We start from the raw sequence: 57,671 nt of genomic DNA, 5'->3' as shown, positions 1-57,671 counted from the left end.
TGGCTGATATGTTAAATGACGGAACTATACAACGTTACCTAAGGAAAACGTTGACCGTGTATGAGGAAAGACGAAACCATTTTTGCAACTTGCTACAAAATGAAATAGGCAATGTTGTAGATTTTTCAATACCTGATGGCGGTATGACTGTGTGGACCGAATTTGATAAATCTATTAACCTTGAAAAGTTGTCACAACAAGCCTATAAAAAAGGATTGTATATCTCTGATGGTAAAATACATCAATATCCGACCTATAATACAAATAGTATGAGGTTAGGTTTTGCATCTTCTTCTACGGATAATTTGACAAAAAGTGTGGATGTATTAAAAAGACTTATATAGTCCATTTGTCCACAGATCGACAGTGAGTAAGAGGTCTGTACTTACCTGAAAGTCGCTGTGATCGCTAAGGAATTCGGATTTTCAGAAACTTATCTGGGTAGTTACTTTACAGATCTTTAGGGTTTTTAGCAAACAATGCTCTATTATAGTTAACGACATCGGGATGGGATGGAAATATTTTGACTGTTATAAACAGTCAAAAGGATACACTAATTTTTTGAGAGAACAGAAGATTTAGTACCAAATTATTGTATTTTGCAAGACAGAAATCTTACATATGATGAGTTTTTTTAAGAATTTATGGTCAAATATTTCTAGGGTGTATATACCATATCGCCATCCTTTAAATCAGATCCAGTAAACCAGATTGGTCTTAGGAAGTCTTCTTTGGTAATAGGGGTAGTCATATAATGACGAATGATTTCGAAAGGGTCTCCATCCAGAAGGTTTACTTGTTTCGTGTCCGAAATTTGGAAATGAATCGTTGAATTTGCCAAGATCGCCTCGTCCTGCTCGGTTAATTCTCTTTTTAAGTATTTTTTATCTATCAGTGTTTTTATAGTTTCATAGTCTGCATCAGATTCAATGAAAATTGATGCAGCCCTGCCAAAGGAGATTCCATCAACATACATGAAGTCCTTAGGATCGAGACCTTTCATAGCAGCATGTGCTTTTGCTTTGGCAAAATCAGGCATACATGATAAACTATAGATAAGATTGGTAAATCTTGCAGCATAAAGGGATTTGGAATTTTTAGCTTTTGGGTTGACTGCGAGCATTATTTCTGCATTGATCTTTTGACCAAAAATTGCTCCTAAGTTTTCATAAGATGCTACTTTTCGGGTATTGGGTAAAGATTCGCTGACTATTACTGATAAGTCATCCCCCTCAATATCTTTAAGTATATATTTTATCATCGCAGATCTGCTCGGAACTATAAGCGTGACATCTGCTGTTTCTAAAATGTCTACAGCAGGGAGGTTTGGAGCTTCAATAAATTCATAATTATCCGCATTGAGCGAACTGATCTTCATAATTGCACCCAAGTATAAATTCTCAATATTTTTATTGGTGAAAATCCTGTCTTTGTCATCGTTGATTTCTTGTGCAATGACGTTTAAACAGGATAGGTGCAATAATATGATTAGTACTTTTAGCTTCATGATTTTTTATTTTCGGGTACATAAATAATCTTGATTTTTAACCAGATTGTTTTCATATCGGCTCTACTTTTATCACTCAATATTTCATTTATTGAGGTTGGGTTATAAAGCTGCCCAGTGCGTAGTGCATTGGAATTCTCGCTTTTTAATTGACTGTTATAGAGTGCAATATTTAATGAGATCTCATTTTTGTCGTTCTTGGTAGCAAAGTGTTTCCAATCCTTGTCTTGATCCTGATAAATAAGCAAATCTTCTTTTTCCCATTTTATTTTATACGCCTCCTTGTGGCCACCAACTTTGGAAATGAACAATGAATCCTGTTTGAGCGTAATTGTCTGTGGTCTGAAATATTTTGAACGGTTCTTGAATTTTTTTTCTTGATCAGTTTGCGCAAATGAAGATTGCAACTCATTATTCTGATAAAGGCTAAATTCCAATTGGCTCTCCGAGCTGTAAACATATGTCAGATCCTTTATCGGGTCTGGACCTTTCTCAGGTTCTGGCTCAGGTATTACTTTTGTTTCTTCGGGAGTTGTTTTTGTACAGGATTGGAATACGATGGCTCCTAGAAAAAGTATAAGGATATATCGAATATTGATAACGGGTATCTTCATTTCATTAAACTTATAAAGTTAAAAGCGCTATTTTTGCTTATCTCATATTTGGTTTTCTTTATAAATATAGTGATTATGAAATAAATTAAAGTCTATTTGCAATAAATATTTAACTTGAAAAATCTATTTTCCCAATTTAATGTGCGAAGATGTCAACCGATTGGCTAGGAAGAATCGTTTTAGATTCTTTAAGTAAATAACCTCCGGCACCGCTTTAAGTGCTATGCCATATCCGCTTTCTTTTACAGATCTTTAGGGTTTTTAGTAAACAATGCTCTATTATAGTTAACGACATCGGGATGGGATGGAAATGGTGACCTCGCTGAAAGTTCGGCAATAGCTTTATCTCTCAGAATTGGTGCATCTTCTTTCACGCCATCTGCTAATGCTTGTTTTAATTCTGCGGCATTCAATTCTGTACAGTAAGTTGGTGTTCCGGGCTGCTGTCTCCAAGATGCTGAAAGGGTACCGGAATCAACGGCATCATAACCCGCTTCATGAACTAATGTGGCTATTACTTTTTTTGCTTCCGCATCATCTCCGGCTATAGCCATTGCAATTCTGTCTTCAGCTCCAGCATCTTTTCCGCCATTAGCAAGTGTTTCAGCCAATAAATTGTTGAATGCTTTGATAACGGGTCTCCCCAATTGTTCAGATACCCAGATGCTTTCTACCTTTCCATTTTTGATCTCTTCAATATCAGCATCACGGAAGGGGTAGTAATTGGAGGTATCGACCACAATGACATGTTCAGGAAGGTCTGCGAACAGCTCTTTAGGTAAGGTTGGGATTGCTATGGTCGGTATCGCTAAAATGATAACAGCTACATCCTGCAGCACTGCTGTTTGACTAGCAGCTGTTACACCTAATTCCTGAGCACGGGCATTCAATTTATCCATGTCGCTTGCATTATTAACTTTCACATGGTGACCGGCCGCAGCCATTTTTTTTGCGATCGTACCGCCTATAGCACCAGTTCCTATTATTCCTATGTTCATATGCTCATTATTTTAATTTGTGTAGTATACTACCTAAGCTCCCAGCTACTTGATACTAAAAGCAGTTCGCGATGCTGTGTTGTACTGTGCAAAGTTATGCCTATAGGGCTATCAATTGTATAGGACTTTCCTAAAGGAAAGTTGATCTTAAGTTTAGAACTGTTAAAAGCGGTATTTACAGCTATCCTATATTTCACTTTCCTTTAGGTAACTACTATCTTTTGGTTAGTAAATTTACCTTAATTTTGTAAGATGTAAAAATGGGTTGATTGAAATTGAGGAATTCTCGAGTTGAGATAGCGCATTTAAAGAAATCACCAAGTAATATGGGTAATAAAAAGAAATTGAAACTTGCCGCAATAATCGATGGTCCAGGGTGGAATCATACCTCTTGGCAACATCCGGATATGCCGGCAGACGCGAGCGAAAATATTGATTTTTACGTTCAACAGGCCAAGCTTGCGGAAGATGCCAAATTTGAAAGTTTGTTTTTGATCGATGTAAGCCACGTGGGGCCCGGGAATATTCCGCACTATCTGAGTATGTTCGAAGGTGTTTCTATCATGTCTGCCTTAGCGATGAAAACCGAACGAATCGGACTTTCTATAACTGCTTCAAGTTCTTATACTGATCCTTATAATATTGCGCGTCAGGTCTTGTCCTTGGATAAAATAAGCAAGGGAAGAGTGTCACTGAATGCCATTACTTCCAATCCGGGAGGGATGGTCAACTTCAGTAGGGGTCACTTGTCGAAAGGAGATCAGTATCCGATGCACATCGAGTTTTTAGAAATTATTCGGAACTTGTGGGATACCTATGAGGATGACGCATTCGTAAGAGATAAAGAAAATGGCATCTTTTTGAATCCACGAAAAATGCATTTAACAAACTACAGGGGGGAATATTTTTCCGTCGAAGGTCCGTTGAATATAAGCCGTTCTGTTCAGGGTAGACCTGTTCTATACACCGCAGGTAGTTCCCCAACATTTGTTGATATTGCTACGACTTACACGGATGGTGCTTTTATTGGTGGTTTTTCGATGGAAGAGACAAGACATACAGCCATGGCATTGCGAAGAAAGTTAGATGAGAAGAATAGGAATCCTGACAACTTTATCATCGCCACTTCGCAAAATCCGATTGTGGGAAAAACAGATGCTGAAGCGCATAAAAAATATATGGAGCTGGCTGTACTTAATCCGTATCAGCGAATTGCACCACCGCTGTTTCTAGGGTCTGCAGAAAGTGTTGCTGATGAAATTCAAGAATGGTACGAAGGAGGAATAATGGATATGCTGATCATCAAACAGGATCATCCGTACGGTCTCAGAGATTTTATCGAATTGGTAGTTCCCATTTTACAAGAACGCGGAATTTTCCATACGGAGTATGAGGAAAAAACGCTTCGCGGAAATCTTGAGCTTCCAAAACCAGCATTTAGAAATTTTCAATATTCATAACGCTATCAGCTCATGAACATTAAAGTACTTTAAACAGATCTAATACCTTTAGTTAATGATCATCAATCATAACGTTTCAATTGATAACTTTGTATTGATTTATTTGATAGGAGGGTAGGTGCTTTATTCGTGTTACCTGTTATTTAACAACATCAAAATTTCAAAAAAATGAAAAAACATATCGCTCATTCCATTTTAGAACTCGCCATCGTATCTGAAGGCAGTACATTCAGACAGACTTTACACCATTCGCTGGAACTGGCTAAGGTGGCAGAAGCAAGTAATTATAAACGCTATTGGTTTGCCGAACATCATAATTCGGTTGCGGTAGGCAGTAGTGCTACTTCGCTATTAATTGGCTACGTAGCTGAAAATACCAGTAAAATAAGAGTAGGGTCGGGTGGAATTATGCTGCCTAATCATGCTCCTATAATCATTGCAGAGCAATTTGGAACCCTTGCTCAACTTTATCCAGATCGAATTGATCTGGGACTGGGAAGAGCTCCAGGTACAGATAGACTGACGGCTCAAGAAATCCGATCCGATTTTATGCAAGCAGCGCAATCATTCCCTGCAGAAATTGAGAAGATCGAAAATTACTTTTCAAAATCCAATAGTACGGGTAAAGTAAGAGCACCGATAGCTGAAGATGCCCAGGTTTCCCATTTACATCTTGGGGTCAAGTCCAGATAGTGCACATTTAGCAGCTCGAAAAGGATTGCCTTATGCATTTGCGAGCCACTTTGCTACCGATCATTTAATGCGGGCATTAAAAATCTATCGGGAAGAATTTCAACCTTCCGAGGTGCTGGAAAAACCCTACACGATAGCGGGTGTCAATGTGATTATTGCGGACACGGATGAAGAAGCACAAAAATTGTTCACATCACTGATCCGGATGTTTTTGGGTGTTTTGACTGGAAATTCTCTGCCCTTGCATCCACCAACAGAAATGACGGAAGATCTGCAAGATATTTTCCATCATCCAAATGTCCATCAGATGCTTAAATACTCCTTTGTGGGTACTAAGGAAAGGGTAAAAGAACTGACGAAAGCATTTTTAGAAGAAACGCAAGTGGATGAACTGATTGTCGTATCGACGATGTATGCTATTAAGGATAGGATCAAGTCTACAGAAATGTTTGCTGAAGTAATGAAAGAAATCAATGATGACGATAGCGCCAATTAAAATTAACGTAATCCGCTCATCAGTATAATAAAAATTAAAAATAATGGCACTAAAAAAAGTTCACTGTGACTGTCTAGAGACCATAAAACCCGTGCGAGATACGTTGGATGTGATCAATGGGAAATGGAAGATACCAATTATCATATCTGTTGGTGTTGGTAATGACCGCTTCACTGATATCCAAGAGAGTATTCCGGGGATATCTCCAAAAGTGTTAGCAAAAGAACTGAAGGATCTTGAACAGCATAAACTGCTCAGGAGAATTGTTATTGAGGAATATCCCGTCAAGATCTCTTACCAACTTGAGGAATATGCAGACACGTTGACCCCAATTATTTATGCACTTAAGGATTGGGGGGTTAATCATAAGAAAAAGGTGATGGAGTAAGTTTTTCCGATGATAAAAAAATAAGAAACAACACCTGGGTAACAGGGGGTAAAATACGCATGACCTTTTATACCGGTTTTTAACGGGATTTTAAAATTATAGTTTTACATTTGAAACCTGTACTTCAAACATCCGATATGAAATCTTACCTATTTGCTTTGCTCTATTTTTTTACGCTGATCCTTTTTATTCATCCTGCATTTTCTCAGGTTTCTGACAAGGATATCAACAAAGAGCGGAAAAATAAAAGTCTTAAGATCTTAGTGATATCGGATTTAAATGATAGCTATGGATCGACGACTTACAGCAAAGAAGTGTTGGATGTAGTGGGAAGTATATCGACATTAAAGCCAGATCTTATATTGTGTGGAGGTGATATGGTCGCAGGACAAAAAAGAACTTTAACAAGAGAGGCTATTCAGGCGATGTGGAAGGGATTTGATCAGGCCATATTGCAACCGATAAAGGCTTCTGGAGTGCCATTTGGATTTACCATGGGCAATCATGATGCCTCTCCCAGTTTTGTGCTGGATCGCGAAGTTTCGGCCTCATTTTGGCTCAATCATAAAGCTGATGTCAATCTTACGTTTATCGAAAGCAGTCATTTTCCTTATTACTATTCTTATTTGAAAAATAATGTTTTTATTATCTCTTGGGATGCTTCATCATCTCAAATACCGGAGCAAGTGAAAAGTTGGATGAAAGAACAGTTGGATAGTCCTCTGGCTAAAGAGGCTAGATTTAAAATCGTATTGGGTCACCTGCCTTTATATGCGCTTGTTGAATCTAAAAATAAACCAGGAGAAGTACTGGAACATGCTGATGAGACCTTGCAGTTTCTGAAAGAAAATGAAGTAGATCTTTATTTATCGGGTCATCAACATGTGTATTACCCTGCTCAAAAAGAATCGGTGATCTTATATCACAGCGGTTGCCTGGGTGGGGGACCTCGTGCTTTATTGGGGCACAATGCGGATCCGTACAAAGCTTATGGCTTTATTGAAATCCCGAAGAAGATAAAAAATAAGAATGCGGTAAAACTAAGTGCTATAAGAGCTGATGATAAGCATGAAGTTAGACTTCAAGATTTACCTACACAGGTTTCGGGGTTTAATGGAACCGTCCAAAGAATCGATCTGGCTAAGTAGGTATGATTGATGTTTTTTATTCTATAAATAAAACCTTTTCAGTGTTTAGCTGAAAAGGTTTTTTTAGATTAAGTGTGCATGTGTTACCTGTTCAATATGAGTGTGGTATCGCGAATGAGTTAGGGAATCAATTCATATACGCGTACATAGTCGATTTCAAAAACATTCGGGAATATTTTGTCATCAACCCCATGTTTACCACCCCAATTTCCGCCGATGGCTAAATTGAGCAACCAATGGAATTTTTGATCAAAGGGCCATTCCGAAAAGGTTTTATGTTCGTTTTCAACAGAAAAGATTTCCTGATCATCGATAAATCCTTTGATATATTCTGGAGTCCAATCCACACGATACAGGTGAAAGGCATCGGATACACCTGCTACCTTTTTCGTTGCCGTTTTTTGGGTGTTGATGTTATGGTTGTAGGCCTTGGTATGCGTAGAAATATGCAGCATATCTTGGTCATAGCCCACGTGCTCCAGGATATCTATTTCACCGGAGTTGGGCCAATCGCCATATTTTGATTCTGTCGGCAACATCCAGATAGCAGGCCAATTGCCGCGACCTTTCGGTAGCTTGGCCCGAGCTTCAAACCTGCCGTATAAAAAGTCCCCTTTATACTTACTGACCAGTCGGGCAGAGGTGTAGGGTTTCCCGCCTTTATTTTCTTTTAAAGCTTTGATCTTTAATACGCCTTGACCGACAACCGAGTTTTTTAGAGAAGAGGCGACATAATACTGTTGCTCATTATTGCCCCAGCCATCATATTTTGAACCGATATCATACGACCATTTGGTGCTGTCGGGCAAGCCCTTGTAATTAAATTCATCGGCCCAAATGGGGTCGCTCGAAAAACGGTATGTGTTTTTCAGGTTTGATGATAGGGGTGCATTCGTTGTGTTGGCCGTTACGTAAAAAGGGATATTGGCCGTAGCCACATTGTTATGACCATCCGATACATAGACAAACAGCCGATAGGCACCTTCTTCGGTTGGTGCTTTGAGCTGTGTGTTTTGTTGGCTTTCATCTGCAATAAGTCCAGTAATGGCTTTGGGTCTTTCTTCGCGGTCACCGCCCTCTTTCAGATCGGTACTCTCGTGCAAGAGCTCCCAATGTGTGGTGAGTTTGTCGCCATCTGGATCTTTCACAAACACTTCAATGGGATAGCTTTTTCCGGGTTCGACATAGACAAAATCAGCCGCCTTTTTTCCATCCAATAGCAAGGATTCTAAATGGGGAGATCGGTTTGTAGGCCATTTTTTTGACCACAGGAATTCCATCACATCCACCACTTCATTTTCTTCACCTGCTTCGGTGAATAATCCATACCAGGTAGGGGTACGTTCCTGTTTCTGGCCCCATAAAAAGACATAAGATCCTAAGCAATGATTGTCTTTACCGATGGATGCTTCATAGCGGCTTTTGTATACGGCTGCTTTTTCACTGCTATTTTCTTCTATGGAAGCATTCCAAGGTGTTTGCGCCACTTCCCAATGGCCTGTAGGTCCCCACTCGGTAACGATATAGGGTTTTGTCCAACCCACACTTTTAATCTCCTCGGGTACGGATGCCAGGCCTCCATATACCTGAACTGCGATCAGGTCGATAGCGGGGCTTTTTTCTTGAATATAGTCAAATTCCTTTTTGTTTACACCGGCCAGCATCGTGGTGACCAGGTGATTGGGGTCCAGTTCGTGGATCAATACTGCAATAGCATTCACAGCATCCCATACTTTTGGGTTGCTGTAATGTAGGTTGAGCTCATTGCCGATGCCCCAGGCTAAAAGTGCAGGGTGGTTGCGGTATTGAAGCACCGTTTTTCGTATTCCTTCCAATTGTTTGGCGACCGATTCGGGATCGTTGTAGTCAAATCCATGCCTTTCTGCGCGCACATCCAAGCCTAAGGTAACGGTCAGTCCCATTCGATGGGCGTCATCCAATATTTTACCGGCATCTTTTGGACTCCAAGTGCGTATGGAGTTACCCCCATACGCTTTGAGACGATCCATATAATGGGTGCCGCCTGCTCCTTTGATAAAATAGGGCTTACCATCCCGTTTTAGGGTAAAACCACCATTTTCTTTAACAATTTCAGTTTTGACCGGTTTGTTTTCTTGCGCTATTGTCAGTTGCAGGTTGAAAAGCAGGATGGCCCATATAGTAACTCGTTTAATATACGTCATGATTTATCTGAAATTAGGGTTAGCATCTATTTGCGTTTGCGGTATCGGCAAAGATTCGCTCATACCCGGAATAAATTTAGCACCAAATACCTCTTTTGCTTTGCCAGTACGCACCAAGTCGTTGAAACGCTCGCCCCACCATTCACAAGCAAATTCTGCTCTACGCTCGTCGAGGATCTGGTTTAAGTTTACATTCGCAATTGGTGCTAATTTAGCTCTTTCTCGTACTAATCGGAACGGTTCGTCTCCATTTTGTCCTTTTCTTACTTTTGCCTCCGCATTGAGCAGCAGTACATCTGCGTAACGTAGTATCCGCACATTATTGTTTGCACCATATTCCAAACGGCCTTCTGTCATCTGCGCTTTTGGAAGATAGGCTTTTCCGTTGAAATATTTGATGCCAAAGGGATTTCCAAAGACCACGTCACCACTAGGGGTAGTGACAGATGTGGCAGGATCACCGTTTATGCCGCAATACTGAATGGTGTTTTTCAAGCGTTCGTGGTCGCCGCGATTGGTCAGAAAATCGACAATATCTTGCGATGGGGGTACCCAGCCTGCACCTGAAATGGCACTTCCTTTTTGATCGCCAGACGGACCTTGCCATTTAAAGAATGTTCCCCAGTCTACTCCGGGACGTACAATATCGCCTGTACTGAGGCCGAAATCGGAATATTGCAATTCAAATAGGGATTCGTTTGCTAGTTTTCCGGGTAGCTTAAAGAGCTCGTACAGGTTTGGATAGAGCGAGAATTTATTGCTCGCAATGATTTTATTGGTCGCATCTAACACTTCTTCCCAATGCGGACTGCTGTTATCATTGCCGGCAAGGTCTGAAGCTGCCTTGGCTTTTAATAAGAGCGCGGTATACTTGGTGACAGCACCGATATGGATGGATTGATTGGGACGGGCATCTTCCAGCGCTTCAATACAATCATTCATTTCGGCAATGATAAATTCCCTTACTTCGGCAGCTGTGCTCTTTTCGATGGTCGCCAATCGTCCGATGTTTTCACTATCGATCAAAATCGGTACATTTCCAAAGAGGCGAGAAGCCATCAGATGGGCGTAGGCGCGCAGAAACCGAACCTCCGCTTTGTATTGTTTGTTTAAGGCGAGGTCTTTGCTGTTGCTGGTGGGTATTTTTGCAGCAAAATTTTCCAGTTCAATCAACGCATTGTTGGCAGCGATGACCAGACTGTAGTAACTGATCCACGATTGATTGAGCCCCCAGTAAGATTGAACGGTGACATCATTCTGGAAATTTTTGATAGCCGTTAATTCTGGATTATCGTTGGGGCTCGGAGCACCCTGCAGGTAGTCATCATCGCGCATGCAACGTATGGAAAGGTCGATCCAGTGCACCAGATTGTCATCCGCTGCTGAGCGGTATACGCCAGAAACAGGACTATACATGAGTGCCGGATTGCTGTAGTCGATTTCTTCCGAGCGCTGCTGGTTTTCAAGGGGCTTGTCTAAAAACTTTTTACAGCTGGTCATGGATAGCGGAACTGCTATACAACTGGCTATGAGGATATATTTAAAGGTGTTCATAAGATTAAAATGAAAGGATTAAAAATTAAAATGAAACTTTGACTCCTAGGCTGTACGTCGATGCAATAGGATACACATTGGCATCAAATCCCATTCCCGATATTTCGGGTGTGAAACCACTGTATTTGGTAAACATAAATGGTCTATCTGCCGTTACGAATATGCGGGTAGGCATTTTTGGGAAGTCAAAACTATAACCCAACTGAATGTTTTGAATGCGGAGGTAAGCACCACTTTCTACAAAGAATGAACTTGCCTGTAGATTCCACGATGCGACCGATCCTGCTGCCGATGGATGTGTGTTGCTCGAACCTTCTCCTGTCCATAGTTTATCAACAAAATCGGCATCGACATTCATCTGGCTGTATTTTCTGCGCATGGCTCTGTTGAGGTTATGGATCTTATTGCCACTTACACCTTGGAAGGCGATACTCATGTCAAATTTTTTGTAATCGAATGCAACGTTGAAACCATAGGTGATCTTTGGTAGGTAGTTCCCCAGATTGATACGGTCGTTTTCATCCAATTCACCATTATTGTTCTGATCTTTATATTGGAGATAACCCGGTAAGATAGGGGAGTTTGGATTTTGTTTATTGTAGGCACTCGAAATCGGGTCGGCATCGATCTGTGCTTGATTTTGATAGACACCGGCTACTTCATAGCCATAAAAATAGTTGATAGGCTCGTTGATTTCGATTCTTGCAGGAAACTCTGCTGCCCATTCCGGGTAACCGTTCATGATGTTTTCCAATCCCCCTAGGTTTTTGACTGTGTTTTTCAATGTCGTCACATTTCCGGCTAGGGCGTAGCCAAATGCGCCGACTTTATCTTTCCATTGCAGCCCGATTTCCCATCCACTGTTGGCTACACTGCCCCAGTTTCCGTATACGCGATCCCAAGAAAATGGAATGGGTCTGCTGAATGCTAGATCATGGGTCGTTCTGTGGTAATAATCTACGGTACCACTCAGGCGATTGTTCAATAGCGCAAAATCTAAACCACCATCCCATTCTTCAACCACTTCCCAGCGCACTTGTGAAAAGAACCTGCCCACGCGGTATCCGGGTATCCGGGTGCCGTTTGTGCTGCCTTCGCTACCAAATATGCCCGAGAAATTATTTCCGGAATAGACGGTTGCATATCCGGCATTGGGTTGGATACCATCATTACCCAATTTACCCCAGCTTCCGCGTATTTTCAATTGATTGAAAAGTTTCTGGTTTTCCATAAACTTTTCTTTCGTCAGCACCCATCCTAAACCTACTGATGGGAAATAACCCCATTTGGTTTGGTATTTGGAACTTCCATCGGCACGGAAAGTGGCGGTCAATAAATACTTGTTGTCATAATCGTATGTTCCTCTAGAAAAATAGGATATTCCGGCATTGCGAGAGCCATTTTCACCATATCCTGTGGCAGACCCTATTCCCTGAGCGCCGACACCTACATACCAAAACTCTTCCGATTCGGGTACATCATTGGCCTGTACCCAGGTTTCACGCCAGCGCTCCTCCCGGGTCGATTGCCCCAATAGGACTGACCAGTGGTGTTTGCCCGATTCGTCTTTATATGTCAATAAATTGTCTAAGATGTAGTTGTTGTTACGTGCTTGTGCAGACCGTAGAAAAGAGCGGTCGTTTCGCTGGTCGTTATCAATATAATAAATCGGGTTATAACCGATGTTATGTGTCGATTGATAGCGTTGGCTGAGCTGTGATTTGAACGTGATCTTGTCTTTCCAAAGTTCTGCTTCTACGTAAAAACTCGGTAGTATCTGAAATCCTTTTGTTTGATTGTTGTTGTAGAAAGCTGTGGCGACCGGATTGTTGTACCAAAATCCGGATTGCATACCGATGGCGGTACTGGATCCGAATTTTTCAGGTTTCGCAAGCTCGAGGGAAGGGTCGTAGACCGGGTATAAAGGAGTCGCAAAATAGGCCTGACGGAAAGCGGCATTATTGGGATGATAAGATTTGAAATTGTTTAAATGTGCTATAAAGCCAACTTTCAACCAATCTGTGACCTTGGCATCTGCCTGCATACGCATGTTAAACTTTTGGTTGTTGTTTTTAGCATCCATGATGCCTTCTTGTTTGACATAGTTGAGACCAAAACCATAGGTTATTTTTTCACTTCCACCCATGATATCGACATTGTGATTGGTGATGAGTGCTTTTGAACGTAACAGCTCGTCGAACCAATCGGTATCCATGGCAGGGTTGGTTTCCGTGCCACCATATTTTTCAACTGAATTTTTAACAAAAGCGCCATTTCCGGTGGCCGTAGCATAGTTAGCATACTGCTGCGCATTCGCCATTTTTAAAACGTTGGTTGGTGTTTGGAAGCCCACAAATCCATTGTAGGTGACTTGTGATTTCATATTCAAGCTTCCTTTTTTGGTGGTCACGAGGATGACCCCATTGGCCGCGCGAACCCCGTATATGGCTGCTCCAGATGCATCTTTTAAGATCGAGATATCTGCAATATCGTTGGGGTTAAGGAAATCAATATTATCCATAAACATCCCATCGACCACATACAGCGGACTTTCATTATTGAACGAACCAACTCCGCGGACGCGTACCGACGGTGTTGATCCAGGTGCTCCTGAGCTCACGATCTGCACACCTGTAACGGCACCTTGGAGGGCATCCATGGGATTGGAAACCGTACGTTTGGCCATATCTTGCATATTGACCGTAGCAATCGGGGCTGTGAGATCGCCTTTTCGTTGTGTACCATAACCTACGACAACGACTTCATCCAGGTTAAAATCGGCATTAGCCTTTAATTGGATGTTCACGGAATTGCCGGTTAGGGTTACGGTTTTTGATTCATAGCCCAAGGAGGAGACGATCAAATAATTGGAATTTTGGGGAATTGAGAGGGTGAACTCGCCATTCTCGTTGCTACTGGTTCCAGTTGTGGAACCGCCTGATAAGGTAATACTTGCCACTAACGGAATCCCCAGTTCATTTGTGACTTTACCTGTAATCGTTCTGTTCTGTGCACTTACGGTAGTGGTAAGACAAGACAGAAGAGCAACACTTGCAATGATGCTGACCTTGTTTTTCATACTTGATGAATTAAAGAATTTAGAATGTTTATAATTACCTCAAATTTAGATTTAGATAGTCATAAGTTAAATTTAAACACTACTTCATTACTACTTCATCATGCGTTAATGTTCCTAAATTCGCTATATTTGGGGTACGTCAAGTTTACGTCAACCCAATTATAGACAGCATATATGAAGTATCTCATCATCCTTTATTTGTTCGTATTTTTTATAATGCCGCATGCAGTATGTGGACAACATCTACTTGGATTACCATTGGTCAACAACTATAATAAAACCGTATATCGGGGTGGTAGCCGTACCTGGGATATGAAGCAAGATAGCAGGGGCATCATGTATTTTGGTAACAGTGAAGGGCTGATTACTTTTAATGGTCGGTATTGGAAATCATATGCACTGCCCAACCATACGATCATCCGCTCGCTATGGATCGATGATCATGATCGCATATATGTAGGGGGGCAAGGGGATTTCGGTTATTTTGAGCCTTCGGAACAGGGTGGGTTGACGTATACATCACTTAAAGCCTTGATCCCTGAGGCGTATCGTAATTTTGCAGATATCTGGAATACTTTGTCTTTTGGACAGTCTGTTTTTTTTAGAGCGACGAATGTGATCTTTGAACTTAAAGGCCAAAAAATAACGGTACATCCAGCTGACGCAGAATGGTATTTTATGGGCAAGGTCGGTGATTCGTTATTTGCACAGGATAAAAAAAATGGTTTATTGGTCTACCGGAAACAAGCATTGGTCTCCCATGCTCGCCGCGCTACCCTATGCGGATATGAAAATATCGGCCATGATACCACTGGGCAAGGATCGTATCGTGGTGTCCACTTTAAATAATCAAAACTATCTATTGAAAGACAAGATGTTAATGCAATTGAATAAGGAGCGTTGGGAAGATAGTTATACGCCATCTTCGGCGCTTATAGACGATTCTACTTTTGTGGTCGGCAATGCAAAAGATGGCTGTCATATCCGTGATCGGAATGCCAAGACTATTCAGCGTATCGGGATTAAGGAGGGGTTGGTGAACAAGAATATATCTGCGGTATTTGTAGATCGACAGAAAAATATATGGGTAGCTAGTGACAATGGTATTTCGGTGATTTCGTATGGTTCTGCTGTCCGGTACCTGCGGCCAAATCTGGAAAATGATGTAACCGGATTATCGTCTTTGATCTTTGACCACAAACTTTATTTGGCATCTTCAAATGGGATGTATGTTGCACCCATTACCAAAGGGCTGAGCGATCAAAGCCGATCATTGAGTTCTTTTTCGCTTTTCCCAAAAAGCGATGGAGGAGAGGCGTGGATGCTGCAAGAATTGAATGGAAACTTATTGCTTGGGCATAATAAAGGACTGTTTCAGATACAGGATCAAACCTTACTGCCGTTGTCGAATAGGACGGGTACTTGGAACGTATTGCCTTTAAGCTCGGTGTATCCGGTAGAGCGGGCTTTGGTGGGGACTTATCAGGGCTTAGAGTTGTTGAATTATCAAAACGGGAGCTTTCAGTCCGATGGTCAGTTACGTGGGTTTGTTGATTCGTATCGTTTTTTAGAATTGGATGAGAAAAAAACAATTTGGGCTTCACATCCGTATCGCGGTATCTATCGCATGCGATTGGCGGCAGACCGACATGCCTATCAAGCAGATCTGTTGACTAAAAAAAATGGTTTACCTTCCGACTATCAAAATTTTGTATTCAAGATCAAAGATCAAGTGATTTTTGCGACAGAAAAAGGACTGTATACCTACGATTATAGCAAAAATGTGTTTGTCCCGTCGGTTGATTTTAAAGTATTTGAGGGGCTCACGATCCGTTATCTCAAGGAAGATAAGGATGGGAATATCTGGTTTTGTACGAACAAATACGTAGGGGTTGCTCAATTTGACCCTAAAGCGAGGACCTACCAGCTGATTAAATTTTCAGAGATTGAAGGCATGAACACTTCGGGATTTGATCATATCAATACTTTTGATAAAAACAACGTCTACATCGGTGCCGAAAAGGGAATTATACACATCAACTATGAAAAGTATATCAAGGAGGCTCGGAAACCGCTTGTCTTGTTATCTCAGGTAACGGCAAAATCGACCTTGGATAGCACTATTTTTGAAGGGTATTTTAACAAGAGTCCAACGGGAGTTTATGAACAGGATGCTGCTGATGGGCCTGAGTTAGCTTCGAAATTCAATTCTTTTCAGTTTGCTTTTTCTTCGCCAAGTTTTGGTATTCATGAACATGTGGAGTTCAGCTATCAATTGGTCGGGTACGATGAGAGCTGGTCTACATGGGCAAATATCTCTGAAAAATCATATACGAATCTCCCAAGTGGAGACTATCGGTTTCAGGTTAAAGTCCGCAACAACTTAAACCAGATTTCTGCGGTATCCTCTTACGCTTTCACTATTTTACCACCTTGGTATTTGACTATTTGGGCAAAACTGGTCTACCTTATTTTGGGTGCCGTAGGGATTTCTATTTTTTTTAGGATACAAAAACAGGTCTGGAAAAAGCAACAGCTCCAATATGAAAAGAAAATGGCACAGCTCCGCTATATCCATCAGTTGGAAATCGAAAAGAGTGAAAAGGAAATCGTGAAACTGAATAATGAGAAGTTGGAACAGGAGGTATTGGTTAAAACCAAAGAATTGGCGAGTACAAGTATGCAACTACTGGAAAATTCGGGAACGCTCGTTAAAGTCCGTGATGAACTGGCGAAAATAGGGGTGAATGACGAAGAGGCTTCTGAATTAAAACGGGTCAATAATTTATTGAAAGATGTCGAAAAAAATAGTGCCAACTGGGATCAGTTCGCCTCGCATTTTGATGAACTTAATGATGGGTTTTTGAATAAGCTGAAATCAAATCATGCCGGATTATCACGCAATGATTTAAAGGTCTGTGCTTATTTGAAATTGAATTTTACCACCAAGCAGATTGCACAATTGCAAAATATTACGGTTAGGGGAGTTGAGATACACCGTTATAGGCTACGTAAAAAATTGCCTGTTGGGAAAGATCAATCTTTAAGTGATTTTTTGAATGAGATATGAGGAATTGCTGTTTGATTATATCGAGCTGATACAGCTCGTGCTGTGGACATGCCTAAAGTTTTTATGATCATAGCGCGATGGTGAACATAAAAAAGGCCATGTCTCCGTTTGGGACATGACCTTCTATTATGCGCTATTACTACTTAGGTTATTAACTTAAGATGAATTGGAAATCCGCTTGGAATTTCACTTCATCGCTTACCATCAGGCCACCTGTTTCTAGGGCTGCATTCCACGTCAATCCGAAATCTTGGCGGTTGATCTTACCTGTAGCGGTATAACCCACTTTTTCATTTCCCCAAGGATCTTTTGCAACACCACCGAACTCAACGTCTACGGTAATGGATTTAGTGATGCCTTTGATTGTTAAGTCTCCGGTCAATTTAATATCATCACCATCTTTTTTGCTGCTTGTAGCATGAAATGTAATGGTTGGGTTGCCAGCAACATCAAAAAAATCGGCACTTTTCAAATGCTCATCGCGTTGCTCGTTTTTTGTATTGATAGAAGCGGTCTGTATAGTCAAGTCTATCTTGGCGTTTTCTAAATGGTTGGAATCACTAACTACTGTCAGGTCGAAATCTTGAAATTGACCTTTCACGTTCGTGATCATCATGTGTTTTACTTTGAACTCAATCTCGCTGTGCGCTTTGTCTAAACTCCAATTTGCCATAATTTTAATGTTTTTATATGTTTATAAATATTGATATATTCTTGTTTTATAATCTGAGACAAATTTAACCATTGCTGAGCTCAAAAATATTGACCTAGATCAATATCGTACTTTGCCGTTGTGAATAGTAACATTAGGTAAACAATGTTTGGCGGTATTGGTTTTGAATTATTTTGCACATTCGTTCAATTATTTTCACATGCCAATACTGCCTTCGACCCAATAGCCTTGGAACTTGATATTTTTTGAATGCACGCCGATTTTTTTTAATTCTTTTCGAAATGCTTGGACTGAGGATACGTTGCCGGTGAGATAGAACACGTATTTTTCAAGAGGGATAGCTGATTGTCGGGTAATGACGGTACTGTAGCGTCTATAGCTGAAAAAGCCACTTTATAGATACGTAAAGTGGCTTTTTTTATGCTTAGGTTGATGGATTATGGATTTGTCGACCAAAGTGCAAGTTCTTTTACAAAGGCACGTTGTGGTAATTTTAAGTTGTTGACCACCAAATAGGCTAAGTCTTCTGGTTGAAGAACTTTTTCTTCATTTCCATCGGTAAATCCAGCAGTTAAAGTCATATGCGTAGCGATCGTACTTGGGTTGACCGTGGTTACTCTAATGTTTGATTTTCTAACTTCCTGCATTAAAGATTCTGTCAGGTTGACAACAGCAGCTTTTGATGCGCCGTATGCACTCATATTCGCAGCACCTTTTGCGGCAGCTGTTGATGCAATATTGATGATATCACCTTTACCTTGTTGTGTGATCAATGGTAAAACTTCATGAATCATATAATAGGTTCCTAACACATTGATTTGAAATACCTGTTCCCATTCTTCAATAGGTACTTCCAATATGCCGCCCATTTTAAATATTCCGGCGTTGTTGATCAAGATATCAACTGTTTTCAAGGATGCTGCAATTGTTGCTACTGCTTCCTTGACTTCTGAATAACTTCCTACATTAGCCGCTACATAGGAAACTGTGATATCTGGATTTAGTTGTTTTAATGCTGTGGTTAACTGCTCAAGATCTGCAGCTGTTCTGCTGATCAATCCTAAGTTGACACCTTCGACCGCTAGCGCTAAAGCCATTGCTTTGCCAAGTCCTTTTCCTGCGCCAGTTATGATGGCTGTTTTCCCTTTTAATGATTGCATGTTATATTTCATTTAATGTTTTAACTACTGATTACTCAAAGTTGTATATATTTGGCTGTATGAACAAGTAGATTCGGGTTTAATGTATATTTGTTCAATATTAATGAACTTATGGTACAATCGGTAAAAAGAACAATGGAGATACTCCTGTATATTGCGCAAAACGGAAATATGGTCAGGTTGCAAGATGTCGCGGATCATTTACAGGTAGAAAAATCGACTGCTCATAATTTGATCAAGTCACTGCTTGAGTTGGGCTATGTCGTACAGGATGAATTAACACCACGATACCAACTTACCGATAAGATGTACATGTTGATACCACCTAAGGCATCCATTCATTTGTTGAAACAATATTATCGACCTATCCTACAACAGATAACGGCGCTTACGCAAGAAACATCGTACTTGTCCATTCAAATGGGGACTTACATACGGCATGAATTTAAATGTGATCCTGAGCGAAGAGTTCGAATCAGCTTGGAACTGGGTAAAGAATTTGTCCTCCTGAATTCTGCCATTGGCAATGTATTTATGGCTTATTCTGAGCATTTAAGGGATTCTATTATGCGTTCATTGAATGAGGAAGAGTCAAAACAACTAGCTGAAAAGCTAGATAAGGTTGTTCAAAATGGTTATGCAGAGGATTATGAACGTCTAGAAAAAGAGCTGAATTGTATCGCTGTTCCCGTGTTTGAAAATAAAAGAATCGTAGCTGTTATCGGTGTTTCTGGTCCGGCTTTTCGCTTTAAAGAAGAGGAAATGATGAAGGCAGTAGCTATTGTTAAGCAATTTGTGTAGTGGTCAGTAGGGTGTTTGATATGAATTTCTTGATTGGTCTATCTTTATAAAACTGTGAAGACAGAAAAGGCAAGTTTGGTGAAAAGGAAAGGGCCAATGTCTTGTTGACATTGGCCCTTTCTTTGGCATAAAGCTATTGGAAATGTGTATTATTTTTTAATTTCAGCATGGAATGCCTGCTCAAGTGGCTTGCCATCGATGGTATTGTTGTCGATGTCCGTGTTGACCACGCGCTCAAATAAGATCGCATTTTTATTCCAGTGGAATGCTGGATATTCTTTGTTCGTTTTGATCTTGTTGTTGCGGAAGGTGATACCATCTACCGATTTGGCATATAGGATCGGTTTATCGAAAGTCTCAAAATAGTTGTTTTCGATTTTGATACCGCTATGGAAATATTTTTTCTGGTTCTTCAAGTCTGGAATCTCTGGATAGATCGAGATCACGGCATTGGTGAACTGGAACATATTGGTCAGGGCATTGATGAACTTGTTGTTCTTGATCGTGATGTCACGGCAAGAACCCGTTTCGTACCAACCATTGCTATCGCCACATAATAGGATCGCTGTTCCTGAAGTATGATCAAATAGATTGTTCTCCACTACTGTTTTTTGTGGTGTGCTGAACAAGGCGCCACGTGCTCTATTGTTACGCACGGTATTGCCTTTGAACTCTACTGCTGGTGTCCAAGTTAGGTTTTCGATACCGATATCCAATTGAGTAGGGTCGATGTATGCATCTAAAGCTTTGCTGAACTTGATTTCGAAGTCCATGATCGGATCGCTTTCTTTTTCACGGATCACTTTGATGGTTTGGATACTGTTCTTATTGTCCCAAAGTTCCATCGTTTTCGATTGGATGAACTGTACCGAATCGCCCACATATCCCCAGTCAAAACCAAAGGATTGCTCTTGCATGTAGCGGGCAAGGAGGGTATGGTCATCTATTTTTTTGATGATCTTTAAGTACGTACCATGGATGTTGATGGCATCGTCCATCATGTTCTCGTATAATCCATTGTTGGATACGATGACACCTTTACAGCCCGAGAAGTGGGTAGCATCGGCTTGTGCCGTGAAATAACGCGGGTCGTTCTTACCACGCATCGATACATTGAATTTCTCTAAGTAGATATCTTCTGTCAACTGTGCCAATAGGCCCATTCCTTCAGAATAATGAACGCTTATGTTTTCCAATCGTGTGTTTTTGCCTTTATGCACAAAAATACCAGGATTGGGTCTATGCCAGCTGCGCATCGCTACGACAGTACCAGGGATCAATTTTTCGTTTTTCCAAGGAGCTTTGATGATGCCTTTGGATACTTCGGTAACACGTGATGTACCCACGGCGATATCGCTGGTATTATAGACGATATGCTTGGTTTTTTCTTCAAATGCGATACCAGATGTAGGTTTCATTTCCCAGCCTTCGCCCGTATTGTAGAACGTACTGTCTTTAATGGTATATGTTACCCAAGGTGCAGTTTGGTAGGTGATCACACCTGCTGCGACATCGTTTTCCAAGATTTTGACCTGGCAGATCTGTGGTTGCTCGAAGTCGATATGGATATTTTTAAGGCTCACATTTTGATTTTCGATCAGCGAGATCGGCAACATGCGGCCATGGAAGATGAAATCGGACCCTTGACCGTCAATGGTCACATTGTCCATATGCTCCAATGCCAAGCCGACAGTTTTCGGATTGTCCTGATCGTGGTTGGAGATGTAATATACTTTTTTCTGTGCACCTTCAGCATGGAAATCGTAGCGTCCTTTTTTGAACTTGATTACGATAGGATTGGTTTTCCCAGCTTCGGTAACTACTTTTTGAATGGCTTGTTGGATGGTGGCACTACTGTTCTGTCCGGTGTTTGGTACAATGCCATACTTGGTCAAGTCGTAGACTTTAGGTGTTGAGCCTGCCTGTGCCTGAAAGCTGATGAAAGCGAGCATAGCGACCGACATGTTTTTTGTGAACCAATGTTTCATTTTAATAATTAGTAAGTTCGGTTTTTTAAATGTTTAGGGTTGTTATATTCGAGTTTTTATGTCCGATATAGCGATACAAACATAACCTAATAGATCAGATTATCATAAAAATGGCAACTAAATATGCGGTTTATTTGCCGTTTGTAATCAGATTAATACGTATGCAGGGAAAAGATTCGATGGTATGAAATGTGGCTTTTTAAGTGTGCTAAGGTAGAATTGTGGTTTTCGGCTACATGCAATCGGTTGTTATAGGAAGGGTGTTCCTGCGTCACTACTTCACTGTGTTACTCCGTTGCTTATTGCTATCGATCATTTTCTGAGATAAACGTCCTAAGGTCTGAATACTATTTTCAATTTTTATATTCCATAGGGGGCAACAGTTGATCCGGATGTAATGATGATAGATGGTCAGGGTAGAGAAAATATGACCAGGGCAGATGCCGATACCTGCTGTAATGGCATTTCGTTGTAGTTGTAAGGCGTCTACTTCCTCGGGAAGTTCTATCCATAAGCTTAAGCCTCCATTTGGCGTGGATATCCGGGTGTTTTCTGGGAAATATTGATCTATGGCAGCAGCATATCGTATGATCTGACTTTGCATAGCATGCCTCATTTTCTTTAAGTGACTTTCGTATTGACCAGTTTCTAAATACCGGCCTATTGCATCCTGTAATAAACCTGTAGTCGCTATATTAGAACCAAATTTTAGTTTTAATAACTGGGCATGATATTTACCAGCAGATACCCAACCGACTCTGAAACCTGGTGCTAATGATTTGGAAAAGGAGGAACAATATAGCACATTGTCTGTGGTATCATATGCCTTTGCTGGTAGTGGTCTTTGTGCGCTAAAATACAATTCTCCCAAGGAATCATCTTCAATTAGGGGGATACCTCTCTCTGCCAATAACTGGACGAGTTTGATTTTGTTATCTTCTGGCATCATGGCTCCTAATGGATGATGACAGGCGGGCATAAAGATACAGGCGGTAACTGTGTTTGTATCCAGTGCGCGTGTTAAATCTGCTAAAACAAGTCCAGTAATGGAATCTGTCGCTATTTCAAGAGCTTTGAGCCCCCGGGCTTCTAGACTTTGCAAAATGCCATGGTAAGTAGGTGATTCTACAGCGATGATGTCTCCAGGTTTTGTTAAACTGTCTAGGCATAGGTTGATGGCTTCCATACAACCATTGGTGACCAGTATTTTATCCTGTGAAATGTGTTGATTCCAGTTTAAGGTCCGTCTTACAATCTGCTTGAGCAATCGCGGGTGGCCTTCGACTAGTGGATATTGGTAACTTTCGTTCGAATGCTCTTTTAGCGATGCCTGAACTGCTTTGTTTAGTTTTGTAATGGGTAGCAATTCATTGATTGGGGCTAGGATGGAAAAATTGATGATGCCATATTCTAGTGCATTTTTCATCATTGCAGTGGCCATACTACTCACTTCGACTGTGGATGGCAACGGAATATAGTGTTCATCAATTGGATTGCTCAACTTATGTGCGGTTGTGGTATGGATATAATAACCGCTTTTTGGTTTTGAGAAGATGATCCCCCTTGCTTCCAAAATGGCATAGGCCTGAAATACGGTATTGATACTGACCGATAGTTCTGCACTGAGTTTTCGGACCGAAGGAAGCCGATCTCCTGCTTTTAGCCCTAAGTTTGACATACTTTTTTCAATCTTTTGTATGACCTCTTCGTAACGAAATGTTTTATCTATCATCGGAGGCAAAGCTACAAAATGATTCTTTGTGTTTTAGACTGTTCGATTTTTAGGATGAAATTCAGAACAGTTACTTTATTTAATACTTATTGTGATACAGTAGTTTAGGTATTTTTAATGAAAACTGAGACCATTTTTTTATCAAAATCTGAATCTGTTTTTACATGGTTTTATAGACGAACTTTGTCACATAAATAATAAGGATATGATAACACAAGAAAAAGATATGATGAAAGCATGGCAGTTAAAAGGCTTTGGCTTAGAAAATTTGATATTGGAGGATATTCAAATCCCAGTTCCACAAGCACACGAGGTGCTTATTAAAGTAGGAGCAGTTTCTTTGAATTTTAGGGATAAGGCAATTGTGGAAGGTTTCTATGAACCGGATATGGTTCCCAATCCATTGACTCCCGTATCGGATGCAGCTGGTACAGTTGTACAGGTCGGGGAGGGTGTTACCCGATTTAAGATTGGTGATCGCGTCACTTCACATCTGTATTCGAAATGGATCGAAGGTGCGCCAGGGCCTAATGAACCTGATTATTGCTTTGGTTCACCACTTCCTGGAGGATTGGCAGAGTATATGATCATACATGAAGATTCGGCTGTGATGGCACCATCGACATTAACGGATGAAGAGGCTTCAACTTTACCGATTGCAGCGCTTACTGCTTGGTATTCTTTGGTGACTTATGGTAAACTTCAAAAAGGAGATACGGTATTGATCCAGGGTACTGGTGGTGTTTCTATTTTTGGGATACAGATAGCGAGTGCTTTAGGGGCAAGGGTGATCGTTACGACGAGTAGCGATGAAAAAGGAGAACGTGCTCGTGAACTGGGAGCTTCTGAAATCATCAACTATTCGAAGATCAAAGATTGGGCAACAGAGGTTAAAAGACTGACCGATGGCAAAGGTGTAGACCAATTGCTTGAGGTAGTAGGTGGAGCGGGATTGAATGACTCTGTTCAAGCGACTAAAGTAACTGGGCAGATTTCTTTGATCGGCTTTATGGCTGGTCAATCGACCGACCTGAATTTAATGGAAGTCATTTTTAGGCAAACCAAAATACAGGGTATTGCAGTAGGTAACCGTTCGGCTTTCGAAGAAATGAATGGTGCTTTTGATCAATTTGCAATCAAACCTGTCATAGATACTGTTTACGCTATGGATGATGCGAAAAAAGCATATGAACACCTATCACGAGGTGCTTTTGGCAAAATAGTGATCAAAATTTCATAACCATCTTTAGTTGATACATTACTAAGTCATCAGTTTTACTGGTGACTTGGTATTTCTTCACTGGTTACTTCTTCACTGGTCACTCCGTTACTTAGTTACTCCGTTACTCGTTACTAATTAACTGATTACTTCTTTTCTTCATTACTTTTTCACTAAATTTAGGTAGGAAAATAAAAGGAGATAGGGTTATGGATCCAAAAATGATATGGTCTAATTTAGCAGTTAGCGATTTAGATCGGACAACAGATTTTTATACCGCCTTGGGTTTTAGATCCAATGGCAGATCGGATGATCTAACGAGTTTTTTGTTTGGGCAGCATAATTTTGTCATCCACTTTTTCTTGAAGGACATCCTCCAAGAGGCAATGAAAGGGGAGATGACGAATACCAGCAAGTCGACCGAGATCATCTTTACGATAGCGGCGGAAAGCACCCAACAGGCAGACGAGTGGGCAAAAGAGGTCGAAGCTGTGGGCGGGAAGCTTATTTCCCAACCCGAGGCGTTTGGAAGTGGTTATTATGGTTTTGTCTTTGCGGATCCCGATGGGCATCGGTTCAACGTATTCCATATGTAAAAACTAGGTCAACACTATTTATTGATTTTATTGAACGAAAAGCAATCGGGTATCATTATTGGAGACTGGTGCATGTAAAAAGCTAATCTGTATAGGGTTGGCTTTTGTTGTATTTTACAGTCTTCCCCAAATAAATGCGGTAGGGATGAAGGTATGAGGGATGGTGATTTTTAAAACAAAATTAACTATGTTTGGAATGGCTATTAAATGAAGGAGATGTTCGAAGTATTGTTTTCCCATATGGAACAAAAAGTAACCCTATCTGATCAAGAAAAATCAGTTATTGCTGGATTTTTTACTTTCAAAAAAGTAAGGAAGAAACAGTACATCCTAGAAGAGGGGGCAATCTGCACGCATATTTCATTCGTGAAAAAAGGGCTTATCAAATCTTATCGCTTGGATGAAAAAGGAAATGAACACATCAGTCTATTTGGTTGGGAAGGCTGGTGGCTCTCTGATTTTAACAGCTTCATCAATCAGCAACCTGCGCGACTATATATCGATGCGGTCGAAGATACGGAGCTATTCCTGTTATCGCGTGAGGGCTATGAACAGCTGATGTTGGAAGTGCCCGTAATGGATCGCTATTTTCGGATCCTATACCAGAATAGTTTGATTACAAAAGATGAGCGGCTGATCAGTTCAAATAGCTTCACGGCGGAGGAGAAGTTTCAACGATTGATGCAGTCCAATCCGGAAATCATGCAACGTGTACCGCAACATTTGGTTGCATCTTACCTTGGATTGGCGCCCGAAACACTGAGCAGGATCCGCAAGAGAATGGCAACTACCGACTGAATCCTTTGACATAGGTCAATGGAATTTCTTGACCGGGGTCAACTTCTTTGGTCGCTGACTCGGGTAACTTTGTTGGAAATATTTAATCAAGAACAAAGATGGATAGAATTGCATTAGTAGTGGGTGCCACAGGCATCACTGGTAGTAATTTAGCTCAGGAACTTGTGGCTAATGGATGGCAGACTTATGGTTTGGCCCGTCATCCAAACAGTAGTAACAATGGTATCATCCCGGTAAAAGCGGATCTCTTGGATATAGAAAGCCTGAAGACCGCTCTGGAAAAAATAAACCCTACGCACGTTTTTTTTACCACTTGGATGCGAAAGGATTCTGAGGCTGAAAATATAGCGGTCAACAGTACGTTGGTGCGTAATCTGTTGGATGTATTGTCCGAAAAGAAGACTGTCGAACACGTAGCTTTGGTTACGGGACTTAAGCATTATTTAGGTCCGTTTGAAGCTTATGTCGGTTCTGGGATATTTCCGGTTACACCGATCCGAGAAGAGCAACCCCGATTGGAATATCCTAATTTTTACTATGCGCAGGAAGATGAAGTCTATCGTGCTGCTGCTCGCGATGGTTTTTCATGGAGTATCCATAGGCCACATACAGTAGTGGGACATGCCATCGGTAACTTGATGAATCTGGGTGTAACGCTCGCAGTATATGCTAGTATCTGTAAGCAGAAAGGGACGAAAATGATATGGCCAGGTTCTGAGGCGCAATGGAACGGTATCTCTGATGTGACTGATGCTAGGATACTTGCTAAGCAACTGATCTGGGCGTCCACAACGCCGAAAGCTAAAAATACCCCATTTAATATTGTGAACGGTGATGTGTTCCGATGGAATTGGTTATGGGAACGTATTGCTACATATTTCGGTGTCGGATTTGAAGGGTTCAATGGAACGGTAAGACCTCTGGCCGATCAGCTTGCTGCTGATGGCAGTATTTGGGAAGAGCTCGTTAAGCAACATGGCTTGACCAATACTGAACTATTTCAGCTAGCTTCACCTTGGCACACGGATCTTGATCTAGGTAGACCTATTGAGGTGATGGTGGATATGGCCAATAGTAGAAAATTGGGTTTTAGTGCTTACCAAAATACGGAAGACTCCTTTATCCGATTATTCGAACAGCTCCGCGAGGAAAAGATCATTCCACAGTAATAAGGAACAAAAAAAGCTAACCTGATGCAGGTTAGCTTTTTTCATCAATCCCTATTCCTTCCAATATCTGTTGGTAGTATTTTTCGATACGGTTCTGTCTTGTTTTGGACTGTTTGGCTTGATTGAAATAGAATAGATATCCTTTTTGTCGACCAGGAGTTAAGGCATAGAATGCTGTATGGAGCTCTTGGTCTTGTTCCAGGGCTTGTTGAAATTCTTCGGGAAGGGGATAGTCACTTACTTTTTTGAGTTCAATCTTCTTTCCTGATTTTTCAATTTCGATGGCTTCTTTGATATATTCCTGTATGGTCGTTTTTAGGGCCAGAATCTCTTCGATATGGGTAAACCTGATTTGTCTTGCGGATTGGACATTATCGGTCTGCTGAATCAAGATATGTTCGCTATCTTTTAGTAATGCGCCTTTATGAAATAGGAGGGCACAATAATCTTTAAAACCATGGATAAGGACGACGTTTTTCCCTTCATAGGTATAGCAGGGATGCATCCATTTGTAATCTTCTACCAATGATGGATTTTCTCTGATGATATCACGTAATAAAAGGAATTCTTCGTTCCATTTTTTAGCTTTTTGAAAAAATTCTGCTGCTGCTGTGTTCATGGTGGTCTTATTTTAGATGTTCAACGATATCTTGTATTCTGTTGTGTGCCATATTGAGCCCTTGAGCGAAGGGCATCTGCAATAATTGATTGCGGAACGCAACAGATTTGAAAATGATATGCATCGTGAGCTTACTGGTTTCGGCCGTTAGAGCCTCAAAAGTTAAATATTCAAGTTGCACTGGGAATGGGCTGTCTTCCATTTCGAATGTCCGTGTGATCTTTTGGTTGGGTACGAACTCGTGCATTGTGCCATTGGCACGGAAGACCACCTGTCCATTATGCGAGGTCTCGAAGGCATAAGAGCCGTGTTTTTTATTTTCCATTTTCAAGACCTTCGTTCCCATCCACTGTTCGAAAAGTTCGGGTTCTTCGTAAGCTTTGAAGAGTAAGGTTACGGGTAGGTCAAATTCCCTGGTGATGATAATTTCCTGTTTGCTGTCTTCTGCAGCGACTTTTGTTTTCCGTTCCATTTTATTGGCTTTTATAGTTTTTCATTACCGCCTCCAGGCTATTGAACTTGTCGTCCCACATTTTAGTGAAAGGCTCGATAAAATCGGCAATTTCTTTCATTTTATTTGGATTGAGGTGGTACGTGATTTCCCTTCCATTTTGTTCGGATTTCAGGAGTTCACATTCGGTCAAGATCTGCAGGTGTTTAGAAACTGTGGGGCGTGCGGTATTAAAGTTGGCCGCAATGGCGCCAGCTGTCATCGCCTGTGAAGCAAGTAACAAGAGGATGGCCCTTCTTGTAGGGTCGGCAATGGCCTGAAATACGTCCCGTCTTAAATTCATTTTATGGTTTTGTTATCGTTGTGTATCTGTCGTTTAACCCTACTCCGTTTAAAATCTGTTGCCGATTTTTTTCAATTCTACCCACTCTTGTTTGTGATTGTTTAGGTTGCGAAAAATGAATGATATAGCCTCTCTGTCGTCCAGGTGTCAATCTGTAAAAGGCCGCTTCTAAGTTGGCGTCCTGTTCGAAAGCCTGCAATAATTCGTCGGGTATGGGTTCTGGATTTTTCTTGAACGCTACTTTCTGTCCATTTTCTTCTATGCTTATAGCCTCCTTCAGATAGGATATCAACACATTTCTTAAACGTTCGATTTCTTTTGTATTGGTGAATTTGATGATTCTATCGGATTGTAGATTGCCCTGTTGTGTTAGGATTTTGTGGCTATCAAGCAATAGGACACCTTTGAAAAAACTTATATTGGCCGAGTGTTTTAATGCAGCAACGGCAACAATGTTTTTTCCATGGTGGGTATATACGGGGGCACCCCATTTTATCTCTTCTTTCAAGCCTGATTCCAGAACGATCTGACGGAGCAATTCCAACTCATTTCTCCAGTCATTGACTTTACACTGTGGTGTACCGCCATATTTGCAACGCATACAGCCGTCCATCAAATATTGATCTACTCCTGTGTTCAATGCTATCTTCATCGTTTATAATTCGAGATTTTACGGTCAGCTGGTCTGTAATACCAGGATACGATTGTCAATACAAGTAGCAGCGCGGGACCAAAATAGGTGCTGGATTTATCATCTATTGCAAGGTGTGAAAGAATAGCTCCGGTCATTAAGAAGAAAAAACCTGCATACGCCCATTCTTTTACCAAGGGGAACTTGGGAAGAAGGACAGCAGGCACTCCTAATAATTTCCAGATGCCAATGATGGTCAGAAAATGAAGGGGATGGATAATCTGTATGATCCCTGTGGATACCATACCAAGACTTAACCAAAGGGTAAAGAACCAGTATGTTATTTTATTTCTCTTTTTCATAGGTGTGTAAGTTTGTGCATGTCATCGTAACGGTTTGTTTCCAAAATGGTGATGATACGGGCATGAACGCTAGCGTATAGCGAGGGCTCTTTATCGTCTGGAACAATGCGAGTTCTTTAAAAATCGATGATTTCATCGTGTGTTTATTATTGTGAAGTCATTTGACTACAAATATAAGCGTAGCTATTTAACTACGCAACTAATTTTTAAAAAAAATAGTATTTTTTAAAATACTGCGATGGCGTAGCGTTACTTCTTGTTACTTTCTTCGTAGGTTGGGCCGTACAGGCCAGGGACTTTATTTCCAGTTGCGCGTAAATAAACGATCAGTTCGCCGCGATGGTGATACAGGTGATTAAATAAAAAACTTCGGGAGACGATCCCTCTTTGCAGGGGCCCAATTACGATGCGTTCGCCAATTTTCATGGTCCAGTCATCCAATAGTTTTTTCTCATTAAGGGATTCTATGGCGATTCGGGCCTTTTCTACGTTTTTTTCAAAAAGATCAATGGTCGCCTGAATGTCATTGGGGTCGCCGCGTTCCATATGGTCTGTGGCTAGGTCGTATACATCTTGCGTGAGTGCACCTACATACCAATAATAAATGGTAGCGATGTGCTGGGCCAATTCACCCATGGTCCATGAAAATTCTGACGGTTTGTAAGCAAGATCTTTTCCGGGTACAGCGTTAAGTAGTTTCCGGGTGTTCTTTACTTCGCTTTCAAATTCGATGCTGAGATATTGGAGTATCATATCTTGGAGTTTTATTGTTAAAAATGAGTGCAGTTTTATAACATCCCAGATTGCAAAAAGGTTTTCGATCAGGAATAGTATTGATGAAGATATTTATTATGCAGGAAAAGGGTCGCTTCTTGTGGAGAGCTTAAAGAAAAGTAATGGTTCCGGCCGGAGGTGTGAGGAAGATGATGCCTGCTAATTTAAAGGGCGATTCCATTCGAGTGTCTGCCGTAATCAAACGAGAAAATGTAACGGATAGCTCCTATGTAAGTGCCATGCTTAGAATAGATCCCAAAGTCTATTTCGAAAATATGGCAAGCCGCCAAATTAGAGGTACGAAAGATTGGGAAAATTTTACTGATCAACGACTTGTGGATTTGGCCCGTATCTGGGAGTTTTTGAAATATAGGCATCCAATTATGGAATTAGGGAAACTGTTTGGTACAGGCAGTGGAGTAGGAGTGCAGCGAATAGTAAGCTTCTTTATTTGAGAGAAGGAATTGTTACCGAGAGTTAATTTTATTATTTTTTGCAGCTATATGTAATGGCTAATGAATTAATTGTATAATTATTGTGTCCTTTTATTGAAATTTGGTATAAAAAATAATCTATAAAAGTTTGATGTCAAACTGTTTTAATTTAACTTTGCACCATGGATATCGAATATGCACAGGTTATGCACCATTATTTTAATGCAGTTCTAAAGCTAAGACAGAACCTTCGGCAGCGTGTGCAAAAACAGCTGATCGAGCATGGCCATGCTGATATTACATTGGAAATGACTCAAGTTTTATATTTTCTCAGTATCTCTACTGAAAGCGGAGAAGCCAATCAACAAGAAATAGCAGATGGTTTAGGTAAAAATAAATCTAGCTTGACTTCACTCATTGACAATCTGTTGAAACGCGATATGCTCGTAAGGCGAATTAACCCTGAAAATAGGAGAACAAATATCATTTCTTTAACGGAAAAAGCGAAGCAGTTTGTAGCAGACTTATATCCAGATGTTTATCAAACCTATGATATCGAGAAAATAGCATTGGATATTGAAGATATAAAGGCGCTTACAAAAACTCTTAATGCTATTATGCGGAGTTAAAAAAATTTACTACAACTGTTTGATATCAAACAGTACACCATACAACAATGAAACAATCACATATATTTTATTATTTAATCATCACTTTATTTTTAGGATTAGAGGGTGTTAAAGCACAGGAAAGGCGTCTTTTTTTACCTGTAGATTCACTTTTTGCATTGGCGGAACGCAACAGTGTGCAATTAGCGGCATCAAGACAAAAAATCAGTATTAACGAAAAAAGGACAGAAATTGAAAAACAGGAGGCTTGGTTGCCCGAGATAGGAGCTGGTTTAAGTGCCGGTTATATCAGTAATGCTAATATTTGGGACAAGCATTTCAATTACGAATCGACTATGAAAATGCCTCATATATCGACTAGTTTTACAATGGAGGGTGACATTACGGTCTATAGTGGCGGTCGAATTAAAAATGGTATTGAAAAATCAGAATTAGTAGACGAGATAGCCATTCTGGATTATCAAAATGATAAAGAAAGGATACAGTTATTGCTGCTTGGTAAGTATTTGCAATTGTTCACTTTATATAATCAAAAAACAATATACAACCAAAATATTGAACTTGCTGAACATAGATTGTCCAATATACAACAACTGATTAAACAGGGTATGCTAACCCACAATGAACATATTAGAAGCAGTCTTCAGATAACAGAATTGAAGCTCAAATTAACGGAGATTGAAAATGATATTAACATTACTAATCACGATTTGGGAATCGTAATCGGTCTGGCGGAAAATACAGTTATCAATGTGGATACCACCTTATATGAAAAGGCTTTTGAAGACTCTGGAATTGCTTTTGAACAGCAAGATCTTCCTGAGGTTGAAGCTGCTGGAAAACGAGTGAAAATGGCGGAAAAGGATTTGAAAATAGCCAAGGCAGCGCGGTTGCCTCAACTGTCATTATATGCAGAGAATGGCTTAGCGCGTCCATATCTGTATTCTGTTCCTCCAATGGATGTGTATATGAACCTTTTCCAAACAGGTGCAAAATTGAAGTATAATATCAGTGGGCTATACCATAGTAAAAAGAATATTGAGAAAGCACATCTGGAAATCGAATATGCCCAGAAACAACAAGGTTGGGCAGAACAGCAGGCTGAGATGGATCGTCATGCTGCCTTAGTCAAAATGCAGGAAGCACAGGTGAAATACAATTCTGAACAGGAAAGTTTCCAATTGGCTCAGGATAACTATCGCGTGGTGGAACAGAAATACCTGAACAAATTTGTTGCTATAACGGATATGCTCGATGCGAGTACATCACTTCTTTCTTCGCAACTCAACTTGAGTAATTCGAGAGTAAATATTATCTATCGTTGGTACAACCTGATGAAGGCTACTGGAAATTGGGGACAAACAAAAAATTAATTATAGTCGTGTAAAATATGAGTCAAATGTCAAAAAAAGAACAGCAAATAAAGCTAAAGTATAGTAAACTTTTAAGGATTTTCTTTAATTCGATTTCCGTCATCATTGTTGTCGCATTACTCGTTTGGGGACTTGTGTATTATTTTCATCTGAATGATAATTCGTATACGGAAGATGCACAAGTGGAAGCTTATATCAGTCCTGTAAATACGCGAATTGTAGGGTATATAAAAGAAATCAGATTTGATGAACATCAACAGGTGAAAAAAGGAGATACGCTCATCGTGATTGATGATCAGGAGTATCAGATACAAGCTGCGCAAGCATTGGCTACGTTGAAAAATGCAGAGGCAGGGAAAACGGTAGTGGACGCAGATATCGGATTGTCGGTCAATAGTACGTCGATCTCTGATGCAAATATTGCTGAAGCAAAAGCACGTCTGGACAATCAGTATACAAACTTGCAACGGTATGAAAATTTACTGAAAGCTGATGTGATACCGCAATATCAATTTGATGAAGTGAAAACAGAGTATGAAGCCATTCAAGCGCGATATGAATCGTTGGTTCGTCAACGTCAATCGACGACACTCAACACACGGGCTATTTCGGAGAAATTGAATGTTTCTGATGCTGATATCATGCGTGCGAAAGCATCTCTTGATATGGCAAAGTTGAATATTTCTTATTGTTATATCACAGCACCATTTGATGGTATAATGGGCAGACGTAAAATATCAATTGGTCAGTTGCTGCAAACAGGACAGACGCTGGGCACTATAGTACAGGGGAGCCAAAGGTGGGTAACAGCTAATTTTACGGAATCGCAAATCGAGAAGATTAAAGTGGGTGATCTGATGTCTATAAAAGTCGACGCTTTAAAAGGTAAAGTATTTGAAGGAAAAGTGGAATCGTTATCTGGGGCGACAGGTAGCCGCTACTCTGCAGTGCCGGTTGATAACTCTACGGGCAATTTTGTGAAAGTGCAACAGCGTATACCGGTTAGGATTGTTTTTACAGATGCGAATAATAATAAAGAGGGTCTGGATAAAATAACAGCTGGTATGAATGTCGAAGTAACTAAAAAATAGTAATATCATAAATTAAATAATAAATGGATAACAGGCTATTTCGAAAATGGGTTAATCCAAAATTGGATTTATTGCTATTGATTTTGATGAGTATATGCCTAGGAGCGACTTCTGGGGTATCCTCCTCGATATCGACTTATATGGTTTCCAGTTTGGCGGCTAATCCTGCTGATGCGTCTCTGAGCAGTTATGCTTATTTGGCTGGGATGGCAGTGTCTTTTCCATTAATTACAAAACTGAAAGATTATTTTTCATCTAAAGAATTATTGATATCAATATGCTGCGCACTGCTATCTTTTAACTTCATATTGAGTCTGGCAGATAATACCGTGGATATCGTCTTATGCTCTTTCTGTATTGGGGCTGTTAGGATGATGGGCTCTATTTTAATGATCATCAATATCATTCCAATATTGATGCCACGTGGCGAGCGATACCAAATGTATGCAGTATACTATCCGGTGAGCCTTCTTGTGAGTCCATTGGCGGGTATGTTTCAGGTGTGGTTGTCAGATGAATTAGGCTGGCGCTATTCTTTTCACTTTTCAAACATTTTCCTCTTTTTAACGTTATTGATTTCATTTATTTTGGTTTCAGGTAAAATGCATACTAGAAGGTTACCAATGTGGAAATTTGACTGGTTCAGTATTTTTCTTTTAGCTGGATGCATGTTGTCAATTGCTTTTATAATGGCCCATGGACGTTATGAGGACTGGTGGGATTCTTCTAAAATCAGATTTGCGAGTATATCAACAGTGGTCTGTCTGTTTCTATTTTTAATTCGAAATAAGCTATTAAAGCAGAAACTCATTGACTTTTCGGTATTTCGGATTAGAAATGTACGGGTAGGGATAATCTTGATGTTTCTTTCCTGCTTTTTTTTCTCATTGACGACTCCGATCAATCTGATGATGAATATCGCTTATAGTAATAATGCAATAGAAAATGCATCGATCAATGCTTACCCGATTTTAGGATATATAACAGGTGCCCTAATTGCTTTTCTATATTTTAGAAGATACAATAATTTTAAGGTATTGCTCTTATTGACTGTACTATGCTATACTGTTTCTACGTATATGCTATACGTAATCGTGGATAAACAAACAGAGGCGTATCGATTCTTTTTTCCAATGTTCTTACGTGGGGTAGCAATATTGGTTTCTTATATGACGATTGGGCTTTATATTGCAGCAGATGTTCCAGCTGAAAAATTTGTATCGTCTACCGTGATATTGATTTTTACTAGAAGTTTTTTCGGTCCTGTCATGTTTGGCGGAATATACAGTACGCTGTTATATTACCGTCAGGTGCAGCTGCTGGATAAGCTAGCTGCTTGGACTGATCAATCAGACCCTTTGTTTCAGCATAGATTTCAAGGTGCACATACGGCCAACGTCGATCCCTTATTGGCTTACAAAGAATTGAGCATGCAGGCAAATTTGAGTGCGATAAAAGAATTGTATGGATGGATTTGTATTATTGGGATCTGTATGTTTATTGTTTTGTTCTTCTTTCCGATATATAAGAAACAAGGGCGGAATATCTTGAATTGGCGCGAGAATAAAAACAAGGAGGAAATTGCAGCTACAGTAGTGGTGTAGTTGGATTGATAGCTTATTTTTGGGAAATAAAGGTATCTCATCTTTTGGTCACTGGTTCGAGCCCAGTTGGGGGCATGGAAATCTTCTTAGAAAAGACGTGTTTCGTTTCTTTATACATTTTTTTAAGATAAAAGTAGTGGGACTGTAAGACTGGGTTTTTATGAATTTCATTAAAAAAGATGAGTATGCGATAATTTTATTGCAAAATAGAAGGAGTTTTATTATTTTTAATACAAACTTTAAATTATGAAACAAAATGTTTTAAAAATTATCTTCGGCATCTTATGTACTGCAATTGCTCATATTGCATGGAGCCAACAGCACTTTAATTTTTCTTTCGAGGAACCTATCGCTAAACCTTGGTTTAGACTTGGCGACAGTACTGTTTTCAGAAACAGTATTGATCAAGATATTTATTATGCTGGAAAAGGCTCGCTCCGCGTGGAGAGCTTAAAGAAAAGCAATGGTTTCGGTGGTGTGATGATGATGCTGCCCGCTAATTTAAAGGGTGATTCTATTCGAGTATCTGCCATGATCAAACGAGAAAATGTAACGGATAGTTCTTCTGTAAGTGCTATGCTTAGAATAGATCCCAAAGTCTATTTCGATAATATGGCAAGTCGCCAAATTAGGGGTACGAAAGATTGGGAAAACTTTACTGTGTCGGCGAAGTTAAACCCTGATATAACGGAGGGAATTGCATTAGCATTTTTTTTATCTGGGGAAGGAAAAATATGGATAGATGATGTTACGGTTACAGTTGATGGGAAAGATATCACAAAGGAAACGAGCATGTTTGTTCCGTTTGCCAAAAAGGTTATTGATCCAATCGCTTCTGGTATTACAGATTTTAATAACAGTCCAGAAATTGATCAACGTCTTGTGGATTTGGCCCGTATCTGGGGCTTTTTGAAATATAGGCACCCAACAGTGGGATTAGGGAAACTGGATTGGGATAATCAACTGTTTAAGTCCATCAATACTGTTATCATGGCTAAGGATAACAAGGCTGTGGAAGCACATTATGACGCTCTTCTCGACAGTCTGGGGACTACCGAGGATTATCCCAAACCAATCGTGGAGAACTTGGTACATGAAGTGGACTATTCTTGGATAGATAAGCTTCCTTTTAAAGAGGAACTTAAGGCTAAGTTGAAACGTATTCGCTATAGTAGTTTTGAAAAGCATCATTATTTTGGTTTTGCTGATGGGATTGGAAATGTACTTTTTCAGCATGAGAAAAAATACGAGAACATCAGATCTGCTGATGCGGGTTTCCGTTTATTAACGTTATTCCGTTTCTGGAATATGGTCGAATATTTTTCTCCATATAAAGATCTGACCGAACCCAATTGGAGTGAGGTATTGAAGAAATCTGTTCCTGAGATGATCTTGAGCCGTGATGATAAAACTTACGGACTGTCTATCTTAAAATTGTTATCAAATGTAAAAGATGCACATACAGGATTGTGGAGTAGACCAAAAGGGCTACAAAGTTATTATGGGATGTTCCGTATTCCGGTAGAAATTCGCATGGTCGAAGGAAAAGCCGTTGTTACAAAAGTATTCGATACAAATCATGTGGATAATATGCTTAAGGTTGGGGATGTTATCGTGAGTAAAGAAGATAAAAAAGTGGAGGAGATCCGAGATTCGGTTTGGGCTTACATCGCTACTCCTAATGTAGCCGTCTCAAATCGTGAGTTGGCGGGGCGATTGGTAGCCAGCAATAGCGCTGTTGTGCCATTGCAGTTGCTGCGGGATGGCCAACCGATGCAGTTAACGATTAGCGCTGTACCCATGGAAAAGTTTAGACCAAAACAGACCGATACCATTGCTTATAAAATGTTGGACAATAATATTTTGTATATCAAACACAGTCTGCTCAGGAGTAAGATGATTGATGAAAATATGGCGGACTGGAGCAAGGTAAAAGGGATCGTAATTGATGATAGAAATTATCCGGGAGATTTTTTGGTATTTAAAATAGGTGCATTGATATTGCCAAAACCAACGGAATTCGTACGTTTTAGCAGTACTAGCTTTAAATATCCGGGTACGTTCGTGATGAGTTCTCCTCTCAAAGTGGGGGAGGATACGTCTGATTATTACCAGGGTAAAATTGCTGTTTTGGTGAATGAAGATACACAAAGTTCGGCCGAGTATCATGTGATGGGGTATCAGACTGCCGCCAACGTAAAGATCTTTGGATCTCAAACAGCTGGTGCCGACGGTAATGCGAGCTTCATTGATCTGCCTGGTAATCTGAGAACTGTTATTACAGGTTTAGGCGTTTATTATCCAGACTTTAGTGAAACCCAACGTGTGGGAATCAGAATCGATCATACCGTAAATCCGACTTTAAAAGGAGTTAAAGATGGTATTGATGAAGTGCTCAATCGTGCATTGGAATATTTAAATAAATAGATGAATAAAGGCCTGTCTAACTTATGTTTTTCTATCATTTTATAACCCCATCATTATCTGTGTAGTAAAGGTCTGGTGAGTCAAAGATATGCTGCTGTTCTTATTTAAGAACAGCAGCTTTGTTTTTTAGCTATTTTGTAGATCTAATTCCATCTGGATGTTGCAACGTTTGTAAGGAGTGGGGCGTCCTATTATTTTCTGGAAACCTAGTTTGTGATAAAGGTTGATCGCTGGTTTTAGTATGGTATTGCTTTCTAGGTAGAGTTTAGATGCGCCCATGTCTTTGGCGGCAAGGATAATGGCTTTCCCTAATAACCAACCCATATTTTTGCCTTGTGCTTTTGGGGAAACTGCCATCTTTGCCATCTCGAAATCGTAAACAGGATCCTCCATTTTAATCAGTGCACAAACACCAAGGGGCTCACCATTGTATAGGGCAACAAATATCTTTCCGCCTTTGCTGAGTATATAAGCTTCAGGATCGTCTAAAGCTTTATAATCTGCTGCTTCCATTTCAAAATAAGTCGATATCCACTCTTCATTGAGAGATCTAAAGGCAGCTTGATATTTGGGGTTATAGTCCACAATCTCGACATCTAAACTTTCACGAAGCTTTTTTTGTTCATGGACTCTTTTTAACAATGACTTCCGCTCTAACAAAAATTCCCATTCTTCGATTGCTTCCCACAGGTTGTGCGTGGCTTCGGAAATGATACTATCAATGGCCAAACCAATATCGCCACATTGTACTTTGATTATCTTGTCGGCAACTTCGATGCCTTTTTCGGTAAGGCCTACTACATTTCTACGCTTGTCGTTGGATTGTAGATTGTCTTTTACCAATCCTGCAGTTGCCATTTCTTTTATGATTTTGGTAACGGAGGGTTGGGAATGTCCTATTTCGGTTGCGATTTCGCTGATCGTCATTTCGCCATCTTCTGAAAGCGTAAAGAATACGGGAAACCATTTAGGTGAAAAGTTCACATCATACAGTTCATAGATTTTAGCTGCGTCTTCGGTTACTTTTGCTGTTAGTAATCGCAATCGGCTGCCCAATGCCATTTTACCCGTCTTATTGAAGAAGTCCATATCTTGATTTTAGATTGCTGTTCTGAATTTAATAACTTTCATTTTCGTTGGGGAAGTTTTTGGCCTTTACATCGGCGATGTAATGCTGCGTTGCTTCGGTCATGATAGCGTTGAGGTCTGCATATCGTCTTAAAAATTTGGGAGAGAATTCTTTGTTCATGCCCAAAGCATCCTGGATCACCAATACTTGCCCATCTGTACCTGATCCTGCACCGATACCAATGGTGGGGATGGTAATTTTTTCAGATATCGCTGTTGCAAGTTTGGCGGGTATTTTTTCTAATAAGATTCCAAATGCTCCCAATTCTTCCATTAAAAGGCAGTCATCCATTAATTTCTGTGCCTCTACCTCATCTTTTCCTCTAATGGCATATGTGCCGTATTTATTGATGGATTGAGGCATCAATCCGAGATGGGCCATGACCGGAATACCTGCATCGATTATTTTTTTGACATCATCTTTGATTTCTAATCCACCTTCAATCTTGATGGCGTCGGCTCCGGTTTCCTGCATCATACGGATAGCTGCATCTAAAGATTTCATGGGATTGCCGGATACGGTGCCAAATGGCATATCGACAATGACCAATGCTCGTTTTGTTGCGTTTACCACGGATCTCCCATAGTGGATCATGTGGTCGATCGTAATGCCTAATGTGGTCGGATTGCCCATCATGGTATTAGATGCAGAATCGCCAACCAGTACGACGTCTATCCCTGCAGCATCAATGATCTGCGCTGTGGTAAAATCATAGGCCGTTAACATGCTTATCTTTTCTCCGGATTGCTTCATCTTTTTAAGCTGAAGTGTAGTGACCTTTTTTTTATTTTCTGTATGTACTGACATATAAATATGATTTGCGTTTTATTGAATAGTTGATTACATAACTGATTATGCAATAATAATGATTCCTATTTTACCAGACAAATTATTTTGTAAATGATGACAATTGTCGATTCCGAATAGCTTTAAAAAAAGCTATAGCAATGCTAGTAGAGGTAATGACGATGGAGGCTGTAGCATAAAATTGGAATAGCAGGTCAAATTCAGTTGAAATATTTTTGTATTTTTATTTCGCTATTAACAAATGATCGAATCCATATGTAGTTTCTATGTTTAGCTATAGATGGTGACGGGAAAAGATAGGATGGATTTGGTTGTATATTATTTTGAATTGGGCGTATGAAAAAAGTAATTTTAAACTTGGCGGTTACCTTAGATGGATTTATTGAAGGACCTAATGCTGAAGTCGACTGGTGTATCATGGACGATGATATGGATTTTGATTCTTTTCTCGCTAGCGTTGATACCATATTCTATGGAAGGGTGAGTTATGATGCTTGGGGTACCTATCAACCTGATCTGGATGCTTCTCTTGCTGAAAAGACGATGTGGCAGACCATTCATGCGAAAGATAAGTTCATTTTTTCCAGTCAATATAGGCAAGATGAACATGCGACTTTCATTCAGCAGGATATAGTCAATAGGGTGAATGAAATAAAAAAACAGGATGGGCAAGACATTTGGTTGTACGGTGGAGCTAGTCTCATAAAGACATTCATTAGTGCAGGTCTCATTGATGTCTATAAACTATCGGTTCATCCGATAGTTTTGGGTAGTGGTAAGCCTTTGTTTGAAGGATTAAAGAATCGAATAGGTTTGCGATTGACCAAGACGAGGGTGTTCAAATCTGGGGTGGTGGAGCTGACCTATGAACCGGTGCCATAGTGCTCTATTATACATCGAACCCAACATGTGTACTTAATTGTTGATCATGACACCAAGTTTTGGGTCTTTATTTCGAAGATCAATCCCGCCCTCATAAATGGACTTTAAATTGTGCAGATAAAAAGCCCAACCATTTGAACAGCCCAATCGGATGTACTGCTTGGAATAATTGTCTTGAGGGATATCGTGGTGCTGTAGTTTCTACGATAACATATTCGTCGTGTGTGCTCAACCTAACATCGACTATCGTTGAACCCTCAAAGGTAAATTGGAGAAAATCTTTTCCATTTGCATTCAGGATTTCTCCATGCATGGGGGCGGAATCTAGATACCAATACCAATCGTATCTAACACCGCCTTCTACCGGAGTTGTAGGCTCGAGGAGATTGCCTTCTGTACTATGAAAAATCACGCTTTCCAAGAACCATTTCTCCAAGTTAGTGGCAATAGTCCAAGCGCCATAAATTTCAGATAGGGAAGATTTAATAGCAATTCGCTTTGTAAATGATGTCCAATCAAAATTATCCATAATCGTATATTAGGTTACCGCCATTATAGGCCGCCTCATAAAGGTAAAATAATATAATGATCATTTGAAATCTTTAGGTGTTTAATATCAGTTGTTTAAATCATTTTATCGGTCTATGCTGTCGTTTCTATTTAGATCAAAATGTATTATAATCCTTAAATAGTATTCATTATGAAATTCTATGTTGCTTTATCCTTATTTTTTTAAGCGGGATTGAAACAAAAAAGCTCAACCTTTCGATTGAGCTTTTGTTTGACCTATTTAGGTTCAAAAAATTGTTGATTTTGCTATCACTTATAATTTGGATAAGCGGGCATACATTTCTGCAATCGCGAACTGATTTAAGAGCCATTTTTGATCCGTTGATTTTGCGTTTGCTGTCCAATCTGTTCCGAATAGTCCATTTTTATCGCGCATTGATTTCCAGGCATGATTCAGGTTGGATTGAAAGGCGTTGACAAATTGCTTGTCTTGGTCTTGGTGATATAGCTCAACGAAGCCTCTCATCATGACAGCTATAAACCAATTGTCGCTTTTTTTCAGTACAGGATAAACACTTGTTTTATCTGCCCCGTTATCCACAGCATAGAAGAAATAACCTAATGCTGATTTCGCTGATGCTTGCGCATCTTTCAGGTAATGTTCTTCCTTCGTAAGTTTATAGAGTAGTGCACCTGCTTGAATCATTTGGCCTGTATTGTAAGGGTATTTGGTTTTCTCGACTCCTCCTTTTAAGTTGATATTATCCCAATACAAATGATCTGCAGGATCTTCTAGATTTTTCATCGTCCAGTTGTACAGATCAATTGCTTGTGTGAGGTACTGTTTTTCGCTCGTTGCTTGGTAAAGCTTAAGCAAGTAGACTACCGCAGGCGCATTGGAACAGGTGTTTTTAGATTCTTTTCGTTGTTCGCACCAATAGATACCTCCCCCTAATTTGTCATCCATACCACTGGCGACGAAAGTCCATATTTCTTTAGATTTCTCTAGATAAATTGGATCTTTGGTATGTAGATATAGGTCGGCAAAATCTATACCTAACCATACATTGTCATCATAAAAACGGTCTGATTTTGGGGCACTATTTACATAAGATGCGTATGCTGCTGGCTGGCGTTTATCGTAATAATTTTCTAGTCCTGGAAGGACAACTTTGTCGATATGTTCCTTAATTTGTGGATCATTGGATTGTTCAAGTAGGGCCGTGTATGCTGATAAACTCCCTGAAAAAGGCCAAAGATAGGAGTAAGGGTTAGATTTTTTCTCATTCTCTCCACCGCCAAGATAATTGGCATTGTAGGTGTTGTCAAAAGGGTAGACTTCGCGATAAAGGTGCTGTCCATCTGGAACTCCATAAAGTTTTTCGATTATGGAAAGACTTTTTGTAGCCCTTACATATTCTGGGTTTTCAGTAATTTTTTGGGCATATAGACCTGTCGTGATTAAGACCGCGATCCCCGCTCCAACGATTTGCTTGATCATATTAGTTGTTTTTATGTGTTTTTTCAAAGTATACCAAACCCTCAAATAACATAGCTGCGCTTGATTGACTTGTGAGTTGTGTTTGTCCTAACGGTTTTTGTGTCCAAGAAGGGCTGAATAGGACGATACCGGCATCTTGCCCTTGTGTCCATGCAACTTTGGCATTGTTTCGTAGGAAGTTTTCAAATTTTGAACGAAATGCTTCTTGTACTCCATCTCTTAGGAGAAATTCAACAAAGTATCGAACAAATATTCCTTTAAAGAGTGCGCCGTCTCCATCACCTTCATTTCTGAGCACATTGTTACTTGCATCGATACATTTGGTAATGGTGTAATTCGCTATCTTTTGCGCATCGTTCATATAAAGGGGGTCTTGCGTGATATCGAAAAGTTCTACCGCCGTACCCAAAAATGTACCTTGATTATAGGTCAATGCTGTTTTGTTTACGACATCTGTTTCACCGTTGATGTTGTCGTATACTGCACCCGTGGCTCTGTCAAATAGTGTTTCTTTCTGCCAATCGTAGATGCGAATGGCCCATTCCAAATATTGCTCTTCTTTTGTTAATTTGTACAGTCGGGCTGCGAGTATACTTGCCGGACCATTGGAACAGGCATTTTTGGAATGGAGCATATCCTTGCGCCATGCGAGACCTCCTCCGGCATATTCTGTATTCCATGCGGGTAATATATCGTTCCATAAGAGCGATACGGCATCCATGTACTTTTGTTCTTTTGTGATTTCAAATAAACGGAGCATGGTCAGGGCATTCCATTCCATATCATCGTAGAAGACATTCTTATAGGTGTTTCCATTTTTTTTCTTGACGCCTTCAAACCATTTATCGAAATAAGCACTATATTTTGGATCATTGGTACGGAGGTAGCCATCGATTACGACGTCCATCGCATGTGCGTTGGGCCAGTATTGGAAGCCGAGATCAGAACCCTCACTTCCGTAATTGAAATAGCCTTCCTGATTCCAAAACTGTGCAATCAATTGTTCTGTTGTCTGCTGTGCCATTTGTTCCCAGGAGACATCGAGTTCGTCTTTGTACTGATATTCATCTTCGATTTTATTACAGCTAGCTAAGGTAAGCCAGCTGAATAGTATCAGTCCTAAATGCTGTAATTTCATCATGTTGGTGCTAATTTACAGTGATTTGATGTGTATATTCTTTATCTCCCTGAAGGATCACACTGATAGTTGTGGATTTACCATCAACAGCATCTGCAAATTTCCACTTGTCATCCCATTGGTTAACGGATTTAAGCAATTTGAGGTAATAGTAAGCTGGATCGCTAGATGCATTTGGACGACTATCTGTTGGATTTTTTGCTCCAAACTGTTCGGTAACAGCTTTACCATTTGCTACTGTTTCCAATTGGAATTTATAACGTTCATCTTTACCCCAACCTTCTTGTTTGAATGCTACGATACCGGTACCGGACCATATTCCTTTACCTTGATAAGGGAGGTTAAAGAGTATTTTGTTGTCTGGAGAAAACCAAATCCCAATTGATTTGATTTCGGTAAAACTTACGGTGGCAACATTGAAGTCTAATTGTATGCGGTATATACCAGTTTGCGTGACTTGCATACTGAAATCTTCGGTTGCTTCCTTCAATTTGACTTGGTTGTCTGTAAAGAAACGACGTGCATTGGCATCTTTACGGTCTAAGAATACATATTCTTTACCTGCTTCCAGTTTTGTGTAGATTTCAAATTCACCAGAAGCCGTTTGTTTGAACGCGAGTGCCGAGGCAACATCATTTCCACCCTCGGTGGCTTCTCCAGTAGCATATAGTTCGTCTGGAATATCTGCAAATCCCTCTAGACTTGATATGTTCAGTTTGCGTATTGCTGGTGAAATGACACGATTTATGCCTCGGGAGGTTACAATAGTCCATTGTACATCGCCACTTTCGCCTGGATTTATACCCGCTAGTGCTGCAACGGCATTTAGTACTTTGTGCGTGATATAGGCATTGTTTGCGTAGCCCTTATTGTTTGAAGTCAGTTTGTAAAGTGGTTTTGAAAAATCACCACCCACCACATCAAAGGCAATCTCATATTGTGGGGCACCTCCGTCTTCGGTCAATGCGGTCTCCCACTCAAAAAAGAGCGATGCAGAAGCAGAGCTCACGAGTTTAACGGCCTTGTTGTCGACGGGTTCAAATAAGTTGTCTACTGCTGTAACTTGTACATCAGTATAATTTATGTTTTCGGTCTTGCAGGCTCCCATGGAGAATATTATTGCGGCAAGCCAAATAAAAATTGCTATTCTTTTCATGATTTTTTCGCTTATAATTTAGTTCGCGTAACCCGGATTATTGGGTAACAAATTTTTGTTTAGGTCCATTTGGGCACTTGGAAACTGACCAGAGGTAATCTCTGTTTTCATCAAATCGTCGATTATCCAGACGGATATAGTCATTGTTGCCATTGGCAAATTTTGCACCGGATACGGTGCCGTCCAGGTACGTTTTTGCAGCTTTCCAGCGGACGATATCATAGTAGCGTAAACCTTCCAGTGCCAATTCGCTACGACGCTCATTGCGAATCAAAGTGGTGAAGTCTGCGGAGTTCATACCTGTTGGATAATTGAGTGCTGTCGCTTCCTTAAATTTGGCTCTTTCGCGGATAGGGCGTATGGTTCGATCCCAAACATTAGCATCCATTTTCCCTAACTGTTGCTGCGCCTCGGCATACATCAACAGGACATCTGCATATCTGAACATGATGATGTTGAGTCCAGAATTGTAATCTTGGGTGACCGAAGGGTCGTAGTATTTCTTGACATAGTAGCCGGTAGGAGATGAGTTAGCACTTGCACTAATATATTCATCTGCCTTTTCCGTGTCGTTACTGCCTGTTCCGGGTTTCGTATATATCGTACGGGTGGTGCCGTCGAAATCTGTCCAATGTCCACCGTGGAATACGATTGTGGCCGCCATGCGTGGGTCTCGATTCACATAGGGGTTATTCTCAGAATAAGAAGGGTCGCTAGATATCGATAGTCCCTTAGTTGTTAGGTAGTTGTTAGCTAAGCTTTGAAGTGGCGCATAAGCGTTGACACGAGCCCCAGCAGATAATGGGGCAGCGTCATAAAGCTTGCTCCACTGCTTTTTACCAGGAACATAGGCATAATCCAAGATTACTTCTACATTATATTCATTGACAGGTTCGAATAGCCCTTCGTAGCTATTGAATAAGGCGTAATTACCATAAGTTTCTTGTTTTTGCATGAGGCTGTCGCAATAGTCAGCAGTTTTCTGCCAATTGCTTTCATAGAGATAGGCCCTGGCTTGGAATGCCATGGCAGCACCTTTGGTGATTCTTCCACGGTCGGCTTGCGCCAAATCATTGCGGCTGGGAAGCATAGCGCTGATTTCGGAGAGTTCGTCATGGATGAAGGCAAGGATGGTAGCCTTGGGTGTCCGATTGATATTTTCCGATTCTGATAGGGTGATGTCCGATGTAAAGAAAGGTACATCACCAAAGAAGTTGACCAGGCGAAAGTAAATATAGGCCCTGATAAAGCGGATTTCTGCAGATTTTCTTTTTTTCCACTCTTCGCTACCATCTGGTACCCGGTCCATATTGGCTAGAAACACATGGCAGGTTTTTAAACCTCCGTAGGCATCCGACCATTCGGAGGCAAAGCGTGGCGTTGTTGGATTGGCAAGGCCATTGCGAATGAGTCTTTGGTCGGTAGCTGAACGGCCTTCGTAGATATTGTCGCTCAGGGCTTCATCGTTCCACATTTTATCGGCAGAATACATTTGATTATAAGCCATGTTGACCATGAGCTCTGCATTGGCCGTAGACTCCCAGAAGGTGGCATCTGTAAACTCTTTTGTCAAGATGGGGTCCATGGTGTTACAGGAGGAGGTCATTGCGGTTAAGATGCCAGCAAAGCCCATCATTTTTAAAATTTTCTTCATTTTCGTATTTTTAAAACTGAATATCTAAACCTAAACCATAATATTTCAATGTCGGATAGTTACGCCCACTATTTGCTGCGCCGGACATGTTGCCATCAAACTCTGAAGATTCTGGATCTATCCAGGAGTTGAGGCTCAAGGTCAAAAGATTTTGGGCATTGACAAATATGCGAGCCTTCTGCAGGTGGAGACGACTAGCTATTGTTTGGGATAACGAATAGCCGATTTGGAGGTTTTTCAACCTCGCGTAGCGACCATTGAATAAATAGATATCAGATTCAGTTTGGTAATTGTTGGTCGTGGAGGCCGATCCTGCTGCCGTTAGTCTAGGCCAAGCAGCATCGGTATTCGTCGGAGTCCAATAGTCAAGTTGATGCTGGTAGATAGCATAGGAGTAGTTTTCGTGGAATGGCTCGACCAATTCACCGCGTACCATCATATCCCTGCTGCCTACACCTTGCCAAAACATGCTGAAATCGAAGTTCTTATAGGTCAGGTCGTACGTAAACCCAAAGGTGTAACGCGGAAAGGCATTTCCGAGGACATAACGGTCTTTGGAATCGATAACGCCATCATTGTTGCGGTCAATATAACGGACATCTCCGGGTTGAAGGTCGGAGGCGGCAACACCAACGGGTAAAGCCGCTGTTTCTATTTCTTGTATGTTCTGGAAATAGTTTTTTACTTTATAGCCATAATAAGAATTGAAGGGTAGACCTTCGCGCACTATTTTTCTTATCCGATCGGATTCTGAAAACTGCTCTTTTCCTTCAAAATAGGTGACTTCATTTTGGGAATCTCCGATATTAGCCATTAGGCTATGTTGGAATGCACCTGTGCTTACACGATAGTTAAGTACGAATTCCCAACCTTGGTTTTTCATCTTGCCAATATTGGTCTTTGCTGGACCTGTCCCAAAGGTGGAAGGTATGGTTGGCGTGATGAGTATATCGCTGGTGTTTTTATGGAAATAATCGAAACTGGCAGTTAGACTATTCTGGAAGAATGAGGCATCAAGTCCGATATTGAAATTGTGTGTTTTTTCCCAACGCAGGTCTTCATTGGCATAAGTAAAACCGGCTCCGCTCACAGGTTCATTGTTAAACCCATAACTATTATTTGCTGGGGTATATCTGGTTAGGTATTGGTAGGGTGGAATGTCTTGGTTCCCTAAAATCCCATAAGATGACCTTAATTTCAATTCTCCGACTCGTTCTTTATAGGACTCCATGAAACTTTCTTCTGAGATGCGCCAACCGAGTGACAGCGAAGGGAAGAAGCCCCAGCGACTTTGCTTGGCAAACTTCGAAGATCCATCATAGCGGAAAGTGGCCTCCATAAAGTAGCGTTGGGCATAGGCGTAGTTTAACCTACCGATGAGGGAGGTGATACTTGTTTCTTCAGTACCTTCTGGTGTGGTCCTACTAGAAGGGTCTATTTCGGTACCTGTTGTCGGTGTACCCAAAATAGGGTCTGTGAATCTCAATTTGATTTCATTCTGACGACGTGTGAAGGATTCATTGGTCGCCCCGAAGAGCCCTTTCAATTCGTGTTTGCCAAATGTCCGATTGTAGTCCAATAACAATTGATAGTTGAGCATAGCTACCTTTTCGTTAAAGTCTTCGGTATTTCTGGTCGAATTGACATAGACTAAAGGCTTGTCAGCATCGGCACTAGCATATAGGGGTACCTGAGTGCGGCGGATGAAACGATGGTCTGAGGTGAGTTCAGCCCCGAAGACTCCTCGCAATTTCAGACCTTCCATCAGTTTCATATCTAATGCAATATTGGCATTGAAATAATCATTGTCTTTTTTTTGATAGCCACCTTCGCGTAATTCTGCTAATGGATTCTGATCGGTAAGGGCATTGTTGACTAGATAACGACCATTGTCTGCCTGCATCCGGTAATAATAATAGGAGGGAATGCGTGAGGAATTGATGATGGCATTACTTGCCGTTGTATTCAGACCGTTGTTCCTTGAATAGGCCAAAATACTGCTTAGTTTGAATATCCCAAATTCGTTGCTAAGGTTCGTACGTAAATTGTATCGTTCGATACCGTAATCCTTGTTGCCAACAAAATTGCTACGCTGATTGAGGTAGCCTCCAGAAAATAGATAGGTGGAGTGCTCTCCGCCACCAGAGATGGATACATTATGATTTTGTTGGAGAGAGGCTTTCATGATCCTGTCATAATTCCATTCTTCTTCTCCACGGTGGTCGTAGAGATCCATAATCTGATCTGGTGTAAACTCGGGATCTGCTCCTATATTGGTTAAGGCCAGGTTCTTTAGGGTCGCATTTTGGTAGCCTGCTATAGGCGAAAAGAGGATTTTTGGATCCTGAATACCGGCCATAGCAGAAAGACTGACTCGTGGTGCACGATTTTTTACACCGGATTTTGTGGTGACGAGTAGCACTCCGTTTGCCGACCTGGAACCATAGATGGCCGCTGTACCCGCATCTTTCAATACAGAAACACTTTCAATATCGGCAGGATTTAGCTTGTTGAGGGCTCCGGATTCTGAAATCAAACCATCGATGACAACTAATGGTCCGTTGCTATTCATAGTCGAGATACCTCTGATATTGATGTTCATGGTATTGTCGTTGGGGTCCATGCTACGTTGCTGGATGTTGAGACTTGGTGAAGCTCCCTGCAAAGCTTGTGTGACATTGGCCACTGGTCTATTCTCAATGGTTTTAGCACTGATTTGATCCACAGCACCTACAACGGATCGACGTGTGGTGGTTCCATAACCTACAACAATTACCTCATCCAGTGACTGATTGTCCTGAGACATTTGGATACGTATTTCGGAGCTGTCTACCTGTACTTCCGATTGTTGATAACCTAAATACGTTACCCGTATTTTGTTTCCAATGCGGGCTGGTAATGAAAAGGATCCTTGCGTATCGGTAATCGCAGTAGCGGTAGATCCGATGAGGAGCACTGTAGCTCCCTGAATAGGGTTGCCGTTTTCATCGACAACTTTCCCACGTATGGTTTGCTGAGCAGCGGTCCATTTTAGGAAAGAAGGTTCGGATATGGCTATGAAGGGGTGGTGCCCAAATAGCAATATACCTGAAACAAGTAATAATTTCGACTTCTTAAACATAGTGAATAAAAGTTTATATGTTGGTTATTTTAGCTTAGATAGCTAAACCGCGTTAGCGATATCACTAAACCGGTTTAACAAATCTATATATATTATTTAAAAATCCAATAATTCTGAGATAAATTTTTTTTTCTTCTTTTGAGCGGATGGATAAGGGGGAATAAATTGGCTTTCTGTGCTCTTTCAAAACAATAAAATTGATGCCTACAAAAAAAGGACGCAAAATATTTGCGTCCTTTTTTAACTGTCGATGGGTCTATTATGTAACATCATTATTTATTCCTTCCAGTGTTTTACCTTTTGTTTCAGGCAAGAATAGGATGAAGACGAAAGATAGGATAACCATGAATCCATAGAAGAGAAAGATGTAAAAGCCTCCATTTTTCCCTGCCTCTACGATAACTGGAAATAACCAAGAGATGATGGCTGCAAATATCCAATGTGTTGTGCTACCTAATGAGGAGCCTTTGGCACGTATTTCATTTGGAAATATCTCGGCTAGGAATACCCATATAACAGCACCTTGGGACAAAGCAAATGCACCTATAAAACCTATAATATAGAACAATAGATAAGTAGAATGACCTTCTTTCAGGCCGAAAGCCGTGAGGATTAGAAATATAAACATGCCTATTGCTCCAATTAAAAGAAGTTTCTTTCGACCATATTTGTCGATGATACTCATTCCTAAAAACGTGAAAACAACATTGGTACCGCCAATGAAAATTGGTTGTAGGTAGCTGAGTTGTGCTTCGAAGCCTGCCATTTCAAAAATTCGTGGGGCATAGTAAAGGATAGCGTTGATACCTGTCATTTGGTTGAAAAATGCGAGAAGGACTGCGAATGCTATTGGTTTACAATATTTCTTTTGCCATAGGGAAATACTCTTATTACCGATTTCTATTCCATCAGTGTGCCCCAGATGCTCTTGTCCTAAGCTATCGAAGACAGCATTTGCTTCTTTTGCATCCTTATGTAATGCTAGCCATCGTGGGCTTTCTGGTATTTTTTTTAATAATATGTAAAATATCCCTGCAGGGATTGCCATGATAGCAAGCATGTACCGCCACGCATCTTCTCCTGTGTTAACGAAAAGAAAATTGGTTAGGTAGGCCACAAATATTCCACTTACAATCATAATTTGGAACAAACCGGTTAGTTTTCCTCTATCTTTGGCTGGTGATATTTCTGAAATATAGACTGGTCCTACTACTGAGCTGATACCTACAGCCAGGCCGCCTAAAAATCTAAAGAGTAGGAACATACTCCAGAAAGGGGATATGCCACAACCAATGGCAGAAACAAGATAAAGGAGGGCAATAGCACTCAATACAGGTTTTCGACCATAGCGTTCTGAAAACCGGCCTGCGGCGATTGCGCCGAAAATTGTCCCGATTAGTGATATTGAAACTGTGAGCCCATGCCAGAAAGCATCGAGCTGCCACAGTTTTTGAATAATCTGTTCGGCTCCTGAAATTACAGCAGTTTCAAAACCGAATAAAAAACCTCCGATAGAGGCTATCAATGAATACTTCCAAACATTTTTCATAAGTTACTAAATGATGTTGCTAAACCTAAAAATAAATTCCAATCATTAAAAGATGCGATGTAGATTGAGATATCAATCTCTTTTTGGACAGCTGGGAGAAAAAGATGATGCGCTTTGGCGATACTTCCTCCCAGTATCAGTCCATCGGGTTTAAGGGGTAGAATGTGGAGTTTTATAAAGTCTACTAGCGCTTTTGCTAGAAAAGAGAATGCAGCAGCCCGTTCGTTTGCTAGTGTTTCGGTGTCCACCAATGCTTTGATATGTACAATTCCTTCGACACCTTGTTGTCGCAGGTATTCGAGCATACCTCTTGTAGAGATGTAATCTTCGGCTATACCTGCTCGAAATGGTGCGGATCCATAGTTTAAATCTTTTACTTCGCTGCCGTTATAACATGCTGACCCTAGACCTGTCCCCAAACTTAGACCCACAATATGTTTCTTTTGAAGGTTGTGATGGTATATTTCACCCAATAAAAATGCTTCTGCATCATTTATGAATTTAATATTCTCGGATGGGACTGCATATTGCTTTAGAAAGTGAGACTTGATATCCATATGCAGCAGTGTTTGATATTTATGCATGCCATCCATCAAACAGATTCCATTTTCGTAATCGAAAGGACCGGGTATGGCAATGATCATATTTTGGATATCTTGATTGTGTACGTCCCAAATGGATTGGATGATGCTATCCCATTGTGCCAGAATAGTTTCGCGACTTGCTGCGCTATCCACAGCTCCTTTTGATTTTTTTATTGGAATGAATTTATGGAATTCTTTTTTCAGGGATGCAGCAGTTATATGTGACCCTCCTATATCTATACAAATTACGATTTTATCTTTCATTGGAACACGCTTCTCTTGTTATAGAAATGATGTTCTGTCTCTTGTATGTCGTTATGAAAAAGATATACAAATCTGTTTTACCAGAGATAGATATATCAAAAGAATGCGGTGCATTCAAATTAATTATATTAGGCATGGTTTTATAATGGTTGATTTATAATTATGGGCAAAACCGGTTTTGCCCATAGGGTAAAGCTAGAGAATTTAAGTAAATTCTCCAATTTTTTTTACAAGGAACTTTTTCTTATTTGTAGTTCTGATGCTATTATGTCTTCGACAATAGCTTTATTTTTATCCTTTAACTGGTCTAGAAGTATGTGTACAATGCTTTTTGCAATCTTTTCCAAGGGCTGGCGGATACAGGAAATCTGAGGCTGCAGAAGTTCGAATATCTCATGATCATCAAAGGCAATCACGGCTAATTTTGGATCTCTCTTCAGGTTTTGAATGGCTTTTATTCCCATGACGCATAGGTAATTTGTACTGAAGTAAAGTGCGTCCAATTGGGGGTTGTTTTCTAACCATTCTAATATTTCTTTCCAGCCATAATCTTTCTTTTCACGAAAGGTTGTTAAACAAACTTGCGGCTTATAGCCCCATTGTTCGAGAACTGTTTGATAGGCTCGAAGCCTATCTTGCATTTGGGGCTGCTGAGAGTCTATCGTTACCATCCCAATGTTGGAGTAACCCTGTTCTAGTAAATGTTGAATAGCTGCGCTACTGGCTTCATAATTGTTGGTGCCCACAAAATTGGTGTCAATACCAGGAATCTTTCTGTCAAATAATACGATAGGGGTACCGCCTTTAATAATTCGCTGCACCTCTTCCTGAATGCCATCTGTTGGGGATAGAATTATTCCATCCACGTGTTTATCCAACATCGTTTGTACGATTTCAGCTGCCAGTTTATTATCCCCCATGGTGCTGCTATATAAGACCTGATACTCGTATTTTCTTAAATATTCCTCGATATATAGCGCTATTGGCCCAAAGTATGAATCACCGATGTTCTCAACAATTAGACCTATTGTTCTAGACTTTCCGGTTGCTAAACTTTTCGCTAAGGCATTGGGTTTGTACCCTATCTCTTCAATATATTCCAATATGCGCTGTGTTAACGCCTTACTGATTCTGCTTTTCTCCGCTTTTCCATTTATGACCAATGATACGGTCGATTTGGATACTTTTAAATGTTTTGCAATTTCACTGATGGACATATGTTCCAAACTTTAAGGTTGCCAAAGTACATATTTTATATCGATATTAAGAAGAGCGGTTGTGCTTATCCCTATGGATATAAAAAAATCAACCTTTCGATTGAGATTTCTTGTGTAATCCTGATGCGATACATTGTGCGAATAGTTCCTAGGGATAAAAATGGGGAGAAAATTGTCGTCGCACTCTTATTTAAGCTATTGATTCTGATAAGAGTTGTTGTCTGTTAAATAGACATCAATACAGTGAGTATATCGGGCAAAACGGTCTTGACATGTTTGCAGAGGAGGGAAAGTCAAATGTAAGTATGCTATGAATAGAAGCAAGTTCTTGGTCACATTGGGACTATAGTGGTTCATCTTGATACATGTTCGTCGTATCAGGATGAACTGCTGCTTGTTTTTTGTTTTTTTCTGTTACTGAATAGGGTAGCTCCTATACTTGCACTTATGACACAAGCTACCGAAGTCCATTGCATAAGTGTAAGGGTTTCGGACAAGAAAATCAGTCCGGATAATGCTGCAAATGCCGGTTGTAAACTTGTTAAAATACTGAATGTTTTTGCTGGAATTCTTTTTAAGGCAACTAAATCTAATGAAAAAGGTAAGGCACTAGATAAGATAGCCACACCTAAACCTTTCAAAAAAAGGATTGGAGTAAGTTGAAAAACACCGCCATCCCATATGGCAAATGGAATAATAATCAGAGTCGCGAATAACATACCTGTGGTTACGGCATCTTTCCCTTGCATCACACTTGTTACTTTGCCACCCATAACAATGTATAAGGCCCAAAATATTCCAGCTAGAAAGGCAAGAAGAAGACCTATTAGGTCAATATCATTACTTTGCCATGGAACGATCAATAAAATACCGACGCAGGCAAGTAATCCCCAAAGAACGTCTATCCATTTGCGCGATAGCGATAAGGCTAAGAATAGTGGTCCTATAAATTCTACTGTTACTGCCAGCCCCAGCGGGATGCGCTGTATGGCTAAATAGAAAATAAGGTTCATAGCGGCAATTCCGATTCCATAAATAGCACAATACTTCCATTGTTGCTTTGTAAAAGCGGAAAATTTTGGCCGATTGATAATGGTAAGAAATGCTGCTGACAGGCCAATTCTTAATACACTTGTTCCTGTTGCTCCTATGGCAGGAAAAAGCTGCTTTGCTATAGAAGCTCCACCTTGTACACTGATCATCGATAACAATGCAGCTGAAATGGCCTTATTTGAGTTTTTCATTAAAAGAAATTGAATTGTCTGTAATAAATGAATCTACGAGATGATCTCGCTTTTCATGAAATGACCTTTCATATGTTGTTTTTATCTTCTGTATTAAATCAGTTCCTGATGGGACCTATATCTGAAATTTGCTGCAAAATTACCACTAAATTTTTGAATCTAATGCGCCTTGTTGTGATTTTGTTTTATTTGCTCTTATTGTGATAAGGAATAGTGTTTTTAAGATAATATTTAATCAGATCGACAATTAGCTGTTCTTTTATGTAATTATAGGGTTGGGGGGATTGAATTTATGGCATCTACCCTAATTTTTATCATTACTTTCAATTGATTAGAAAATAGGAGTATGGTTAAGAGTCTGATTTATCACAGATTGCGATAAATCAGACTAAGAATAATATTTAAAAGCCTTTGATTAATTAAGCACTTTTATTCATTTTCGGTATGAAGCTCTTTTTTGTTTCTTTTATTCTGTTTTGTAAGTTTAAGGTCAATGAATTAAATGTTCTTTAATTTCATCTTTTAGTATTGCCCACTTTACATATTTTAGTTAGAAATACTTACAGCTTTCATTGAATAGTCGTCACTATGCAGTTGGTGTAATAAAAAATTAGCGACATTTTCTTTCGAAATTTTTAGATTTAAATTTTTATAATCGGCATCAAACCCTATCTTGAAATCGCTGGTTATCACTCCATCTATTAATGCACTAGGTCTTACTATCGTAAATTTCAATTGGCTTTTCCAAATATAATTTTCTTGCAATTTGTGGTCATTGAATGCCGATTTCAAAAGGAAACCAAACATGATATGTTTCCAAATAAAATTAAGGTTTCCGTAGCTGTCACCAATACCGAGGGTTGATAGACAGATGAAGCGGTTAACATTGCATTTATCCATTGCTTGAATAATGTTATGTGTTCCCGCTCCTCTAATTTTGCCATCACGACCGTCGCCTAATGCACACAGCACTGCATCATGCTCTGCTATAGCATTTTCAACCTCCTTGATGTTTAGTACATTACCTTTAAAAATCCGCAGGTTTTGCTGATTCAATTTTGATAGTTTTTCAGGATTACGTACAAAAGCGGTTACTTCGTACCCTTTTGCTAGTGCTTGCTTAACAACTTCCAATCCTACGGAACCAGTTGCACCAAATACAACAATCTTCATCATATGCTATTTTTAAGTTTACACAGCAAAATTGTGGAATAGCAGTGATCTGAAATAGAACAAAAACGACATTTACTACTTATTTTTAAAATATTTTGGTGTTTTTCCGGTGAAAACTTTGAAAACACGAATAAAATGAGACTGATCGGCGAAACCATTTTGATACACGATATCCGTAAGCTTGGAATAGTCTTTCGATGAAAGCTGTGTCATGGATGATTGGAACTGAATTATTTTAGCAAATTGCTTAGCTGTAAGTCCAGTTTCATTAAGAAAACGTCGTTCGAATGTTCGCGTATTCAATCCTGTTTTTTGTACGACTAATTGAATATTTAGTTGCCCTTTACTTTGAGTGATGTCTTTCACAGCAGATGCAACACTTGTGTCAATATTTTTAGTTTTTCTCTCTGCAAACCACATTATCATATTAGAGATGGCTTGCACTTGCTCCTTAAGAGAAGAGGAGTTGACCAGAATTTTATCGATATTCAAGAAGTTATTTTCGATTATTTCTGTCATATCACAACAATTATCGTGAATACTTCGTGGAAGAATATTAAAAAGTATCTTCAATACAAATGGATAGAATTGAAAGATAATGATTTTATAAGCGCCACTTATTTCAAGTGTTATTGGATTTATTGTTTGCCCATACAGAAATAATGTAGGCATTTTTTTATTTTGAGGATTAACTGTTAAGCCCTGTTCAGACTGATGAAAGATCAGTCCTGGATAGCCGTCTGCGAAAAATGGTAGAGAAGTGTGTTTATTTTCATCATGCTCAAATATCCAAATGTTTTTAACAAATAAATCTATTGATTTGTCGGGAATGATGCTTTTGAGATTCATTTTTAATATTCTTTAATAGAAGATCGATAATGGTAGAAAAACAATATAAGCTTCTCCCGGATTAAGGAATTACGTTAGTTTCGTCTTTGTTCGTCATTTGAGATTAGTTAACTTAGTTAACTGTTATCAAAGTTAATTATTATGAAGGATATTATAGTAACAAATGCAAAACAGAATAATCTGAAGAATATTTCACTAAAAATACCTAAAAACAAGATTACAGTTTTTACAGGTGTTTCCGGTTCAGGGAAATCTTCATTAGTCTTTGAAACAATAGGGGCTGAAGCGCAGCGACAGTTCAACGAAACACAGGGCAGTTTTATCAGAAATCGTTTACAGCACATTGGAGTTCCTGATGTAGATAAAATTGAAAATTTGAATGTTCCGATCCTAATCAATCAAAAGAGGTTAGGAGGGAATGCTAGGTCCACGATAGGTACTGCTACAGATCTGTATGCTTCATTAAGGTTACTTTTCTCTCGAATGGGAAAACCCTTTGTAGGTTATTCTAATGTGTTTTCATTTAATAATCCGTTGGGAATGTGTGGTGAATGTGAAGGTCTTGGGTTTGTACAAACTGTTAATGTAGATACTTTGATAGATAAACAAAAATCTTTAAATGATGGTGCTATAGTATTTCCAACTTTCCAACCGGGTGGTTATAGGTTATTGCGATATACACTATCTGGCTATTTTGACAACGATAAAAAGTTAGAAGATTATACTTCGAAGGAATGGGACATGCTTCTGAACGCTTCAGAGCATAAGCCTAAGAATCCAAGTAGAGAATGGGGGAAAACAGTAAAATATGAAGGATTAATCTCTAGAA

The 57,671-nt window shown here is 40.1% G+C and carries 52 protein-coding genes (2 of these 52 only partly in view); 21 read left to right on the top strand and 31 right to left on the bottom strand.

Features of this window, described 5'->3' with window-relative positions; all coding sequences use genetic code 11:
• Positions 1 to 344, top strand: the final stretch of a protein-coding gene (locus ACFX5U_RS12365; RefSeq protein WP_400260870.1) for a PLP-dependent aminotransferase family protein. Its footprint begins 1,135 nt before the window's first position; 344 of the gene's 1,479 nt are visible here — the last part of the coding sequence; its start codon lies off the left edge, out of view; it ends in the stop codon at positions 342 to 344.
• 314 nt (positions 345 to 658) lie between these two features.
• Here the strand turns inward: ACFX5U_RS12365 and ACFX5U_RS12360 are convergent, their stop codons facing one another.
• From ACFX5U_RS12360 to ACFX5U_RS12350, 3 genes are all read right to left on the bottom strand, one after another.
• On the bottom strand, positions 659 to 1,507 hold the full coding sequence (locus ACFX5U_RS12360) for a hypothetical protein (protein ID WP_400260869.1): 849 nt from the start codon (positions 1,505 to 1,507) through the stop codon (positions 659 to 661).
• Positions 1,504 to 2,121, bottom strand: a complete 618-nt coding sequence (locus tag ACFX5U_RS12355; RefSeq protein WP_400260868.1) for a hypothetical protein — start codon at positions 2,119 to 2,121, stop codon at positions 1,504 to 1,506. Before ACFX5U_RS12355 ends, ACFX5U_RS12360 begins: the two co-directional genes overlap by 4 nt.
• 242 nt (positions 2,122 to 2,363) lie before the next feature.
• Entirely contained in the window at positions 2,364 to 3,119 is a 756-nt protein-coding gene (locus tag ACFX5U_RS12350; RefSeq protein WP_400260867.1) for an NADPH-dependent F420 reductase, read from the bottom strand.
• Between the two features lie 269 nt (positions 3,120 to 3,388).
• On the opposite strand from ACFX5U_RS12350, the gene ACFX5U_RS12345 reads away from it, so the two are divergent.
• The 5 genes from ACFX5U_RS12345 (at position 3,389) to ACFX5U_RS12325 (ending at position 7,304) form a co-directional block, all read left to right on the top strand.
• The gene (locus tag ACFX5U_RS12345; RefSeq protein ID WP_400260866.1) at positions 3,389 to 4,579 is read left to right on the top strand and encodes an LLM class flavin-dependent oxidoreductase; all 1,191 of its coding nucleotides are present in this window, start codon (positions 3,389 to 3,391) and stop codon (positions 4,577 to 4,579) included.
• Between the two features lie 168 nt (positions 4,580 to 4,747).
• Positions 4,748 to 5,272 (top strand): MsnO8 family LLM class oxidoreductase, encoded by a 525-nt coding sequence (locus tag ACFX5U_RS12340; protein ID WP_400260865.1) that lies wholly within the window; start codon positions 4,748 to 4,750, stop codon positions 5,270 to 5,272.
• Positions 5,253 to 5,768 carry an LLM class flavin-dependent oxidoreductase gene (locus tag ACFX5U_RS12335; RefSeq protein WP_400260864.1) on the top strand — a complete coding sequence of 172 codons (516 nt, stop codon included), beginning with the start codon at positions 5,253 to 5,255 and terminating at the stop codon, positions 5,766 to 5,768. The genes ACFX5U_RS12340 and ACFX5U_RS12335 overlap by 20 nt, the downstream gene beginning before the upstream one ends.
• Before the next feature lie 43 nt (positions 5,769 to 5,811).
• Complete coding sequence (locus tag ACFX5U_RS12330) at positions 5,812 to 6,156, top strand: helix-turn-helix domain-containing protein (protein WP_280567091.1); 345 nt, start codon at positions 5,812 to 5,814, stop codon at positions 6,154 to 6,156.
• Positions 6,157 to 6,293: 137 nt separating this feature from the next.
• The gene (locus ACFX5U_RS12325; RefSeq protein WP_400260863.1) at positions 6,294 to 7,304 is read left to right on the top strand and encodes a metallophosphoesterase family protein; all 1,011 of its coding nucleotides are present in this window, start codon (positions 6,294 to 6,296) and stop codon (positions 7,302 to 7,304) included.
• 119 nt (positions 7,305 to 7,423) lie between these two features.
• On the opposite strand, the gene ACFX5U_RS12320 is transcribed toward ACFX5U_RS12325, so the two are convergent.
• From ACFX5U_RS12320 to ACFX5U_RS12310, 3 genes are read right to left on the bottom strand one after another with little or no spacing between them, the layout of a single operon-like run.
• A complete protein-coding gene (locus ACFX5U_RS12320) occupies positions 7,424 to 9,487 on the bottom strand; it encodes a family 16 glycosylhydrolase (RefSeq protein ID WP_400260862.1) in 2,064 nt (687 codons plus the stop codon).
• 3 nt (positions 9,488 to 9,490) lie between these two features.
• Positions 9,491 to 11,041, bottom strand: a complete 1,551-nt coding sequence (locus tag ACFX5U_RS12315; protein WP_400260861.1) for a RagB/SusD family nutrient uptake outer membrane protein — start codon at positions 11,039 to 11,041, stop codon at positions 9,491 to 9,493.
• Positions 11,042 to 11,066: 25 nt separating this feature from the next.
• Positions 11,067 to 14,120: a SusC/RagA family TonB-linked outer membrane protein gene (locus tag ACFX5U_RS12310; RefSeq protein WP_400260860.1), complete on the bottom strand. Its 3,054-nt coding sequence runs from the start codon at positions 14,118 to 14,120 to the stop codon at positions 11,067 to 11,069.
• 174 nt (positions 14,121 to 14,294) lie between these two features.
• Between ACFX5U_RS12310 and ACFX5U_RS12305 the strand changes: the two genes are divergently transcribed.
• A complete protein-coding gene (locus tag ACFX5U_RS12305) occupies positions 14,295 to 14,969 on the top strand; it encodes a hypothetical protein (RefSeq protein ID WP_400260859.1) in 675 nt (224 codons plus the stop codon).
• Positions 14,881 to 17,190, top strand: a complete 2,310-nt coding sequence (locus ACFX5U_RS12300) for a triple tyrosine motif-containing protein (RefSeq protein ID WP_400263591.1) — start codon at positions 14,881 to 14,883, stop codon at positions 17,188 to 17,190. The genes ACFX5U_RS12305 and ACFX5U_RS12300 overlap by 89 nt, the downstream gene beginning before the upstream one ends.
• A 151-nt stretch (positions 17,191 to 17,341) precedes the next feature.
• On the opposite strand, the gene ACFX5U_RS12295 is transcribed toward ACFX5U_RS12300, so the two are convergent.
• Together ACFX5U_RS12295 and ACFX5U_RS12290 are read right to left on the bottom strand one after the other, a co-directional pair.
• Positions 17,342 to 17,863, bottom strand: coding sequence for a YceI family protein (locus tag ACFX5U_RS12295; protein WP_280567111.1), 522 nt, complete (start codon positions 17,861 to 17,863; stop codon positions 17,342 to 17,344).
• A gap of 437 nt (positions 17,864 to 18,300) precedes the next feature.
• Entirely contained in the window at positions 18,301 to 19,023 is a 723-nt protein-coding gene (locus ACFX5U_RS12290) for a 3-ketoacyl-ACP reductase (RefSeq protein ID WP_400260858.1), read from the bottom strand.
• A gap of 111 nt (positions 19,024 to 19,134) precedes the next feature.
• On the opposite strand from ACFX5U_RS12290, the gene ACFX5U_RS12285 reads away from it, so the two are divergent.
• Positions 19,135 to 19,824, top strand: a complete 690-nt coding sequence (locus tag ACFX5U_RS12285) for an IclR family transcriptional regulator (protein ID WP_400260857.1) — start codon at positions 19,135 to 19,137, stop codon at positions 19,822 to 19,824.
• A gap of 149 nt (positions 19,825 to 19,973) precedes the next feature.
• Here the strand turns inward: ACFX5U_RS12285 and ACFX5U_RS12280 are convergent, their stop codons facing one another.
• Together ACFX5U_RS12280 and ACFX5U_RS12275 are read right to left on the bottom strand one after the other, a co-directional pair.
• On the bottom strand, positions 19,974 to 21,812 hold the full coding sequence (locus ACFX5U_RS12280; RefSeq protein ID WP_400260856.1) for a right-handed parallel beta-helix repeat-containing protein: 1,839 nt from the start codon (positions 21,810 to 21,812) through the stop codon (positions 19,974 to 19,976).
• 274 nt (positions 21,813 to 22,086) lie between these two features.
• Positions 22,087 to 23,544 (bottom strand): PLP-dependent aminotransferase family protein, encoded by a 1,458-nt coding sequence (locus tag ACFX5U_RS12275; protein WP_400260855.1) that lies wholly within the window; start codon positions 23,542 to 23,544, stop codon positions 22,087 to 22,089.
• Positions 23,545 to 23,749: 205 nt separating this feature from the next.
• Between ACFX5U_RS12275 and ACFX5U_RS12270 the strand changes: the two genes are divergently transcribed.
• From ACFX5U_RS12270 to ACFX5U_RS12255, 4 genes are all read left to right on the top strand, one after another.
• Positions 23,750 to 24,784, top strand: coding sequence for an NAD(P)-dependent alcohol dehydrogenase (locus ACFX5U_RS12270; RefSeq protein WP_400260854.1), 1,035 nt, complete (start codon positions 23,750 to 23,752; stop codon positions 24,782 to 24,784).
• Between the two features lie 188 nt (positions 24,785 to 24,972).
• Complete coding sequence (locus ACFX5U_RS12265; protein ID WP_400260853.1) at positions 24,973 to 25,359, top strand: VOC family protein; 387 nt, start codon at positions 24,973 to 24,975, stop codon at positions 25,357 to 25,359.
• A 216-nt stretch (positions 25,360 to 25,575) separates the two neighbouring features.
• The gene (locus ACFX5U_RS12260) at positions 25,576 to 26,157 is read left to right on the top strand and encodes a Crp/Fnr family transcriptional regulator (RefSeq protein WP_038702627.1); all 582 of its coding nucleotides are present in this window, start codon (positions 25,576 to 25,578) and stop codon (positions 26,155 to 26,157) included.
• Positions 26,158 to 26,255: 98 nt separating this feature from the next.
• Positions 26,256 to 27,326 (top strand): SDR family oxidoreductase, encoded by a 1,071-nt coding sequence (locus tag ACFX5U_RS12255; RefSeq protein ID WP_400260852.1) that lies wholly within the window; start codon positions 26,256 to 26,258, stop codon positions 27,324 to 27,326.
• A gap of 31 nt (positions 27,327 to 27,357) precedes the next feature.
• Here the strand turns inward: ACFX5U_RS12255 and ACFX5U_RS12250 are convergent, their stop codons facing one another.
• The 7 genes from ACFX5U_RS12250 to ACFX5U_RS12220 form a co-directional block, all read right to left on the bottom strand.
• Positions 27,358 to 27,945: a YdeI family protein gene (locus tag ACFX5U_RS12250; protein ID WP_400260851.1), complete on the bottom strand. Its 588-nt coding sequence runs from the start codon at positions 27,943 to 27,945 to the stop codon at positions 27,358 to 27,360.
• Between the two features lie 7 nt (positions 27,946 to 27,952).
• Positions 27,953 to 28,417 (bottom strand): SRPBCC domain-containing protein, encoded by a 465-nt coding sequence (locus tag ACFX5U_RS12245; protein ID WP_400260850.1) that lies wholly within the window; start codon positions 28,415 to 28,417, stop codon positions 27,953 to 27,955.
• Between the two features lies 1 nt (position 28,418).
• Positions 28,419 to 28,739, bottom strand: coding sequence for a helix-turn-helix transcriptional regulator (locus ACFX5U_RS12240; protein ID WP_038698799.1), 321 nt, complete (start codon positions 28,737 to 28,739; stop codon positions 28,419 to 28,421).
• Between the two features lies 1 nt (position 28,740).
• Positions 28,741 to 29,391: a YdeI family protein gene (locus ACFX5U_RS12235; RefSeq protein WP_400260849.1), complete on the bottom strand. Its 651-nt coding sequence runs from the start codon at positions 29,389 to 29,391 to the stop codon at positions 28,741 to 28,743.
• Positions 29,388 to 29,732, bottom strand: coding sequence for a DoxX family protein (locus tag ACFX5U_RS12230; RefSeq protein WP_400260848.1), 345 nt, complete (start codon positions 29,730 to 29,732; stop codon positions 29,388 to 29,390). The genes ACFX5U_RS12235 and ACFX5U_RS12230 overlap by 4 nt, the downstream gene beginning before the upstream one ends.
• Complete coding sequence (locus ACFX5U_RS12225; protein ID WP_400260847.1) at positions 29,716 to 29,868, bottom strand: hypothetical protein; 153 nt, start codon at positions 29,866 to 29,868, stop codon at positions 29,716 to 29,718. The genes ACFX5U_RS12230 and ACFX5U_RS12225 overlap by 17 nt, the downstream gene beginning before the upstream one ends.
• 113 nt (positions 29,869 to 29,981) lie before the next feature.
• Positions 29,982 to 30,485, bottom strand: coding sequence for a DinB family protein (locus tag ACFX5U_RS12220; protein ID WP_400260846.1), 504 nt, complete (start codon positions 30,483 to 30,485; stop codon positions 29,982 to 29,984).
• 143 nt (positions 30,486 to 30,628) lie between these two features.
• Between ACFX5U_RS12220 and ACFX5U_RS12215 the strand changes: the two genes are divergently transcribed.
• The 6 genes from ACFX5U_RS12215 (at position 30,629) to ACFX5U_RS12190 (ending at position 38,064) form a co-directional block, all read left to right on the top strand.
• A complete protein-coding gene (locus tag ACFX5U_RS12215; protein ID WP_400260845.1) occupies positions 30,629 to 30,961 on the top strand; it encodes a hypothetical protein in 333 nt (110 codons plus the stop codon).
• A 161-nt stretch (positions 30,962 to 31,122) separates the two neighbouring features.
• A complete protein-coding gene (locus ACFX5U_RS12210) occupies positions 31,123 to 31,569 on the top strand; it encodes a MarR family winged helix-turn-helix transcriptional regulator (RefSeq protein WP_051959907.1) in 447 nt (148 codons plus the stop codon).
• Between the two features lie 47 nt (positions 31,570 to 31,616).
• On the top strand, positions 31,617 to 32,942 hold the full coding sequence (locus tag ACFX5U_RS12205; protein ID WP_400260844.1) for a TolC family protein: 1,326 nt from the start codon (positions 31,617 to 31,619) through the stop codon (positions 32,940 to 32,942).
• A 26-nt stretch (positions 32,943 to 32,968) separates the two neighbouring features.
• Positions 32,969 to 34,033 carry an HlyD family secretion protein gene (locus tag ACFX5U_RS12200; protein ID WP_400260843.1) on the top strand — a complete coding sequence of 355 codons (1,065 nt, stop codon included), beginning with the start codon at positions 32,969 to 32,971 and terminating at the stop codon, positions 34,031 to 34,033.
• A gap of 23 nt (positions 34,034 to 34,056) precedes the next feature.
• Positions 34,057 to 35,637 carry an MFS transporter gene (locus ACFX5U_RS12195; RefSeq protein WP_400260842.1) on the top strand — a complete coding sequence of 527 codons (1,581 nt, stop codon included), beginning with the start codon at positions 34,057 to 34,059 and terminating at the stop codon, positions 35,635 to 35,637.
• 246 nt (positions 35,638 to 35,883) lie between these two features.
• Positions 35,884 to 38,064 carry a S41 family peptidase gene (locus ACFX5U_RS12190; protein ID WP_400260841.1) on the top strand — a complete coding sequence of 727 codons (2,181 nt, stop codon included), beginning with the start codon at positions 35,884 to 35,886 and terminating at the stop codon, positions 38,062 to 38,064.
• A gap of 126 nt (positions 38,065 to 38,190) precedes the next feature.
• On the opposite strand, the gene ACFX5U_RS12185 is transcribed toward ACFX5U_RS12190, so the two are convergent.
• Both ACFX5U_RS12185 and panB read right to left on the bottom strand, forming a co-directional pair.
• Positions 38,191 to 39,153, bottom strand: a complete 963-nt coding sequence (locus ACFX5U_RS12185) for a GNAT family N-acetyltransferase (protein WP_400260840.1) — start codon at positions 39,151 to 39,153, stop codon at positions 38,191 to 38,193.
• A gap of 28 nt (positions 39,154 to 39,181) precedes the next feature.
• Complete coding sequence (gene panB, locus ACFX5U_RS12180; RefSeq protein ID WP_400260839.1) at positions 39,182 to 40,000, bottom strand: 3-methyl-2-oxobutanoate hydroxymethyltransferase; 819 nt, start codon at positions 39,998 to 40,000, stop codon at positions 39,182 to 39,184.
• Positions 40,001 to 40,336: 336 nt separating this feature from the next.
• Here panB and ACFX5U_RS12175 point away from each other — a divergent pair, with 336 nt between their 5' ends.
• Positions 40,337 to 40,882 carry a dihydrofolate reductase family protein gene (locus ACFX5U_RS12175; RefSeq protein ID WP_280567173.1) on the top strand — a complete coding sequence of 182 codons (546 nt, stop codon included), beginning with the start codon at positions 40,337 to 40,339 and terminating at the stop codon, positions 40,880 to 40,882.
• 91 nt (positions 40,883 to 40,973) lie between these two features.
• Here the strand turns inward: ACFX5U_RS12175 and ACFX5U_RS12170 are convergent, their stop codons facing one another.
• From ACFX5U_RS12170 to ACFX5U_RS12115, 12 genes are all read right to left on the bottom strand, one after another.
• On the bottom strand, positions 40,974 to 41,411 hold the full coding sequence (locus ACFX5U_RS12170; protein ID WP_400260838.1) for a hypothetical protein: 438 nt from the start codon (positions 41,409 to 41,411) through the stop codon (positions 40,974 to 40,976).
• A 294-nt stretch (positions 41,412 to 41,705) separates the two neighbouring features.
• Positions 41,706 to 42,893: a glycoside hydrolase family 76 protein gene (locus ACFX5U_RS12165; RefSeq protein ID WP_400260837.1), complete on the bottom strand. Its 1,188-nt coding sequence runs from the start codon at positions 42,891 to 42,893 to the stop codon at positions 41,706 to 41,708.
• Position 42,894: 1 nt separating this feature from the next.
• Entirely contained in the window at positions 42,895 to 44,034 is a 1,140-nt protein-coding gene (locus ACFX5U_RS12160; protein ID WP_400260836.1) for a glycoside hydrolase family 76 protein, read from the bottom strand.
• A gap of 7 nt (positions 44,035 to 44,041) precedes the next feature.
• Positions 44,042 to 45,187, bottom strand: a complete 1,146-nt coding sequence (locus ACFX5U_RS12155) for a SusE domain-containing protein (RefSeq protein WP_280567185.1) — start codon at positions 45,185 to 45,187, stop codon at positions 44,042 to 44,044.
• A 37-nt stretch (positions 45,188 to 45,224) separates the two neighbouring features.
• The gene (locus ACFX5U_RS12150; protein WP_400260835.1) at positions 45,225 to 46,841 is read right to left on the bottom strand and encodes a RagB/SusD family nutrient uptake outer membrane protein; all 1,617 of its coding nucleotides are present in this window, start codon (positions 46,839 to 46,841) and stop codon (positions 45,225 to 45,227) included.
• Between the two features lie 10 nt (positions 46,842 to 46,851).
• Positions 46,852 to 49,962: a SusC/RagA family TonB-linked outer membrane protein gene (locus tag ACFX5U_RS12145; protein ID WP_400260834.1), complete on the bottom strand. Its 3,111-nt coding sequence runs from the start codon at positions 49,960 to 49,962 to the stop codon at positions 46,852 to 46,854.
• Positions 49,963 to 50,221: 259 nt separating this feature from the next.
• Positions 50,222 to 51,511 (bottom strand): sugar porter family MFS transporter, encoded by a 1,290-nt coding sequence (locus tag ACFX5U_RS12140; RefSeq protein ID WP_400260833.1) that lies wholly within the window; start codon positions 51,509 to 51,511, stop codon positions 50,222 to 50,224.
• Positions 51,508 to 52,359, bottom strand: coding sequence for an ROK family protein (locus tag ACFX5U_RS12135; RefSeq protein WP_400260832.1), 852 nt, complete (start codon positions 52,357 to 52,359; stop codon positions 51,508 to 51,510). Before ACFX5U_RS12135 ends, ACFX5U_RS12140 begins: the two co-directional genes overlap by 4 nt.
• A gap of 227 nt (positions 52,360 to 52,586) precedes the next feature.
• Complete coding sequence (locus ACFX5U_RS12130) at positions 52,587 to 53,576, bottom strand: LacI family DNA-binding transcriptional regulator (RefSeq protein WP_280567197.1); 990 nt, start codon at positions 53,574 to 53,576, stop codon at positions 52,587 to 52,589.
• A gap of 377 nt (positions 53,577 to 53,953) precedes the next feature.
• Entirely contained in the window at positions 53,954 to 54,820 is an 867-nt protein-coding gene (locus ACFX5U_RS12125) for a DMT family transporter (RefSeq protein WP_280567200.1), read from the bottom strand.
• 546 nt (positions 54,821 to 55,366) lie between these two features.
• Entirely contained in the window at positions 55,367 to 55,996 is a 630-nt protein-coding gene (locus tag ACFX5U_RS12120) for an NAD(P)-dependent oxidoreductase (protein ID WP_400260831.1), read from the bottom strand.
• Positions 55,997 to 56,068: 72 nt separating this feature from the next.
• Positions 56,069 to 56,842: a helix-turn-helix domain-containing protein gene (locus ACFX5U_RS12115; RefSeq protein WP_400260830.1), complete on the bottom strand. Its 774-nt coding sequence runs from the start codon at positions 56,840 to 56,842 to the stop codon at positions 56,069 to 56,071.
• 141 nt (positions 56,843 to 56,983) lie between these two features.
• Here ACFX5U_RS12115 and ACFX5U_RS12110 point away from each other — a divergent pair, with 141 nt between their 5' ends.
• Positions 56,984 to 57,671, top strand: partial view of an ATP-binding cassette domain-containing protein gene (locus ACFX5U_RS12110; protein WP_400260829.1) — the 5' portion only. Its footprint extends 1,571 nt past the window's final position; 688 of the gene's 2,259 nt are visible here — the first part of the coding sequence; its start codon is at positions 56,984 to 56,986; its stop codon lies off the right edge, out of view.

Source organism: Sphingobacterium sp. SG20118 (assembly GCF_044740685.1).
Taxonomy (GTDB): Bacteria; Bacteroidota; Bacteroidia; order Sphingobacteriales; family Sphingobacteriaceae; genus Sphingobacterium.
This window is presented reverse-complemented; position numbering and strand designations above follow the sequence as displayed.

Bases quoted from the DNA above. Each gene is read 5' to 3' on its own strand.
- ACFX5U_RS12205 (WP_400260844.1), top strand. From the start codon at position 31,617: ATGAAACAATCACATATATTTTATTATTTAATCATCACTTTATTTTTA.
- ACFX5U_RS12170 (WP_400260838.1), bottom strand. From the start codon at position 41,411: ATGGATAATTTTGATTGGACATCATTTACAAAGCGAATTGCTATTAAA.
- ACFX5U_RS12150 (WP_400260835.1), bottom strand. From the start codon at position 46,841: ATGAAGAAAATTTTAAAAATGATGGGCTTTGCTGGCATCTTAACCGCA.
- ACFX5U_RS12155 (WP_280567185.1), bottom strand. From the start codon at position 45,187: ATGAAAAGAATAGCAATTTTTATTTGGCTTGCCGCAATAATATTCTCC.
- panB (WP_400260839.1), bottom strand. From the start codon at position 40,000: ATGTCAGTACATACAGAAAATAAAAAAAAGGTCACTACACTTCAGCTT.
- ACFX5U_RS12140 (WP_400260833.1), bottom strand. From the start codon at position 51,511: ATGAAAAATGTTTGGAAGTATTCATTGATAGCCTCTATCGGAGGTTTT.
- ACFX5U_RS12175 (WP_280567173.1), top strand. From the start codon at position 40,337: ATGAAAAAAGTAATTTTAAACTTGGCGGTTACCTTAGATGGATTTATT.
- ACFX5U_RS12270 (WP_400260854.1), top strand. From the start codon at position 23,750: ATGATAACACAAGAAAAAGATATGATGAAAGCATGGCAGTTAAAAGGC.
- ACFX5U_RS12255 (WP_400260852.1), top strand. From the start codon at position 26,256: ATGGATAGAATTGCATTAGTAGTGGGTGCCACAGGCATCACTGGTAGT.
- ACFX5U_RS12295 (WP_280567111.1), bottom strand. From the start codon at position 17,863: ATGGCAAATTGGAGTTTAGACAAAGCGCACAGCGAGATTGAGTTCAAA.
- ACFX5U_RS12185 (WP_400260840.1), bottom strand. From the start codon at position 39,153: ATGGACTTCTTCAATAAGACGGGTAAAATGGCATTGGGCAGCCGATTG.
- ACFX5U_RS12165 (WP_400260837.1), bottom strand. From the start codon at position 42,893: ATGATCAAGCAAATCGTTGGAGCGGGGATCGCGGTCTTAATCACGACA.
- ACFX5U_RS12285 (WP_400260857.1), top strand. From the start codon at position 19,135: ATGGTACAATCGGTAAAAAGAACAATGGAGATACTCCTGTATATTGCG.
- ACFX5U_RS12200 (WP_400260843.1), top strand. From the start codon at position 32,969: ATGTCAAAAAAAGAACAGCAAATAAAGCTAAAGTATAGTAAACTTTTA.
- ACFX5U_RS12160 (WP_400260836.1), bottom strand. From the start codon at position 44,034: ATGATGAAATTACAGCATTTAGGACTGATACTATTCAGCTGGCTTACC.
- ACFX5U_RS12275 (WP_400260855.1), bottom strand. From the start codon at position 23,544: ATGATAGATAAAACATTTCGTTACGAAGAGGTCATACAAAAGATTGAA.
- ACFX5U_RS12230 (WP_400260848.1), bottom strand. From the start codon at position 29,732: ATGAAAAAGAGAAATAAAATAACATACTGGTTCTTTACCCTTTGGTTA.
- ACFX5U_RS12195 (WP_400260842.1), top strand. From the start codon at position 34,057: ATGGATAACAGGCTATTTCGAAAATGGGTTAATCCAAAATTGGATTTA.
- ACFX5U_RS12130 (WP_280567197.1), bottom strand. From the start codon at position 53,576: ATGTCCATCAGTGAAATTGCAAAACATTTAAAAGTATCCAAATCGACC.
- ACFX5U_RS12215 (WP_400260845.1), top strand. From the start codon at position 30,629: ATGGTTCCGGCCGGAGGTGTGAGGAAGATGATGCCTGCTAATTTAAAG.
- ACFX5U_RS12115 (WP_400260830.1), bottom strand. From the start codon at position 56,842: ATGAATCTCAAAAGCATCATTCCCGACAAATCAATAGATTTATTTGTT.
- ACFX5U_RS12145 (WP_400260834.1), bottom strand. From the start codon at position 49,962: ATGTTTAAGAAGTCGAAATTATTACTTGTTTCAGGTATATTGCTATTT.
- ACFX5U_RS12355 (WP_400260868.1), bottom strand. From the start codon at position 2,121: ATGAAGATACCCGTTATCAATATTCGATATATCCTTATACTTTTTCTA.
- ACFX5U_RS12260 (WP_038702627.1), top strand. From the start codon at position 25,576: ATGTTCGAAGTATTGTTTTCCCATATGGAACAAAAAGTAACCCTATCT.
- ACFX5U_RS12125 (WP_280567200.1), bottom strand. From the start codon at position 54,820: ATGAAAAACTCAAATAAGGCCATTTCAGCTGCATTGTTATCGATGATC.
- ACFX5U_RS12330 (WP_280567091.1), top strand. From the start codon at position 5,812: ATGGCACTAAAAAAAGTTCACTGTGACTGTCTAGAGACCATAAAACCC.
- ACFX5U_RS12235 (WP_400260849.1), bottom strand. From the start codon at position 29,391: ATGAAGATAGCATTGAACACAGGAGTAGATCAATATTTGATGGACGGC.
- ACFX5U_RS12220 (WP_400260846.1), bottom strand. From the start codon at position 30,485: ATGATACTCCAATATCTCAGCATCGAATTTGAAAGCGAAGTAAAGAAC.
- ACFX5U_RS12225 (WP_400260847.1), bottom strand. From the start codon at position 29,868: ATGAAATCATCGATTTTTAAAGAACTCGCATTGTTCCAGACGATAAAG.
- ACFX5U_RS12210 (WP_051959907.1), top strand. From the start codon at position 31,123: ATGGATATCGAATATGCACAGGTTATGCACCATTATTTTAATGCAGTT.
- ACFX5U_RS12135 (WP_400260832.1), bottom strand. From the start codon at position 52,359: ATGAAAGATAAAATCGTAATTTGTATAGATATAGGAGGGTCACATATA.
- ACFX5U_RS12240 (WP_038698799.1), bottom strand. From the start codon at position 28,739: ATGAATTTAAGACGGGACGTATTTCAGGCCATTGCCGACCCTACAAGA.
- ACFX5U_RS12315 (WP_400260861.1), bottom strand. From the start codon at position 11,041: ATGAACACCTTTAAATATATCCTCATAGCCAGTTGTATAGCAGTTCCG.
- ACFX5U_RS12325 (WP_400260863.1), top strand. From the start codon at position 6,294: ATGAAATCTTACCTATTTGCTTTGCTCTATTTTTTTACGCTGATCCTT.
- ACFX5U_RS12250 (WP_400260851.1), bottom strand. From the start codon at position 27,945: ATGAACACAGCAGCAGCAGAATTTTTTCAAAAAGCTAAAAAATGGAAC.
- ACFX5U_RS12320 (WP_400260862.1), bottom strand. From the start codon at position 9,487: ATGACGTATATTAAACGAGTTACTATATGGGCCATCCTGCTTTTCAAC.
- ACFX5U_RS12290 (WP_400260858.1), bottom strand. From the start codon at position 19,023: ATGCAATCATTAAAAGGGAAAACAGCCATCATAACTGGCGCAGGAAAA.
- ACFX5U_RS12280 (WP_400260856.1), bottom strand. From the start codon at position 21,812: ATGAAACATTGGTTCACAAAAAACATGTCGGTCGCTATGCTCGCTTTC.
- ACFX5U_RS12190 (WP_400260841.1), top strand. From the start codon at position 35,884: ATGAAACAAAATGTTTTAAAAATTATCTTCGGCATCTTATGTACTGCA.
- ACFX5U_RS12360 (WP_400260869.1), bottom strand. From the start codon at position 1,507: ATGAAGCTAAAAGTACTAATCATATTATTGCACCTATCCTGTTTAAAC.
- ACFX5U_RS12120 (WP_400260831.1), bottom strand. From the start codon at position 55,996: ATGATGAAGATTGTTGTATTTGGTGCAACTGGTTCCGTAGGATTGGAA.
- ACFX5U_RS12300 (WP_400263591.1), top strand. From the start codon at position 14,881: ATGCTCGCCGCGCTACCCTATGCGGATATGAAAATATCGGCCATGATA.
- ACFX5U_RS12340 (WP_400260865.1), top strand. From the start codon at position 4,748: ATGAAAAAACATATCGCTCATTCCATTTTAGAACTCGCCATCGTATCT.
- ACFX5U_RS12305 (WP_400260859.1), top strand. From the start codon at position 14,295: ATGAAGTATCTCATCATCCTTTATTTGTTCGTATTTTTTATAATGCCG.
- ACFX5U_RS12350 (WP_400260867.1), bottom strand. From the start codon at position 3,119: ATGAACATAGGAATAATAGGAACTGGTGCTATAGGCGGTACGATCGCA.
- ACFX5U_RS12310 (WP_400260860.1), bottom strand. From the start codon at position 14,120: ATGAAAAACAAGGTCAGCATCATTGCAAGTGTTGCTCTTCTGTCTTGT.
- ACFX5U_RS12245 (WP_400260850.1), bottom strand. From the start codon at position 28,417: ATGGAACGGAAAACAAAAGTCGCTGCAGAAGACAGCAAACAGGAAATT.
- ACFX5U_RS12265 (WP_400260853.1), top strand. From the start codon at position 24,973: ATGGATCCAAAAATGATATGGTCTAATTTAGCAGTTAGCGATTTAGAT.